Raw genomic sequence first — 56,811 nt, 5'->3', positions numbered from 1 at the left:
CCGGAACGGCGCGCCGCGGCGGAAGGACGTCAGGTTGCGGTACGCCTTGACGAACGCCTCCTGGACCACGTCCTCGGCCTCGTCGGCGGCTCCGAGCATGGCCGCGGTGCGGTGCGCGAGCACGCTGTGGCGGGCGACCAGGACCTCGTAGGCGTCCAGGTCACCTGCCAGTGATCGGGCGATCGCCTCGTCGTCGTCCGTCGGGGGGCTCCTTTGCGGATGTCTGAGAGATTTCACCGCATGCGGGCCCTCCCGCGAAAGCCCTCGGGCGAATGCGCTCAGTGGAGGGCGTAGGCGACCGCCGCGTCCGGGTCGGTCTCGTAGCCCTCGGCGAAGATCGCGTCGTAGGTCTCGTCACCGAGCAGTTGCCTGGCCGTCCGCTCGGCGACGGTTCTCGGCTCGGACATGCCCGCCGAGCCGAGGCCCCGCAGCCCGAAGACGGCCCGCAGCCGTACCACCGCCCCCTGGAGCCTGGCCGTGCGGCGGCCGTCGCCCTCGACCGCGGCGATCACCGCGAGCTGGTCGACGGCCAGCGCCACGCCGGCGGCGTCGCGCAGGCGCCACTTGACGTCGAGCGACTGCCGGGCGGCCTCCGCCGCCTCGCTCACCCTGCCGAGCCCCAGCTGGGCGATGGACAGGACGTAGTCACCGCAGGCGCGGGCCCAGCGCTCGCCGTGCGCGTCACAGAGCCGCTGCACCTCCTTGAGCACCGAGACGGCCCTGTCGAACTCGCCGCGCCAGGTGACCGCCATGGCCATGGTCACCAGGGCGAGGGGTTCGCCGACCGTGTCGGCCTCCGCCCTGCGGAAGTACTCGCGCACGCGCTCGACGCACGGCTCGACCTCGTCGAGGGCGCCGGTGCACAGGGCACGGCTGGCCAGCCGGAGCTGGGCGTGCCCGGCCGCCGCGTAGTCGCCCCAGTCGAGGGCCGCGGACAGCGCCGCCTCCGCCCTGCGGCGACCCGGCTCCAGCTCACCCCTGGCGATGGCCGCGCAGCCGTCGGCCCACAGGAGTCTGGGCAGGTGAGGGTCGGTGACGGAAGCCGATTCGAGCGCGCGTGCCATGTGGTGGCGGCCCTCGTTCAACCGGCCCAGGCAGAACCAGAGGATCCAGAGCGTGCCGGCGAGCTCGACGGACACCGGGGAGGCGGGGTCGAGGGCGAGACGCAGGTCGGTCATGGCGAAGGCGAGGCGGGCGGCCCACTCCTCCTGCCCGGGGCCGTACCAGCCGGTCTCGGCCCTGCGCGCCAGGTCGAGGTAGTGGTGGCGGTGCCGCCGCGCCAGCCTGGCCTCGTCCCCGAGCAGGGCGAGCCGCTCCCTGCCGTACTCCCTGACCGTGACCGGCTGACGGTAGCCGCCGGGAACCCGGACCAGGAGGAACCTTCGCACCAGGCTTTCCAGCAGGTCCGGTACGTCCCTCAGGCGCTCGTCGCCGCACACCCGCTCGGCGTCGGCCGCGCCGAAGTTTCCCGCGAAGACCGAGAGCCTGGCCCAGAGCAGGCGTTCCCCGGGGCCGCAGAGCTCGTGGCTCCACCTGATCGCGGCGCGTACGGTCTGGTGGCGGGGCACCGGCGCCCGGCTGTCGGGCGGGGTCTCGAACCGGCTCTCCAGGTGGTCGGCGAGCCGCTCCACCGGCATGTCCCCCAGCCATCCGGCGGCCAGCTCGACGGCGAGCGGGACACCGTCCAGCCTCCGGCAGATCCTGGCCGCGGCCGCCAGGCCGGTCTCGGTCGTCTCCAGGCCGGGCGCCGCGGCGGCGGCCCGGTCGAGGAGGAGGCGGAGCGCGTCGTTCCCCGCCATCCCCTCCTCCTCCGGCCACGGCGCGTCGAAGGGTCCGACGGGCAGCAGCGCCTCCTGCGGCAGTCCGAGCGGCCGGCGGGAGGTCGCGATGATCCGCACCCCCGGCGCCGCCGCCAGGATCTGGGCGACGAGGTCGCGGCAGGCGGGCAGGAGGTGCTCGCAGTTGTCGAGGAGCAGCAGGAGCCTCCTGCCCGCGAGAAACTCGACGAGCGTCTCGTCCTGCGTCCGCACGGACCGCTCGGGGATGCCGAGGACCGCCGCGACCGTGTGGGCGAGCAGGTCACCGTCGCGCTCGCCGGACAGCTCCACCAGCCACGCGCCGTCCGGGTGATGCTCGTGCCACCGGCGTGCGGCCCTGATCGCGATCCGTGACTTGCCGATGCCGCCGACACCGGTGACCGTGGTCAGCGGTGTGTCGGCCAGCAGCTTCAGCAGCCGCCGCACCTCGCCTTCCCGGCCGATGAGGCCATCCGTCTCCGCGGGCAGGTTCCCCCGCCACCATTGGACCTGTTCCATCGGTTCGCGCTCCTTCTCCACTTACCGGGAATAGCACTCCTCTCAAATCACGGACCGGGCGGCCGGTGATTCCCCAGGGGGATTTCCTTGTCCCCCGGTGCAAATCTCACCGCCGTATCGAGGTCGAACTTCCCCCGTACGGCGTGAAACGCGGAAATGCAGGTGCTTTATAACTGATTCGGCGGAGCCGGTAATCGAGGGGCGAGCCCACCCGGAGGCCGATCCCCCGGGCGCGGCTCCCGGCGGCACTGCCCGTGGATCGTTTGCGGGGCCGCCTTGAGGGAAGCGCCATTAGACTCTGGCTGTCCCTGGCCGCGGCCTGTCGCCGCGGCCTTTCCTTAACCGAGCTGGACGGAACCGCATGTCTGGGTATGACCGCGTAGTGCAACCCGCGGCCGGTGACGAGGCCCTGGAGAACCACCTTGGTGGGGACGAGGCCAGGAATTACCGGCAGTACGAGCTCGACATGGTCGCCCCACACGTGGGCCGGTCCATGCTGGAGATCGGTTCCGGGCTTGGCCACTTCGCCGAGCAGTTCCTGCCCCGCCTCGACCGGTTGGTGGTCAGCGACTTCGACCCCTACTGCGTGGAGCAGCTCCAGAAGCGCTTCGAGGGCCGCGACGACATCGACGTGCTCCAGTTCGGCCTGCCGACCGAGATCCCCATCGGCGAGAAGGTCGACACCGTCGTGATGATGAACGTCCTGGAGCACATCGAGGAGGACGTCGAGGCCCTGCGGTCGCTCGCCAAGGTCACCCTCCCCGGCGGCCGGATCATCATCTGGGTTCCGGGCTACATGCAGCTTTACGGGGACTTCGACCGCAAGGTCGGCCACGTCACCCGCTACACCCCGGCCACCCTGCGCAGCACGGTCTCTCGTGCGGGCCTGGACATCGACGTGCTCAAGCCGATCAACTTCCTGGGCGGCATCGCCTGGTGGGCCGCGGTCCGCCGCGGCGGTGTCGGCTACCCCGACCCCCGCCTGGTCAAGATCTACGACCGTACCGTGGTGCCCCTCACCCGCCTCATCGAGCGCTTCGTCCGCCCGCCGTTCGGGCAGACCGTCTTCTGCGTCGCCCGCGTGCCGAAGTGATCTCCGCCCGCGCCGTCCCCTCCCCCGCGGCCATCGCGGTGCCCGGCGCGGCGTGCCGGCCGGGGGCGGCCGGGGGGGCGGCCGGGGGCGCAAACAAATAGGTTGCCCGCCTCGGCAGGAGCGCCGTAAGGTCATTCACATGTGGATCAACTCCTAAGAGCCGGCGTCGATCAGCCTTCGCTGATCCGCCCGCACTCAGCGTTTCAGCCCCGTTCGTCTGACGCGGCAGCTGAGTTGTCCGACCCGGGATCTCGCCGCGTCGTCACTTTCCTCAAGGAGTCCATATGCGAATTCATGCCGCCCGCAAGCACAGTGGCAAGTCCAAGTCCGCCAAGACCACCGAGACCCACACCCCGCTGCCCGAGCACGTCGTGCCCGCGGCGCCCCGGCGGATGCCGATGCCGCCCACGCCGATGAGGCCCACCCGGCAGCCGCGCCGGATCCCCGGTAAGGGCGGTCGCTGACCTACCGAAAAGCCCCGGTCCACCGACCGGGGCTTTCCCGTCTCGCACGGTGCCTCGCGGTTCGAGGCCGCGGGCACCGGCGTCACAGACGCTCGATGATCGTGACGTTGGCCTGGCCGCCGCCCTCGCACATCGTCTGCAGCCCGTACCGGCCACCGGTCCGCTCAAGCTCGTGCAGGAGCTTGGTCATCAGGATCGCGCCGGTGCCGCCCAGCGGGTGGCCCAGGGCGATCGCGCCGCCGTTCGGGTTGACCTTGGCCGGGTCGGCGCCGAGGTCGTTGATCCAGGCCAGCGGGACCGGGGCGAACGCCTCGTTGATCTCGGTGACGTCGATGTCCTCGATGGACAGGCCCGCCTTCTTCAGCGCCTTCTGCGTCGCCGGGATCGGCGCGGTCAGCATGTAGACCGGGTCGTCGCCGGTGAGCGCCAGGGTGACGATGCGCGCCCTGGGGGTCAGGTTGTGGTCGCGGACCGCCTGCTCGGAGGCGATCAGGATCGCTCCGGAGCCGTCGGAGATCTGCGAGGAGGTGGCGGCCGTGATCTGCCCGCCGTCCCGCAGCGTCTTCAGCGACGCCATCTTCTCCAGCGTGGTGTCCGGGCGCGGGCCCTCGTCGTCCTCGACACCGTTGAGCGGGGCGATCTGGTCCTTGAAGTAGCCGTTCGCGACGGCCTTGGCCGCCCGCTGGTGGCTCTCGTACGCGAACTGCTCCAGCTGCTCGCGCTTGAGGTTCCACTTCTCGCACATCAGCTCCGCACCGCGGAACTGGGAGATCTCCTGCTTGCCGTACCGCTCGACCCATTTTTCGCCGAAGGGGAAGGGCATGCCCTTCTCCAGCGCCGCGCTGATGCTCGACCCCATGGGCACGATGCTCATGGACTCCACCCCGGCGGCCACGACGAGGTCCTGGGTGCCGGAGAGCACGCCCTGGGCCGCGAAGTGGATCGACTGCTGGGAGGAGCCGCACTGGCGGTCGATGGTCACACCGGCGACGCTCTCCGGGAGACCTGCGGACAGCCACGCGTTGCGCGCGATGTCCATGCTCTGCGGGCCGAACTGCATGACACAGCCCATGATCACGTCTTCGACCGCCGACGGGTCGACACCCGTACGCTCGATGAGCGCTCCGAGGGTGTGCGCGGCCAGATCGGTGGGGTGGACGGTGGACAGACCGCCCTTCTTCTTGCCGACCGGGGTGCGGACCGCCCCGACGATGTATGCCTCTGCCACAGTGCCTCCTGCGTGTGAACCGAGCTGCCTGCGAAACCGAGCATCATTCGGTCAGTAGGAGGTTACAACAGAACTTTTATCCACGCCCTATCCGGGGGTGTCCTCTCCACGGAGAGGACACCCCTACCCTTTTACGAAATATCAGGAGCTCTGCGCTGACCTGGGCGGTATCGCTCAGGCCATCCTGGTGCTCGTCATGGTCGCGTAGGCGATGACGTTGTCCGTGTAATGACCGGTGGTGCGGTCATAGGTGCCACCACAGGTGATCAGGTGCAGCTGCGGGTTCGGCGACTCGCCGTACACCCGCTGTGTCGGGAACACCGACTTGTCCGCCTGCTCCAGCCCGCCGACGGTGTAGACGGCGATGACGCCGTCCTTTCTGTGCACCTCGATGACGTCGCCGTTGCGGATCTCGTCGAGGCGGCTGAAGACCGCGCTTCCCAGGCGCGTGTCCTTGTGCCCGAGCATGATCGCGGGACCGGCCTCGCCGGGCGTGGGTCCCGAGCGGTACCAGCCGACCAGGTTCGGGTTGCTGACCGGCGGCACCTCGATCGCGCCCTTGCTGTCGAGCCCGACGGATCTGACCGGCGCGTTGACGCCGAGCCGCGGGATGACCAGGCGGACCGGACTGGAGGGCTGCATGGCCGGGGCCGCCGGCAGGCTCGGCTGGGGCGGCGGCGCGGTCGGGGGCGCCTGGAAGTACGGGTTCACCGGCGCCGCCGCGGCCTGATTTCTGGGGGGCAGCGTGGTGCGCTCGCCCATGCCGTACTCCTCCGGCGCGGCCAGCACGTAGAGCATGCCCACCAGCACCGTGACCACCCCGGCGATCCCGGCCAGGATGAGCACCGACCGCATCACCCGCCCACCGTCGAGATGTCCCTCTCGCGGCCACTCCTCGTACGGCTCCCCGTAGGGCGGGCCGTGCTGCTGCTGGAACGGGGGCGGGTACTGCGGCTGGACCGGGACCGGCCGGTAGTGGGGCACGTGCCCGGGGTGTTGACCGCCCGGCGGGGGGGTGCTCATCCGGCCACCCCGATCAGCCTCGGCCCGCGGTGCGACGCCGCAGCACCATGCCGCCGATCCCGGCGAACGCCACCATCAGCACACCGCTGAGCATGATCATTCGGGCGTCGGGGCCGGCGTCCCCGCCACCGCCCGTGGCAGCCCCTCCGTTGGGGGTCTCGTCGATCTGCCCGTCGGAGGCGGGCTTTTCCGGCTCGGAGGTCTTGGTCTGGGTGACGGTGACCGTCGGCTTGGGAGTGGCGCTCGGACTCGCGGTCGCACTCGGGCTGGGACTCGTACTCGTACTCGTAGTCGGGCTCGGGCTCGGGCTCGTACTCGGGGAACCCGTCCCCACGGTCACCCGCAGCGCGGCGGCGCTGGCCTCGGCCGGGTTGAGCGGAGTGCCGCAGTCGAGCAGCTCGGCCTCATTATTGGTCCCCGTACCGGGGTCCAGGTACAGGGTGAACGGCCCCGGCTGGAAGGCCACCACGCCGGTCGCGCTGGGGGTCACCGTGACGAGCAGGGGAGGTGCGGTGATCGGCTGCCCGGCGGCCGGGGGAGCGGCGGTGGCCGCGAGCGAGCGGAGTTCGGAGGGAAGCGCCAGGACCGGCGAGGGAGAGGCTTCGATCTGCACCTCCGCGTCGATGACGACACGCGCGCCCGCCGGAGCCGGCGCGGTCGGGGTGACGGTGAGCCCCGTGGCGGGCTGAGCGATCTTCCAGGTCGCCACCAGGGGCGAGTTGGTCGCCGCCGCCGTCGGGCCGCTGAGGTCCATCTGGAAGATGTACGTCGCCGACGGTGACGACACGCCGGCGAGCGTGCAGGCGTAGCTGACCGGGTTGGGGTCGGCGTACATGGAGGCGACCGCAGGGACCGCGCCGAAAAGAACGCCCGCGCCCGCCGCGGCGATCGCGGCTGTCTTGACCGCGACGCGCCGCCGCGTCTTGGACTTCAGCACAGTCTCTCCCCATTCCAGATCCATCGACCGGCTCGTACCGGCCCTTAAGGCTTACACGCCTTGGTCAAGGTTCGGCATAGATCCTACGAACAGAGACCATGGTGCGCGAGCGAGTCGGCGAAACGGACACAAATTCCCATCTATCCCACAGCAAACGACACCGTACATCGGTGAAGTTTCGAACAACAGACAGGGTTTGGCGCATGGGAGTCACGGTGAGTAGCCGACCGCCGCCGGGATCCGCACGGTGTCGTGGCCGCCGCGGGACAGAACACGCGAGGGTTCCCGGCGGCTCGATCGGCTCCCGTTCAGGGAGGATTCACTGGAAGCCGCGCGAACGGGTATACGGGTCTTGACATCCTCCCGAGCTGGAGGTTTGTGATGAGCACCCCGGTTGCGGCACACGCGCGCGGCGGGCAGGTGCCCCGCCGGCGGATCCCGGCGAGATGGGTGGCCGCCGCCCTGACGGCGGCCCTCCTGACCGCCATCGGGCTCAGCACCCATTACCGCTCCGCGGAGTCGGTCGCGGCGTCGGGCCCCCGGTTCGACCCGGCCGCCTTCGGGGCGCGGACGTACCAGAGCGAGGTCGTGCCCGCGATCAGGAGGAGGGCGGTCGAGCTGCCCGTGCTGGTGAAGGCCGTGACCACCGACAAGAGAGCGGCCGACAGACGCTACGGCGTCCGGCAGGGCAACGGCCCCTACAACTTCGCGGTCAAGGGCACCGGCAGGGCCGGAGTGGCGGAGTCCGGGCTGATGCCCGTGGCCGTGCCGGGCCTGCCACCGGGCACCCGGGTCTCGTTGCAGGTGGGTCCTGCCATCAACGGCACGGCGCTGCGGGACGCGGCCGGCATCGGATTCAGGCGGTTCCGCAACCAGGCGGAGTACGCCGCCGCCGCCACCGCGCTGAACAACCAGTTGTGGAGGAAGCTGCTCAAGAACCTGGACCCGGAGCACCTGAACGGCAAGGAGATCTCCTTCGTCGGTGCCTTCAACTTCCTCACCCCCTCCGTCGTGACCATCACCCCGGTCTCGATCGAGGAGGTGCCGTGAAGACCGCGGCGACCAAAATCCTGAGCGCCCGCGACGTCACCAAGGTGTACGGGAACACACACGTGCTCAGGGGTGTCGACTTCGACATCGCCGCCGGTCGGGTGACCGCGCTGTTCGGCAAGAACGGGGCCGGCACGTCGACCCTGCTGAAGATCCTCTCCGGGATCGAGCAGCCCACCACCGGCCACGTCGAACTCGACGGGGAGCCCGTCAGGCTCCTGTCTCCCCGCGACGCCGCCTACCGGGGCATCTCGATCATCCCTCAGGAACTCAATCTCTTCCCCAATCTGAGCATCCAGGACAATCTGTTCCTGGCCCGCGAGATCTGCGGGGGCCCCTGGATGATCGACCGCTCCTCCCAGCGGGCCACCAGCGCGGCGGTCCTGCACAGTCTGGGAGAGGACCTGGATCCCGATCGGCTGGTCGGTGACCTGAGCCCGGCCCGGCAGCAGATCATCGAGATCGCGCGGGCGCTCCTCCAGGAGGCCCGGGTGCTGATCATGGACGAGCCCACCTCGGCGCTCACTCCTGCGGAGGTCGAGGCGCTGTTCCGGGCCATCGGGGAGCTGACCGCGAGCGGAGGCGCGGTCGTCTACGTCTCCCATCAACCGGACCGGGTGCTGAAGATCGCCGATGACGTCGTCATACTGCGCGACGGGCGGCTGGCCGCCACCGCGAACGCCAAGACCGTCGATATCCGGTGGGTCGTGGAGCAGATGGTCGGCCCCGACCGGGAGGCCCTGTTCGCACGCCTCACCCAGGTCATCGAGGCGGAGCCAGCGCCGTCACGAAAGGAGTCACGAAAGGAGGAACTGCTGACCCTGCGCGGGCTCTCGGTGGCCGCTCCGGCCAATCCAGGTCATCTCGCGATCGACGACCTCTCCCTGACCGTCGGGGAGGGCGAGATCGTGGGGATCTACGGCCTGGTGGACTCGGGCCTGACCGAACTGCTGGAGGCGCTCGCCGGCCGGATCCCCTCGCAGTCGGGTGACGTCCTGCTCTCGGGCGTCCCGTTGGAGAGCGCGAGCATCCGCGACCGCATCGACCGGGGCCTGGTCCTTGTCCCTCGGGACCGGCGGCGCGACGGCCTCATCCAGACGATGTCGGTCGGGGAGAACCTCTCCCTGGCCGGACTGGACAGGTTCGTCCGACGGCTGTTCGTCTCCCGGGAGCGCGAACTGGAGGCCGTCGATCGGATGATCTCCGATGTCACCCTCAGGACGGGCGACGCCGGAGCGCCCGTCGAATCGTTGAGCGGCGGCGACCAGCAGAAGGTGATCATCGGCAGGGCACTGCTGACCGATCCCCTGGTACTGCTGCTGGACGAGCCCTCGCGCGGCGTCGACGCCGGCGCCAAGGCCGACATCTTCGAGCTTCTGGCGGCACGAGCACGGCACGGCCTGGCCGTCCTCTTCACCACGTCCGACGCCGAGGAGGCCCTGCACATCCCCGACCGGCTGCTGGTGCTCGCCCGCGGGGTCGTCACCGGCGACTTCCGGCGTGGCGCGATAACCCGGGAGGAACTGATGAGCGCGCTGGACGGCGTCACCGTCGACAGGGCCGAGGGCGGTGCGAATTGACACCTCAGGAAACACCCCCCGCACCGGCGCCTCCGGGCCGCCCCCCGCCGGAGCGGATCGCGGCCCGGGCGCGCCGCCTGTCCCTGCTGAACGGCCTGTTCGAGTTCCGGGCGCTCATCGCGCTGGCGGCCCTGATCGTGCTCTTCGGCATGCTGACGGATTCGTTCCTCACGGTGTCGAACCTCATCACGATGGCCGAGCAGATCGCGGTCAACGGGGTGGTCGCGCTCGGCATGCTGCTGGTCATCCTCAAGGGCGGCATCGACCTGTCCGTCGGCTCGGTCATCGGGCTCTCCGGGGTCGTCGCCGGCGAGTTGCTCGAAGGTCTCGATCTCAGGTTCGTCGACGTGATCGCCTTCCCGCCCGTGTGGGGCGTGATCGTGCTCTGCGTCGCGGTCGGCATGCTCGTCGGCCTGGTGAACGGTGTCCTCATCACCCGGTTCGAGATGGCGCCGTTCATCGCGACGTTCGGCATGCTGTACGTGGCGCGGGGACTCGCACTGCTGATCTCCGGCGGCTTGACCTACACCAACCTGGACGGCAGACCCCAACTCGGCAACACCGGCTTCGGCCTCCTCGGCAACGCACGCCCGCTCGGCATCCCGGCCCCGATCTGGATCATGATCGTCCTGGCCGTCGCCGTCATGCTGGTGCTCACCAGGACACCGTTCGGCCGATGGTTGTACGCCGCGGGCGGCAACGAGCGGGCCGCAGAGCTCTCGGGGGTCCCGATCAACCGCGTCAAGACGGTCGTCTACGTGATCTCCGGCGGCTGCGCCGCGCTCGCGGGTCTCCTCATCGCCTCGGAGCTGACCGTGGCGGTACCTCAGGCCGGTGAGACGTTCGAGCTCAACGCGATCGCCGCGGTCATCCTCGGCGGCGCCACGCTGAACGGGGGACGCGGCACCGTACGAGGCACCCTCGTCGGAGCCGTCGTCATCGGTCTCCTCGTCAACGGGCTGATGATCCTGGACGTGTCGCTGTTCTGGCAGATCCTGATCAAGGGACTCTTGATCATCTTCGTGGTGATGCTGGACCAGGGGCAACAGCGGCTCCAGCGGCACAGGGCCGCCGTCTCTGCGCTGGTCACCGACGGACGACCGGACTGACGGGCTCCGGCGGCCGCCTCTCGGCACCCGTCCGCGGCACATCTGCCCATCTCGGTGTCTCCCCGAGCCGCCGGTGATTTTCACGGCAGTACGGTTGCCGCTTCTTTTGGATTTTCAGATTAATAGGTGATCCAATTCTCATTGGGTAATTGGCAGGATAAACGGCATGGCAGTCGAAGCGTTCAGCAGCGATATCACGCTGCGCATCAACGGTGCCGACCACTCCGTCTCCCTGGACAACCGGGTGACCCTGCTGGACGCGCTGCGCGAGCATCTCGGCCTGACCGGGGCGAAGAAAGGGTGTGACCACGGGCAGTGCGGGACGTGCACGGTCCTGCTGGACGGCCGGCGGGTGAACAGCTGCCTGACGCTCGCGGTCACCGCCACCGGACAGGAGATCGTCACCATCGAGGGGGTCGCCGGTCTGGCTCGCGCGAACGACCTGCACCCCGTTCAGCGGGCGTTCCTCGACCACGAGGGCTTCCAGTGCGGCTACTGCACGCCGGGCCAGATCTGCTCGGCGATCGGCGCGCTCGCCGAGGCGGATGCGGGCTGGCCCAGCCATGTCACCGAGGACGTCGCGGCCGGTGTCGCCTCCTGCGCCGCCCTGGACGCCGAAGAGGTCCGCGAACGGATGAGCGGCAACCTCTGCCGCTGCGGGGCGTACGCCGGGGTTGTCGAGGCGGTCCTCGACGTCGCCGGGTCGAGTCCCGGAGGCGACCGATGAGACCCTTCGCCTACGAGCGCGCCGCCGACCCCGGCGCCGCCGCCACCGCCGTCGTGGACGGCACCGACGCGATGTTCCTGGCCGGCGGAACCAATCTGGTGGACCTGATGAAACTCGGCGTGGCCCGGCCGGCGACACTGGTGGACGTCACCCGGCTGCCGTACGACCGGATCGAGCACCGGGCCGATGGAAGCGTGCTCATCGGCGCGACGGTGCGCAACAGCGACCTGGCCGGCGACCGGGGCATCAGGGAGCGCTTCCCGATGCTCGCCAGGGCCGTGCTGTCCGGAGCCTCCGGACAGCTCAGGTCGATGGCCACCACCGGCGGCAACCTGCTGCAGCGCACGCGCTGCCCGTACTTCCAGGACGTCACCAAGCCGTGCAACAAGCGCGACCCGGGTACGGGCTGTTCCGCGATCGGCGGCGGTCACCGCGACCTGGGTGTGATCGGCACCTCCGACAGCTGCGTGGCCACCCACCCGTCCGACATGGCGGTGGCGATGGCCGCTCTGGACGCCGTGGTGCACATCAGGCTCGCGGGCGGGAAGGAGCGGGCGGTGCCGCTCCACGACCTCTACCTGCTGCCCGGCGACACCCCCGATCGCGAGACGGTACTGGAGCCCGGCGACCTGATCACCGGTGTCGAGCTGCCGCCGCCCCCGGACGGCGCGGCCATGCGATACCACAAGGTCCGCGACCGCTGGTCCTACGCGTTCGCGGTGGTCTCGGTCGCGGCCCTGGTCACGACGGAGGGCGGCGGGTCGCTGCGGGAGATCCGGCTGGCGCTGGGCGGGGTGGCCCCGCGGCCGTGGCGGGCGCACCAGGCCGAGCGGATGCTGGCCGGTCACCGGCCGAACAGGGAACTGCTGCTGGCGGCGGCGGAGGCGGAGTTCGCGTCGGCGCGCCCCCTGCCGGGAAACGAGTTCAAGATCGGGCTCGCCGCCGACCTGATCGCGGCGAGCGTACGCGATCTCACGGGGAATCCCGTGGGAGGGGAACGGCGATGACCACGCTCGACAAGGTGGTGGGCGGGGCACCGGCCAGGGTCGACGGACGCGAGAAGGTCACCGGCGCGGCCCGCTACGCCTACGAGTACCCGGTGCCGAACGCCGTCTATGTCTGGCCCGTGCAGGCCACCATCGCCCGCGGCCGGGTGCGCGCCGTCCACGGCGGCGCCGCGCTGGCCCTGCCGGGGGTGATCGCCGTCCTGGACAGCGGCAACGTCTCCCGGCTGCACCCCGCCGACGACGCCGAGCTGGCCGTCCTGCAGTCGGCCGACGTCGCCTACCGCGGGCAGATCGTCGCGGCCGTGGTCGCGAGCACCCTGGAAGACGCCCGCGAGGCGGCGTCGGCGGTGCGGGTGGACTACGACGAGCAGGAACACGACGTCGTGCTGAGTCCAGGCAACCCGCGGATCTTCTCACCGCAGAAGGCCAGCGCGGGTTTCCCCGGAACCGTCCGCTGGGGCGACGCAGAGAGCGCCCTGGCCGCGGCACCGGCCGGCATCGACGCCACCTACACGACCCCGGCCGAGCATGCCAGCCCGATGGAACCGCACGCCACGATCGCGTTCTGGGAGGGCGAGACCCTGACCCTCTACAACGCCGACCAGGCGCCCTGGATGTCGGCGACCGCGATCGCCGCGCTGTTCGGCCTCGCCGACGGCGCGGTGAGCATCGTCGCCGACCACATCGGCGGCGGTTTCGGGTCGAAGGCGCTACCGCGCCCGCCGACCGTGCTGGCGGCGCTGGCCGCCCGCGCCGTCGGGCGGCCGGTCAAGGTGGCGATGACCAGGCAGCAGATGTTCCCACTCGTCAGCTATCGGACGCCCACCGTGCAACGCGTGCGTCTGGGGGCCGAGCTGGACGGCCGGCTGACCGCGGTGTGGCACGACGCGCTCCAGCAGAGCTCGAAGCGCGTCGAATACACCGAGCCGACGGTCGCGGCCAGCCGCACGATGTACGCGACGCCCAACAGCCACACCGCCCACCGGTTGCTACAGCTGGACGTGCCGACCCCATCGTGGATGCGTGCCCCCGGCGAGGCTCCGGGGATGTTCGCCCTCGAATCGGCGATGGACGAGCTGGCGTACGCCCTCGGGATGGACCCCGTCGAGCTGCGAATCGTCAACGAGCCCGCGCTGGACCCCGAATCGGGCCTCCCGTTCAGCAGCCGCAACCTGATCGCCTGCCTGCGGGAGGGGGTGGCGCGCTTCGGCTGGGCCGGACGCGACCCGGCGCCGGGCGTCCGCAGACAGGGCCGGTGGCTCGTCGGCACCGGCGTCGCGTCCTCGACCTACCCGGTTTTCACCATGGCGTCCACCGCGACCGCCCGCGCCGAGCCCACGGGCAGGTTCGTGGTCGAGATCGCCGCGGCCGACATCGGTACCGGGGCTCGCACCGCGCTGGCCCAGGTGGCGGCCGACGAGCTCGGCGTGCCGATGGACCGGATCACCATCCTGGTGGGCCGCAGCGTCTTCGGACCCGCGCCGTTCGCCGGCGGGTCCATGGGCACCGCCTCGTGGAGCTGGGCGGTGAGCAAGGTGTGCCGGACCCTGGTCAGGGAGCTCGACGAGCGGTCCGGGATGGTCCCCGCCGAAGGGCTGCAGGCGCGGGCGGACACCACCGAGGACCTCGCCGCCCAGGGGCGGTTCTCCCGCCACTCGTTCGGAGCGCAGTTCGCCGAGGTCAAGGTCGACGTCGACAGCGGGCAGGTCCGCATCGAGCGGCTGCTCGGGGTCTTCGCGGCCGGCCGGATCGTCAACGTCAGGACGGCGCGCTCGCAGTTCCTCGGCGGCATGACGATGGGGATCTCCATGGCCCTGCACGAGGCCCTGCAGATGGACCCCCGCTTCGGTGACTTCACCAACCACGACCTGGCCACCTACCACATCGCGTCGAACGCCGACGTCCGCGGGATCGAGGCCCACTGGATCGACGAGCACGACGACGAGCTCAACCCCGTCGGCGTCAAGGGCATCGGCGAGGTGGGGATCGTCGGCACCGCCGCCGCGATCGCCAATGCCGTCTTCCACGCGACCGGCTCCCGGCAGCGCGACCTGCCGATCACCCTCGATCGGGTGCGGGCCGCCATGCACACCGGCTGACGGGACCTTCCCCGCCGATCTCGGGGAGATCGCCGCGACAGGTGCGGTCGGGCGGGATCTACCGTGAGCATGGGGCAGAGTGGTCGAGTAGACCGGGACTGACCGGCCCAGGACTGCCCGACGCCGGCGCGCTCGGCCGCAGAAGGGGTGACCATGAGGAAGACCGTGAGCCGGATCGTGCCGACCGCCGGCCTGGTGGCGACGCTGGTGGCGACGCTGGCCGCCTGCGCCGGCGACCCGGCCGCCGAGGAGGTGGCTCCCCCGAATGCGGCGCCGGCGACCTCGGGGAGCGCGAGCGGCACTCCCGGGGAGAGCGGGACTTCCAGCCCGGCTCCGAGCAGGGTGCCGGACGGGGTGCCGGACCTCCAGGCGGGAAAGGAGATGGCCCGCGACATCGAGGTGCCCTGGGGGCTGGCGTTCCTGCCTGATGGCGACGCGCTCGTCTCCGAGCGCGACAGCGGCCGGGTACTCCAGGTCCCGGGGCGCGGCGGGCGGCCACGCGAGGTCTACCGGGTGCCCGGCGTGGTCGCGAGCGGCGAGGGCGGCCTGCTCGGGCTGGCCGTGTCACCCGGCTATGCCAGGGACCGTTACGTGTACGCCTACCTCACCGCCGAATCCGACAACCGGATCGTGCGCTTCCGCCTCGGCGACACCACACCCGAGGTGCTGTTCGACGGCATCGCCAAGGCCTCCTTCCACAACGGCGGCCGCATCGCGTTCGGACCGGACGGCATGCTGTACGCCGGCACCGGAGACGCGGGGCAGCGGGACTCGTCGCAGGATCCGCGCCTGCCGAACGGGAAGATCCTCCGGCTGACACCGGAGGGCAAGCCCGCCCCCGGCAACCCGACGCCGGGCTCGCCGGTCTACAGCCTCGGCCATCGCAACGTCCAGGGGCTGGCCTGGGACGAGCGGGGACGCCTTTTCGCCACCGAGTTCGGGCAGAACGCGCTGGACGAGGTCAACCTGATCGAGCCCGGCCACAACTACGGCTGGCCGGAGGTGGAGGGCAAGGGTGACACGCGCGGCGGTAAGTTCACCAACCCGCTGGTGACGTGGCCCACGAGCGAGGCCTCCCCCTCCGGTGCCGCCATCGCCGGGAACACGCTGTATGTGGCGGCGCTACGCGGGGAGCGGTTGTGGACGGTGCCCCTGCGCGACGGGAAAACCGGCGAACCCCGGGCCGAACTGGTCGGCCGGTACGGCCGCCTGCGCACGGTCGCCGTGGCACCGGACGGGGCGCTCTGGCTGACCACGTCCAACACCGACGGGCGCGGTGAGGTGCGCGAGGGCGACGACCGGATCCTGCGCTATCCGGCCAGGCCCGAGACGGAGTGACATGCCCCTCGGCCGCGGCCGACGCGGCGCCGGGCGGCGCCGGCGGACACGGTCAGCCCTCGGTCTGGAGCTGGTCCCGTACGGCGCGCGCCATGCCGGGGTCGTCGGCGATCACCCCGTCCAGGTTGAGCCGGTACAGACGCCTCAGCCACTTCCGCACCTCCTCGTCGGCGCGCCCGCCCGAGCTGTCGCCCCTGAGGTCCGCCCGGAGCCGCACGGCGAGTTTGCGAACCGTCGTGGCGTGTACCAGCAGCCCTTCTCGCTGGGCGTTCCTGACGAGCGCGGCGGGTGACACCGGCCTGCTCTCGAAACCGCCGGGATCACGGGGGCCGATCCGCTTCGTGACCACGCCGATGCCGTCGGCGTACCCGGCGATCTCCCGCAGGCCCTCCGGAGTGACCATGTCGTCGTAGGTAGCCGGATCGCCGGCCCGCACATGGTCGTACGGGGCGCCGTTCGCTCCGATGAACTGGATGAGCCGGAGCCGGGTGAGGGGATGCAACCGCTTGAGGTTCCCGGTCTCGAAGGACTGGATGAAGACCGGGTCCCGCTCGTCGTCCCAGCCGTACTTCCGGAAGGTCTCCAGCAGCGGTTCCTCCAGCGGCAGCCCGATCGAGGCGAAATAGGTGGGGAACTTGGTCTCGGCGTAGACGCCCACGCCGTGCTTCTGCGCGAGCTGGACTATCTCGTCGAGCGTCGGGATTCTCTCCATCCCGTCGTAGGCGGTGTTGCCTCGACGCTGCGTGGGGAAGCGTTCCCTGGCACGGAGGGTGCGCAGCTCCGCGAGGGTGAAGTCCTCGGTGAACCAGCCCGTGTGCCGGATGCCGTTTATGGTCTTGGAAGTCCTGCGGTCGGCGAACTCCGGATGCCTCGCCACGTCGGTGGTCGCCGAGAGCTCGTTCTCGTGCCGGGCGACCAGCACGTGGTCCTTGGTCGAGACGAGATCGGGCTCGATGTAGTCGGCGCCCATCGAGATGGCGACCGTGTAGGCGAGCAGCGTGTGTTCGGGCCGGAAGGCGCTGGCCCCGCGGTGCGCGATGATGATCGGCTCGGCCCCGCGGCGTCCGAACCGCTTGGCCGCCGGACTCACCTGACGCTCGGCCGTGGAGTGCGCGGACCGTTCGGCGGTGGAACCCGTGAGCCCTTTGGACACCGAGTCGCCGGACTGCCCGGCCGCGGGGCTCGCGGATCGCGTACCCGTCGCCCCCCCGTGATGGAGGGCGCCGATCGCGGCCATTCCTATGAATATGGCCAGCGCACCGGCCCGCGCCTTGCTCACCTGCGTACACCCCTCACTCTGGGTCAGAGGGGGGACACATTCGCATAAACGCCTATACCCGGACCGGACAGGTGATTAACGATCAGAAGCGATCCCCTCGGGAGCACGTTGCGCGACTGTGTCCGGAAATAATCTGAAATGTCCCCCGGCGGCCACGCCGACATCGCGTTCCCTCGGAGCAGCCGACATCATCGCCAGGACCAGGCTGACGACGGCCTCCATAGGACGTGCGCGAGTGCGGTGCCCGCTGTGACGTGACCCCGCAGGTCAGTTGTCCGACGGAGAAAGAAGAAGTGGCCGACTGCCCGGTTCGCGTCTCGACGTCTCCTGGGACGTCACCGCCGGCCTGTCGATTCAGCGCGCGACCGCCCACCGCGTCGGCCTCGGACCCCATACCGGCCTCAGGCCCCTCGCCGGCCTCCGGTCCCCTTGCCGATCCCAGGCGGCGGACCGGCGTCGCACCGGCCGCGCACCACAGACCGTTGCCGCCCCGGTTTCAAACTGCAGGCCAGGCCGCTACCAACCCGCCCGGCCCGGCCGCTGCCCGTGCCGGTGCTGCCCGTGCCGATGGTGCCCGCCGTGCCTCGCCCGCCCATGCCGTCCGTACCAGCGATCCCTGTGTCGCCGCGCATCCGAACCGCGCCGCCCGAACCCGCGGTCGCCGTACCGTCCCGCCTCGAAACCTCGCCGCCCGAACCCTCGGTCGCCGTACCCCCAGGTCTCCGGACCCCGCCGCCCGAACCCCCGGTCCTCAAACCGCCCGGACCCCAGATCCCCCGACCGCCCGAACCCGCGATCGCCATACTCACCGGCCTCCGGACCCCACCGCCCGAACCCCCGGTCCTCAAACCGCCCAGGCCTCGAATCCCCCGGCCGCCCGAACCCCCAACCCTCACCGCGCTCGGCATCTGAATCCGGCCGGCCAACCCCATATCGCCCGGAGTCCGAATCGTCTGACCGCCCTAACCCCCGCCCCCCGCCGCGCTCGCCGCCCCTGCCCCGCCACCCGAACCAGCGACCCCCGTGGCGCCTCGCCTCATGACCCCGCCGCCCGAACTCCCGCGCCCTGTGCCGTCCGGTATCCGAACGCCTCGGTCGCCCGAACCCCCAGTTCCCTCCGCGTTCGATGCTCGACTCGGAGCGCGTGGCCGTGTGCCCGTTCCCCGAACGCAGCCGTTTGATCGTCCATCCTCCGGCGTGCTTGCCCCCCGAGCTCGCGGACTTGTGCGCGCCCCAACTCGTGGAGCGCTCGTGCGACGGCTTCGAATGCTGGGCGGCGCCGAGAGCGGCCACCCCTATGAGTACGGCCACGACACCGGCCCGCACGATGCTCACCTGGGCACACCCCCGCCTTCTGATCATTCGGGGGGCCACTTCGTACAAACAACTCCCTACCCGGATTGCCGGGGAGGCTAACGATCGGAGGCGGTCGTCGGAGCGGCCGCGACCCGCCGATTCAGCGAGTACGGCGGCCGGACCCGGCGCTCAGGTACGACGGGTCTTCGACAGGGTCGCGTAGACGATGATGTTGTCGGTGTAGTGACCGGTCTTCCTGTTGTAGACACCGCCACAGGTGATCAGGCGCAGGGTCGCCTCACCGGTGTTGCCGTAGACCCGCTTCGACGGGAAGGCCGCCTTGCTGACCTGCTCCACACCGTCGACCGTGAACTCCACGACGGTCCCGTCCGTCCGGGAGACCTTGATCTTGTCTCCGCGCTTGATCTCCTTCAGCCGGCTGAAGACGGCGGCCCCGCTCCGGGTGTTCACGTGCCCGAGAACCACCGAAGGTCCCTGCTGCCCGGGGATGGGGCCGTACTTGTACCAACCCGCCTGGTTGGGCTTGCTCAGCGGAGGAGTCTGGATCTCCCGCTTGGAGTCGACGCCGAGCGCCATCAGCGGGGCCAGCACGCCGATCTTCGGGATGGCCAGCCGCCTGGGCTTCACCCCGTCACTCTTCAACGGCGCCGGAGGCTGGACCACCGGCAACGGCGGCGGCGCCGTGGGCGCGGCGGCCGTCAGCGGGACGCCCAGCCCGCCCGGTCCCACCGCTGACGGCAACACCCCCGCGGGCTGCTGCTCGGCGACCTGCTCCCCGGTGCCCGGCTGCGCGCCCGGCTGTTCCTGCAGGGTGCTGACCGCCGCCTGCGGCTCGGACAGCCCATAGCCCGGATCCTCCGGCGCCGGTGAGAGGTACGCGAGCAGCCCCGCCATGATCGCGGCCACCCCGCCGAGCGACCCGGCCACCAGGAGCCCGGCCATCAGCATGTTCCCCTTGGGCTTGGCCGCCGGGCCGCCGCCGGGATAGGGGCCGGGACCGCCCTGCACAGGTCCTTGGTACATCCGGCGCCTCCTTCAGCTGTCCCTCTGGCCGCGCGCGTGTGCCGCCCGCCGCCTCATCAAGGCCACGCCGCCCAGCGCGCTACCGGTCACCATCACCGTTCCCGCGCCGAGAAGCCCCAGGCCGGAGCTCCCCTGTGGCGCCTCACCGGTCTGGGCCCCACCGCTGGGCGTGATGATTACCTGCGGCGCGGTCGGCGTGGGCCGGGTGGGGGTGACGGTGGCGGTCACGGTCAAGGTCGGCTTGGGCGTCGAGGTGGTCGTGCTGGTGCTCGTGCTGTTGACCCCGTTCACCGGAGGAGTCGTCGTGCCGGTGTGGGTGGGGGTCGATGTGCCGGTGTGGGTGTTGGTGGGAGTGGGGGTCGGAGTCGTCGGCGTGACCGTGGGGCTCGGCGATCCGGTCCCCGTGCCCGTCGGGTCAGGCGACTGTGACCCGCCCGCCTCGGAGATCGTGACGTCCACCGAGACCGGCTCGCTGACGAGCGAGCACGTGGCCCGGTACTCGTTCGGCGGGTTCTGCAGCTCCCTGGTGATCACCCGGAAGGCGTCGAGCTGTGCCCACTTGCCGTCCTCCAGGTTCTTGACCTCGATGGTGTGCTCGCCGTACTTGAGGCCGTTGAACCTCCACAGCGTGAGCCCACCCTCGTGGGCGGCGTTCGTCGGCGTGCCGTCGGGATTCTTCGAGGCGTCGACGAAGGACGGTGTGGCGTCCTGGCCGTCGATCCTGAACCCGACCTTTCCCGCGTCCTTGCTGCGCCGGGCGACGTACTCGATCCCGGTGCCGGTGAACGTGAAGGAGGCGAAGGAGTTCACCTTGTTCGTACGGTGGAGGTCGCGGCCGTAGTCGCCGATGTTCTGATTCTCGTCGTTCACATCCTCCCAGTCGGCCGCCGCGTGGTAACCCACCCGAGGGTCGTCGTCGTTGACCATGACCTCGCCGGCCGGCGGTATGAAGTCCACGAACAACTTCCTGGGGCTGACCTTGAGCGTCCCGGCCCTGTCGGTGTGGGCGGAATCGGAGATCCCCTCGGGAAGCCGCAGAATGCTGCCCGGCTGGAGCTGGTTGGGCTGGTCCACGCTTCCGACCGGCTGGAGGACACCGACCCAGCTGCCGGAGAGCTGGACGTTCCCGGTGACCAGGACCTTGGCGCCGGGGGCGAAGTAGTCAGGTGAACCGAACCGGGTCGGATCCTGCTTGTAGCCGAGCTTCCAGCCGATGTTGAGCGGCTCGCCGACCTTGAGCGTCGTGGGGATCGACACCTTCGTCCGGAGGTTGACCGTGCTGTTGTTCAGCGCGATCCCTCCGGTGCACGCGTAGTCGATCACGAGTTCGGCGTTGCTGGCACCGGCCGCGCCGGAGGGCAGCGCGACCAGTGCGCCACTGACAAGGCACAGGGCCGAAACCGCGAGAGATCTACGGAGCCCAGATCGCCACCGAACCACTACATACTCCGATCACAAAGGCTGCCGTCAACGGGCGTAGCCATAGCACACCGAGGGTAGATCGTACGGTTTGAACCATCTTCAGCGCAGCGAGAAATCGGGTACGTACGGAGACCGTGGCGCACTTGTGATCTGGATGTAAGTCCACAAACCACCGCAAGCCGCACTAGCGCCCCCCGGCCGGGTGTACCCCGGAGTAACAGAATCGTATTCTGTGTCACGGACCCCTAGGAGGCACACAATGCAGCGAGACCTCTTCGACGAGGAGCACCAGCTCTTCCGAGAGACAGTACGCGAGTTCCTGGCCCGCGAGGTGGCGCCCCATCATGCCCAGTGGGAGAAGGACGGCATCGTCCCCCGCGAGGTGTGGAAGAAGGCCGGAGAGATCGGCATGTTCGGCTTCGGGGTACCCGAGGAGTTCGGCGGGGCGGGGATCACCGACTTCCGCTACAACGCCGTGATCTCCGAGGAGGTCATCTCGACAGGCGCGTCCGGCCTGGGGTTCTCGCTGCACAACGACGTCATGGCGCCGTACTTCGTGGACCTCACCAACGACGAGCAGAAGGCGCGCTGGCTGCCCGGGTTCGCCAGCGGCGAGCTCATCACGGCGGTCGCGATGAGCGAGCCCGGCGCGGGTAGCGACCTGCAGGGCATCAGGACGACCGCCGTGCGCGAGGGCGACCACTACGTGGTCAACGGCCAGAAGACCTTCATCACCAACGGCATCAACTCCGACCTGGTCGTCGTGGTCGCGAAGACCGACCCGGAGGCGGGCGCCCGGGGGATCTCGCTGCTGGTCGTCGAACGGGGCATGGAGGGCTTCACCCGGGGCCGCAACCTGGAGAAGATCGGCATGCACGCCCAGGACACGGCGGAGCTGTTCTTCGACAACGTCCGGGTCCCCGCGGCCAACCTGCTGGGCCCGCAGGAGGGACAGGGCTTCTTCCAGCTCATGGCCAACCTGCCGCAGGAGCGCCTGTCGATCGCGGTGATGGCGGTGGCGGCGGCGGAGACGGTCCTGCGGGCGACCATCGAGTACTGCAAGAGCCGCACGGCCTTCGGCCGCAACATCGGCAGCTTCCAGAACACCAGATTCGTCCTGGCGGAGCTGGACACCGAGGTGGAGATCGCCCGCCACTACGTGGACAAATGCATCCGGGCACTCAACGCCGGGGAACTCACCGCGGTGGACGCGGCCAAGGCGAAGTGGTGGACCACGGAGCTGCAGACCAAGGTCATCGACCGCTGCCTGCAGCTGCACGGCGGCTACGGCTACATGATGGAGTACCCCGTGGCCAAGGCCTGGATCGACAGCCGTGTCCAGACCATCTACGGCGGCACCACCGAGATCATGAAAGAGATCATCGGCCGTTCCTTCGGCTTCTGACCCGCCCCGGCCACCACACGGGAGAACCGCCGCCCTCGCGACGGCGGGACAGCGGGCTCCCGTGATCGGCCGGCCGGCGCCGTCACCCCTGGGTGATCTCCTGGATCTGGACGGCCACCCCGTCCTTGATCGTCACTTCGGCGAGGAGGACGTCACCCTTGCCGAGAGCCTTCCGCAGTTGCTCCACGGAGCAGCTGTGCGGGGCCTTCCCTTCCGTGCAGATCAGCCCCTGTGCGTCGAGCACGACCGTGTAGGGCACCAGGAGGGCTTTCACCCCCTGGTCACTGGCGGAGATCACCGTGATCGAGTCCGCTCCTCGCAGGGCTATCCGCCCCCGTACCGTGTCATCGATGCCCCGGCCTCCCGGCACGCTCGCCGACGGCGACGATATGGGAGGCGGCGTGGAAAGCTCCGTCGGTGAGGCGGAGGCGGGAGGCGACGGAACCGCGGAGACCTCGGGGGATGGAGTGACGGAGGCGGTCACGGTGACGGTCGCGGTCACCGAAGCGCCGGACGTACCGCCCGCGTCCGAACATGCGGAGAGACCTATGGCCAGGGCTGCCATCAGCAGGGCACGCGTTACCTTCGATGTCCTGTTCACGAAACGTAACGATCTCACGGGTTCCGGATCGCGTTTACCCGCCCCGGAAACGGCTCCGTCGACGCATACTGGTCAACGGAGACTTCCCGAGGGGGTGACGATGGACAGCGGGCTGATTCTGCTGATCTTCCTGGCGTTCCTGTTCGCCTGGGGCCTGAATCGGGTACGGCGCGCCTTCCGGCTCGGCCCTGTCGCGTACGCCGGTGTCATGGTGGTGTTCGTCATCGCGATGCTGGCCATCTGGGGACAGTCGTTCCGCTAGGCACAGGTCGGCATCCCGCCCTAGGCGGACGCCTCCAGCAGCACCCTCGCGACCAGCTCGGGATCGTCGGTCATCGGCACATGCCCGCACCCCTTGAGCAGTTTCACCCGCTGCCCCGACCATTTGGCGGCCCTTACCGCCTGCCGGCGCAAAAGCAGCCTGTCGTGCTCGCCCCAGGCGATCGTGACCGGCACCTTCGGCGGCGCGGGAGGCATCAGTCCCGCGAACGAGGCGAGGGTCTCGTCGAACCCCGAGGCGTCCTTGAGCGCCTGGAGAGCGGCGAGTTGCGCCTCAGGGGAGAGCCTGGCGGGGTGGGCGACCAGAAGACTCAGGGAGAGGCCGCGGATCAGCGGGTCTTCCGCGTGGGCCAGCGCCCGTTCGGGGGAAAGGTCACGGGCGGCGGCCCTGGCGATCCGCAGGACGGCTCGCGCGTACGCGAGCTCGCTACGGTTCCAGAACCCGGCGGGAGAGAGCGCGGTGGCCGAGCGGACCGCGGCGCGCGCGGCCAGTTCGAGGGCGACGTAACCGCCCAGGGAGTTTCCCGCCACATGCGGGTCGCGCAGGCCGAGCATCCCGCAGAAGGACTCGATCGCGTCCGCCAGGCTTTCCGCCGTATACGGCGTGCCGGACGGCAGCGGCGGTGACACCCCGAAGCCGGGAAAGTCGACGGCGATCACGTCTCGCTCGGCGGCGAGCCGGTCGAGCACCGGCAACCATGCCTGCCAGTGATGCCCGATGCCGTGCAGCAGGACCAGGGGCGAGCCCGTCCCACGCCGTTCGAACGCCAGCTCCATGTTCCGAGTCAACCACCGATCGGACAGTTGTTCCAGCTCTGCCACGTGCCGTTCAGCGCGACCTGGTGGGGATCTCGAACCAGACGGCCTTGCCTTCCTTGGTGGGGCGGGAGCCCCAGCGCTTGGCGAGCTGGTCGACGAGATAGAGGCCCCGGCCACCCTCGTCGTTCTCCCCCGCGCTGCGGATGCGCGGCAGCCGGAGGTCCTGGTCGAAGACCTCGACCCAGACGGACTCTCCGCCCCGGCGCAGCCGTAGGGTGAACTCCTTCTCATTGACGATCTCGTCTTCGAAGCCGGGGATGTCCCAGGACTCGTCGAACGACAGCGGAGGGCCGTCCATCGTCAGCTCCCTGCGCGGGACACTGGCGCTGGCGGCGTGCAGCACGACGTTGGTGACGACCTCGGAGACCAGCAGACAGGCGAGCTCGGCGCGCTCCTCGGGGACGTTCCAGCCGATGAACGCCTCCGAGGCCATCCGGCGCGCCTCACCCACCATGATCGGCTGGGCCGGGAAGGTGCGCTCCTCGACGGCCAGGTCCTCGGGGGCGGACCTGAGCACGAGAATGGCCATGTCATCGTCGATCTCGCCGGGCACCGCGACGGTGGCGGCGTCGGCGATGCGCTCGACGGAGGTGTCGCTGATCTCGATGAGCCTCTCGCAGAGCTGCCCCAGCGTCTCCTCGACGCTGGGCGGCCTGCCGTCCGCGTCGCGGATGGGGCGGCGGTCGACGAGCCCGTCGGTGTAGAGGAGCAGCGCGGCCCCGGGGGGCAGTGTCCGCGTCTCCTCCTTGTAGACCAGGTCCGCGTGCATGCCCTTGGCCCGGACTCCCAGCGGCTGGCCGACCTCGTGGATGTCGAGTTCGGTGCAGGTGTCGCCGATGAGCAGCAGCGGGGGGGCGTGACCGGCGTTGGCGAACGACAGCTGCCGCGACCAGGCGTCGTACACCAGATACTGGCAGGTGACGATGGGTGGGATGCTGATGTCGGCGCCGCTCTCGTCCTGCTCGGGGGTGGCGATGATGCGCGTCCACTCGTCGAGCCTGGCGAGGATCTCCGCGGGCGGTTTGTCGTCCTGGGCGAAGGCCCGCAGCGCCGCCCGCAGCTGCCCCATGACCGCCGCGGCCTTGGCGCCCCGGCCCTCGACGTCGCCGATGACGATGCCGACCCGGCCCGCCGAGAGCGGGATGACGTCGTACCAGTCGCCGCCGACCTGGGTCTGGATGCCCTGCCCGTGGCTGGCCAGGGGTGCGGCGGGAAAGTAGCGGACCGCGATCTCCAGCCCGTCGAGCTGCGGTAGCGCGCGGGGAAGAAGGTGCTTCTGGAAGGACTCCGCCGTGTGCCGTTCCTCCTCGAACAGCAGCGCGTTGTCGACGGCGAGGGCGACCCTGGTGGCGATCGCCCCCACGAAGTCACGGTCGAAGGCGTCGTAGTGCGGGCTACGCCGGTCGGTCAGGTTGGACAGCCCCAGGTACATCAGCCCGAGGGTCTCACCTCGCACGCAGAGCGGCGCCACGATGGCCGAGGTCATGCCGATCTCGGCGGCCAGGCGGGTGTTGGCCTCGCCGGGGCTGGGGTAGTTGGTCTGGGAGAAGTCCTCGACCAGGATCGTCTCCTGGCGGCGCAGCGCGATGTCGGCGTAGTGTCCCGCCGGGTAGCGGATCTCCGCCCCGATCGGCGCCCAGGTGTTGGGCGGCGGGCTCCACCCCTGGACGTGTGTGGAGACCCTGCGGGTCAGCCGCCCCTCCTCCATCAGCTCGATGAAGCAGTGGTCGGCGAACTGCGGGACGAGCATCTCGGCGACGCGCTTGAGCGTCTCCTCGACGTAGAGCGATCCGGCGAGACGCTCGCCGATCCGCTCCAGCAGGCCGAACCGGTCCTTCTCCCGCTCGTTGCTGCGCATCGCCTCACGAGCGGTGATGACGATGCCCGTCACCGCTCCCGAGGGGTGACGCAGCGGCACGGCCTGGGCCCGTACGTAGATGATCGTCCCGTCGCCGCGCCTGACGTCGAACGTGCCCTCCCAGACACCGCCCTTGAGGACGTGCTTGGAGAGCTCGACGGCCAGCGGATGGTCCTTCTCCATGATGCCCAGGGAGAGGGACCGGTCACGTGGTCCCGATGTGCCCGGTCGCCCGAAAAGCCTTTCCGCGAAAGGGTTCCAGTAGAGCAGGTTGCTGAACCTGTCGGTGACCACCACCGCCATCTCAGCATGATCTAGGACGGAGCCGGCCGTAAGGTGATCAGCGGCATCTTGGGAAACATCCCCCCACCGCTTCATCCGGTGACCGCCCCTCGTGGGCGGGTGTGTGCAAAGCGAACCACGGTTGCTCCTGCAGTCTCGGCCTGGGAGCGGAGGGACTCCCGAACGGGATCCAACCGAGCTAAGGGGCCTCGGTCAGCGTGTGGAGACGAAAACGTGCGCGGCAATCTCTCGCGGGAGATCCGCAAGAAAATTGTCCGCCTCGTCGTCACCTGTCACCCGCACACCGTCGTCGCTCACCGCGAGCGTTACCTCGCGTCCGGGTTGTATCCCAACTTGCTTGAGTTTAAGCATCACAGCCGGATCGCTTTGCACTTGTTCGCTAATTCGCCGCACGACAACGGGTATATCTCTGGGTCCGGCCATCGCGGCCATCGACGGCAGCGACTCCGACCGCCCGTCGGGAACGCCCGGGACGCCGAGTTCCTCCAGGCCGGGGATCGGGTTGCCGTGCGGGTCCTCCGTGGGGTTGTTGAGCAGGCTGACCAGCCTCGCCTCCACCGATTCGGACATGACGTGCTCCCAGCGGCACGCCTCGATGTGCACATCCTCCCAGGGCAGGCCGATGACCTGGGTGAGCAGACACTCGGCGAGACGGTGCTTGCGCATGACGCGGGTCGCGAGAGTACGTCCCAGATCGGTCATGGTCAGGTGCCGGTCGCCCTCGACGCGAACCAGACCGTCGCGCTCCATCCTGGCGACCGTCTGGCTGACTGTGGGACCACTCTGCTGGAGCCGCTCCGCGATACGCGCGCGCAGGGGGACGATGCCCTCCTCCTCCAGCTCGAAGATCGTACGAAGGTACATCTCCGTTGTGTCGATCAAGCCGTGTGCGGTCAAGGTTCCTCCCGTCCTCTCTCGATGCTACGTCCATCGCGCGGTGTTCCCGGGAGGGCGGCGCGGGACCTTGGAAGTTCGAAGACACGACCCTATTGGGAGAACGGCTCGTGATGGCAAAGGACAGCAACACCGGGGGCCGCCGAATCCTTCCCTAGCTGCTCAAACACTACTCGCGACCGGTTGATATTTTCTGAAGGCCGGGATGGCCAGCCCCACCGCGACCACGGCCACCGCGCAGGCGATCCCACCGCCCACCCAGGCCCCCGTGGCCCCGAACCACGAGGCGGTGGCCCCGGCCCGGAGATCCCCCAGTCTGGGGCCTCCCGCGACCACCACCATGAAGACGCCTTGCATCCTCCCGCGCATGTCATCGGGCGCGTGGGTCTGCAGGATCGTCTGCCGCCACACCGCGGAGACCAGGTCGGCGGCCCCGCCGAACGCGAGCAGCGCGACCATCAGCCACAACTGGTCCGCGAGTCCGGCCGCGGCGACGGTGAGCCCCCAGGCCGCGATCACGTACGTGAGCGCCATTCCCTGACGCCGGACCCGCCCCACCCAGCCCGACAGCACCCCGCCGAGCACCGAGCCGATGGCGATGCTGGCCGACAGCCAGCCGAACGCGACCAGCGAACCACCGAACCTCTCGGCCACGACCTCCGGAAACAGCGCCCTGGGCAGTGCGAACGCCATGGCGATGAGATCGACGACAAACGACATCAGCACCACCGGGTGCCCGCAGACGTAACGCAGGCCGTCCAGGACCGACCGCAGGCCTGGGCGCGTCACCTCGCCGACCGGTTCGAGTCTCGGCAGTCTCACCGCGGCGTAGAAGCCCGCGCCGAACAGCAGCGCGTCGATCAGGTAGGCGGCGGCGAAACCGCTCTGGGCGAGCACGACCCCGCCGATCAACGGCCCGACGACGGTGCCGAGGCCGCTCACCAGGAAGTTGAGGGTGTTGGCCGCCGGGATCAGGTCGGCCGGGACCAGCCTGGGGATGATGGCCCCCCTGGTCGGGCCCGTGATGGCGAAACCTGTGGCGTGCAGGGCCACGGTGGCCAGCAACAGGCCGACGCTCGTCGACCCGAGGGCCGCCTGGACCAGGAGCGCGAGCGTCCCCGACCAGGCGATCAGCGCACCGATGATGAGGAGCCGGCGCCGGTCGACGGCGTCGGCGATCGCGCCGCCCCAGAGCCCGAAGACGACCAGGGGGATCAGGTTGGCGGGGCCGAGCATGCCGACCCAGAAGGACGACTCCGTGATGTCGTAGATCTGGGCGCTGACGGCCACCGAGGTGAGCTGGAAGCCGATGAACGACACACCCTGACCGGCCCAGAGCCGCCGGTAAGCGGGGATGCCGAGCGGGCGTGTGTCGGCCGCGTGCCTGCGGACGAAATTTCCGAACCCCACACCACTCCCTCTCTACCGGACATACCTGGATATATCAGCAAAGAGGGGGCAGGGTGTCATGGGGCCAGGCGTTCGATGATCCAACCGGCGCCGGAGCGCCGGTAACGGAGGCGGTCATGCATACGGTCTGTGCGGCCCTGCCAGAACTCCACCTCGGCCGGCACCACGCGCAGTCCACCCCAGAAGTCCGGGATCGGCGGATCCTCCGGCCAACGCTCCGACAACTCCTCGTAGCGGGCGTCCAACTCGTCCCTGGAGTGCACGACCGCGGACTGCCGCGAGGCCCAGGCGCCGATCCGCGACCCGTAGGGCCTGGACCTGAAGTAGGCGGCCGACTCCTCGCGCGGCAGCCGTACCACCGCCCCCTCCACCCGTACCTGGCGGCGGATGGAGTGCCAGGGGAACAGCAGGGCGGCCCTCGGGTTCTCCGCCATGTCACGCCCCTTGCGCGACTCGTAGTTGGTGTAGAAGACGAACCCGTTCTCGTCATAACCCTTGAGCAGTACGGTCCTGGCCGTCGGCCGGCCCCCCGCCGAGGCGGTCGCCAGCACCGTCGCGTTCGGCTCGGGAAGCCCGGCGTCCACGGCGTCGCCGAACCAGGCGGCGAACTGCGACACGGGGTCGGGTGCGAGGTCCTCCTCGAGGAGAGGCAGTCCCTGGTACGTGCGACGAAGTCCCGCCATCGAGGGCGGTCGCGATGCGGCATCCACGGGAAGGTATTCTCCCGTGCCGAGCCGGAAGCCCGCTCAGCGCCCCCCACCTGCGGCGATCCCGCTTTGGTGGGTCCGGCGGCAGGCTGCCCCGGCTCAGGGGGTTGAATATGACCCGCCGGTATCTCGACATCAAGGCTTTGACTTCAAGAAAGGGAGGCGGCCGAAAATGTCCGACTTCAAACCCGGGCTCGAAGGCGTAGTAGCTTTCGAGACTGAGATCGCGGAACCGGACAAAGAAGGGGGCGCCCTCCGCTATCGGGGCGTTGACATCGAAGAGCTGGTCGGTCGCGTCTCCTTCGGGAACGTGTGGGGCCTGCTTGTCGACAACGAGTTCCAGCCGGGTCTGTCCCCGGCCGAGCCCTACCCCATTCCTGTCCACTCCGGTGACATCCGCGTCGACGTGCAGAGCGCGCTGGCCATGCTGGCCCCCGCGTACGGTTTCAAGCCGCTGCTCGACATCGACGACAAGGAGGCCCGTGCCAACCTGGCGCAGGCCAGCGTCACGGCCCTGAGCTTCGTCGCCCAGTCCTCGCGCGGTCTCGGGAAGCCGATGGTCCCCCAGAGCGAGGTCGACAAGGGCAGGAGCATCGTCGAGCGGTTCATGATCCGCTGGCAGGGCGACCCCGACCCCAGGCACGTCAAGGCCATCGACGCCTACTGGACGTCCGCCGCCGAGCACGGCATGAACGCCTCCACCTTCACCGCCCGGGTCATCGCCTCCACCGGAGCCGATGTCGCCGCGGCGCTGAGCGGTGCGGTCGGCGCCATGTCCGGCCCGCTCCACGGCGGTGCGCCCGCGCGCGTGCTGCACATGATCGAGGGTGTCGAGCAGGTCGGCGACGCCAAGAAGTACGTGCAGTCGGAGCTCGACAAGGGCCAGCGTCTCATGGGCTTCGGTCATCGCGTCTACCGTGCCGAGGACCCCCGGGCACGAGTGCTTCGCCGCACCGCCAAGGAGCTCGACGCACCGCGTTACGAGGTCGCCGCGGCGCTGGAGAAGGCCGCGCTGGAGGAGTTGCACGCCCGCAAGCCCGACCGGGTGCTCGCCACCAACGTCGAGTACTGGGCGGCGGTCATCCTGGACTTCGCCCAGGTTCCCTCATCCATGTTCACCTCCATGTTCACCTGCGCCCGCACCGCGGGCTGGGCCGCGCACATCCTGGAGCAGAAGCGCACGGGCAGGCTTGTCCGCCCCAGCGCCGACTACGTGGGTCCCCCTCAGCGCTCGGTCCACGACGTCCCCGGCGCCGCCGAGGCCGTCAGCTCCTTCTGAATTCCCGTCTCGTACGGCTGTCGCGTGGACGTCTCGCGCGACAGCCGTTGCCGTTCCCGGCTCTTCGAAGCCCTCGTGCCCCGCTCTCCCACCGGCCGTCATCCGGTTTCCCGCCCCCGCGATCACCTCGCCCGGCTCAAAACCATCCCACGTCTCGTCTCAGAATCCGGACCTCGTCCTGGATCGATCCGCGGGCTCAGTAGGCTGGTCACGTGGCTGACATCGTGATTCCCTCTGACATCAAGCCCGCCGACGGCCGTTTCGGCTGCGGGCCCTCGAAGGTGCGCCCCGAGCAGCTCTCGGCTCTCGCCGCCTCCGGCTCCAGCCTCCTGGGCACCTCTCACCGCCAGAAGCCGGTGAAGTCGCTCGTCGGGCGTGTCCGCGCGGGGCTGTCCGAGCTGTTCTCCCTCCCCGAGGGGTACGAGGTCGTCCTGGGCAACGGCGGCACCACCGCGTTCTGGGACATCGCCGCCTTCGGGCTGATCCGCGACAGGTCGCAGCACCTGAACTTCGGCGAGTTCTCCTCCAAGTTCGCCTCCGTGGCGGCCAAGGCCCCGTGGCTGGGCGACCCGACCGTGATCAAGTCGGAGGTCGGCAGCCACCCCGAGGCCAGGCTGGAGGAGGGCGTCGACGTCTACGCGCTCACCCACAACGAGACCTCGACCGGCGTCGCGATGCCGATCAGGCGGGTGGGCGAGGAGGGCTCGCTCGTGCTCGTCGACGCCACCTCCGGCGCCGGTGGCCTGCCGGTCGAGGCGAGCGAGTTCGACGTCTACTACTTCGCCCCGCAGAAGAGCTTCGCCTCCGACGGCGGCCTCTGGATCGCCCTGATGTCCCCGGCCGCGCTGGCCAGGGTCGACGAGATCGCCTCAAGCGGGCGCTACGTCCCCGACTTCTTCAGCCTGCCGGTGGCCATCGACAACTCCTCCAAGGACCAGACGTACAACACCCCGGCGGTCGCCACGCTCTTCCTGCTCGCCGAGCAGATCGAGTGGATGAACGGCAACGGCGGCCTGGCCTGGACGACCGCTCGCAGCGCCGAGTCGGCCCGGCGCCTCTACACCTGGGCGGAGAAGACCTCCTACACCACCCCGTTCGCGGGTCCGGAGTTCCGCTCCAACGTGGTCGGCACGATCGACTTCTCCGATGACGTCGACGCCTCCGCGATCGCCAAGGTCCTGCGCGCCAACGGCATCGTCGACACCGAGCCCTACCGCAAGCTCGGCCGCAACCAGTTGCGCGTCGCGATGTTCCCGGCCATCGACCCCGACGACATCGAGGCCCTGACCACCTGCGTCGACTACGTGGTCGAGCGCCTGTAGTCCCGTTCCCTGGCGGTGCCGGGCCTGGTAGCAGGCACCGCCAGGATTCGTCCGGTGAGACCTCCGGTCCCGCGCGGGAACCTAGGCGCCCGGCGGCCCGCCCGCCCCCGGAGTGAACGCCTGCTCCCCCGCGCGCCGGGCCAGTTCGTGCAGCAGGCGCAGGGCGTCGTCCGGATCCACTCCCTCCGCGAACCGCGAGAGCACGGGGGCCCGGTCCGGGCTGCCCGCCAGGGCCGCGAGCATCAGCCCCGCCACGTGCTCGTCCCTGGAGCGGCTGGCGGTGTAGCGGAAGGCGTTGCGCACGGGTGCCCTCTCCAACAGGCCCTTCCTGACGAGACGCTCGGCGACGGTCTGCACCGTGGTGTAGGCCAGGCTCCGTTCCGCGTCCTGGTTCAGCATGTCCTGCACCTGGCGGACCAGCAGTGGTTGCTTGCAGCCCCACAGCACGTCCATGATCGCGCGTTCCAGGGATCCCAGGTTCACCCGCGGCCACCTTTCGAGGGTCGCGCCCGGCAGCGGATGGCCCTGGAGAACATGTACGGGCACGCAGCCAGGCAGGGTCACACATGAAATTTGGTCATATTGTTACTTAAATCCATCGATGCGGCCATAGCTGGTGAATGTCGACCCTCTTACCAGATCGCCGCTATTCGTCCCTGGAGCGCGCACACCATCTCATCTGACCCCGAACATTCCCGCAGCATTACAAAGCCCTACAGAGCCCTTACAGCCCCGCACAGCACCTATCTCTGGGCGAAACCCCAATAGCCAGCCGGGTGGCTGCCAGCCCGCGCGGCGCGGAGGACGGCGTACGGCGGGACTCGGCGGGCAGAAAGGACGGCGACGACGTGCGGCGACCAGGGCGAAGGAGTTCGGAGGCTCAGTAGGCGGGAGAGACGTCCCGCGGGCGCTTGCGGCGCAGCACCCAGGCCGCGATGACGCCGCCGATCAGGCCGAACAGGTGCCCCTGCCAGGAGATACCCGCCTCCCCGGGGAGCACCCCCCAGATGATCGAGTAGTAGGTGATCGCCACGCCGACGCCGATCACGATGTCGAGGGCGCGGCGGTCGAACAGGCCCCGGGCGACGACGAAGCCGAAGTAGCCGAAGACCAGGCCGCTGGCACCGACCGTGAGGACCCTCGGCTCGTTGACGAACCAGATGCCCAGGCCGCTGACCAGGACGATGATCAGGCTCGCGGCCAGGTAGCGGCCGATCCCCCGCAGCGCGGCGAGGAAGCCGAGGATCAGCAGGGGCAGCGAGTTGGCCATCAGGTGGCCGAAGCCGCCGTGCAGGAAGGGGGCGAGGAGGATGCCGCCCAGACTCTCCGGGTCCCAGGACCGGATGCCGTAGACGTCGAGCGTTCCCTCCCCCGGCAGCACGTAGTCGACGATCTCGACCACCCACATGACGCCGACCAGGAGGACGTTGATGATCGCGGCGCCCAGCGCGCCCGCCGCCAGGTTTCCCGCCCTGCGCTTCAGGAGGTCGCCGGAGGATCGGCCGGTGGGGGTCATTCCGGTCGCGTAGTCGTTCATTCACTCTCCTGGCCTTGGAGCGGTGTCGTGGATGTCAAGTGCCCCCGCCGCACCTGCCCACACCTTTACCGTACGCATTCCCGGCCATGAACGCGCCGGGTGTGATCCATCGATCACACCCGGCTCGCGATTTCCCTCCGGAATCCGAAAGGGGTCTACTCACCCTTCCACTGGGGGGCGCGCTTCTCGGCGAAGGCCACCGCACCCTCCATGGCGTCCTTGGAACCGAACACCGGATTGATGATCTCGCCCTGCTTCTTGAACATCTCGTCGAGGCTCCAGTCCGCGGACTCGACGATCACGCGCTTGGTCGCGGCGAGCGCCATCGGGGCGTTGGCCGCGATCCGCTTCGCGAGCTCGACGGCCTTGGCCAGCGTCTCACCCACCGGCGTGATGTGGTTGACCAGGCCGACCTCGTACAGCCGGGAGGCCGGGAAGTGGTCGCCGGTCAGAGCGATCTCCATGGCGATGTGGTACGGAATGCGGCGTGGCAGCCGCATCACGCCACCCGCCCCCGCGACCAGCCCGCGCTTGGGCTCGGGCAGCCCGAACTTGGCCTCCTCGGAGGCGATGATGATGTCGCAGGCCAGCGCCAGCTCGCAGCCTCCGGCCAGGGCGTAACCCTCGACGGCGGCGATGAGCGGCTTCTTCGGCGGCGTCTCGACCACCCCGCCGAATCCCCTGCCCTCCACGACCGGGAAGTCCCCGGTCACGAAACTCTTCAGGTCCATGCCCGAGCAGAACGTGCCGCCGGCGCCGGTAAGGACGTAGGCGGCCACGTCCTTGCGCTCCTCCAATTCGTCCAGCGCGGCGGCGACGCCCCTGGCGACCTTGCCGTTGATGGCGTTCCTGGCCTTGGGACGGTTGATCGTGATGACGGCCACGCCGTCGTCCACCTCGACCAGAACCTCGTCAGACACCGGGTGACTCCTACTTGGGCTGGAAGCGGATACCGCCGTCGAAACGGATCGTCTCGGCGTTCATGTAGTCGTTCTCGATCAGCGAGCGGACCAGGTGCGCGAACTCCGAGGCCAGCCCCATCCGCTTGGGGAAGACCACCGGGGCCACGAGCTTGGCCTTGAACTCCTCGGCGTTGGGCGAGAAGCCGTAGATCGGGGTGTCGATGATGCCCGGGCAGATGGTGTTGACGCGCACGCCGACGGCGGCGAGGTCACGCGCGGCCGGGAGGGTCATGCCGACGATGCCGCCCTTGGACGCCGAGTAGGCGACCTGGCCGGTCTGCCCCTCCAGCGCCGCCACCGAGGCGGTGTTGATCACTACTCCGCGCTGGCCGTCCGCGTCGACCGGCTCCGTCTTCGCGATCGCCGCGGCGCCGATGCGCATGAGGTTGAAGGTGCCGATCAGGTTGACCTCGATGACCTTGCGGTAGGGGGCCAGGTCGTGGGGTGAGCCGTCGCGCCCCACGGTCCGGCTGGCCCAGCCGATGCCCGCACTGTTCACCACGACGCGCAGCGGCTTGCCGGTCGCCACGGCCGCGTCCACGGCCGCCTGCACCTGCGCCTCGTCCGACACGTCGGTCTTGACGAAGACGCCGCCGAGCTCGTCGGCAAGGGGCTTGCCACGCTCCTCGTTGAGGTCGGCGATGACGACGGTGACGCCGTGCGCGGCGAGGTCGCGGGCCGTGGCCTCGCCGAGACCGCTGGCACCGCCCGAGATGATTGCTGCTGCTCCGTTCAAGTCCATGAGCGGACTTTAACCCGCGGACCGAATGAAGTTCTACTCGGGGTGGGTTAAATCTCTCCGATGCCAGGCCATGGCCCCCTTCGGCGCTTCCGGCCGGTCATGGCGAGATCCGCGGAGGGGAGCCTAGATCTCTCCGACGGCAGTGCTCACGTCGGGATAGACCTTGATCCGCCGGTCGAGCCCCGTCGTGCGGAGGATCCGGGCCACCGGCGCCTGGGGAGCGGCCAGGCAGACCCCACCGCCGCCGCTCGTGGCCAGCCGCCACGCCTCGATCAGCACCGACAACCCGCTGGAGTCCATGAAGGACAGGTCGGTGAGGTCGAGAACCAGTCGCGCACCGTCCAGCTTGATCGCGTCACGGACCTCGTCCCGCAGGAAGGGAGCGGTGAACAGGTCGAGTTCGCCCTCGACAGCCACCACCACGGCGTCGCCGATCGCGCGGCGAGCCAGCCGTAGCTTCATCAGTCCTCCTCGCGCCCAGGGCAGACCCACTTTACTTCGCCACCACGGCACGCGAGGTCGTGCACGACTCTTCACAGGAATCTGCAGCCAAGACGTCCCGGGGTCAGGAGGCCGCGAAACCGTAGGGCAGTTCGAGCCGGTGGGCGGCGAGCAGGTCGGCATCGGCGAGGATCTTACGGGTCGGCCCGTCCGCGGCGATGACCCCTCCGGAGAGGATGAGCGAGCGCTCGCACAGCTCCAGCGCGTAGGGCAGGTCGTGGGTGACCATCAGGACCGTCACGTCGAGCCCCCTGAGGATCTCGGCGAGTTCTCGCCTGGAGGCCGGGTCCAGGTTGGACGACGGCTCGTCGAGCACCAGGATCTCCGGCTCCATGGCCAGCACCGTCGCCACCGCGACCCGGCGGCGCTGGCCGAAGGACAGGTGGTGCGGCGGCCGGTCGATCGTCTCCAGCATGCCCACGCGCTCCAGCGCGTCCTTGACCCGGCGCTCCAGCTCCTCGCCCGTGATCCCCAGGTTGGCCGGGCCGAAGGCCACGTCCTCGCGGACGCTCGGCATGAAGAGCTGGTCGTCTGGGTCCTGGAAGACCAGCCCGACCCGCCTGCGGATCTCCTTGAGCGATCCCTTCCCGACCGGCAGCCCCGCTACGGCCACCGTGCCGTGGCCGGCGGTCAGGATGCCGTTGAGGTGCATCACCAGTGTGGTCTTGCCCGCGCCGTTCGGCCCGAGCAGCGCGACCCGCTCACCGCGCTCCACGCGGAAGTCCACGCCGAACAGCGCCTGCGTACCGTCCGGGTACGCGTACGCCAGGCGGCTCACCTCCAACGAAGGCGGCGCGGTCATGCGACCCCCCAGCTCCCAAGCAGCACGGCAAGCGCCGCACCTGGCAACATACCGGCGACGAGCCACTGCCGCGACGCGACGGACAGATCCTGGATGATCGGCATCGAGCCGGTGTAGCCCCGGCTGAGCATGGCCAGGTGCACCCGCTCGCCCCGCTCGTACGAGCGGATGAACAGTGCCCCCGCCGATCTGGCGATCACCGGGATGTGCCGCACGTCCCTGGCCGCGAACCCGCGTGACTCCCGCGCCACCCGCATCCGGCGCATCTCCTCCAGGATCACGTCCAGGTAGCGGAGCATGAACATGGCGATCTGCACCAGCATCGGCGGCAGTTTCAGGCGCTGGGCGCCCAGCAGTATCAGCCGTGGCTCGGTGGTGGCCGCGAGCAGCACGCTCGCGGCCACGCCCAGGGTCGCCTTGGCCAGGATGTTCCAGGCGGCCCACAGACCGGCGACGCTGAGCGAGAGTCCCATGAACGTCACCCGCTCGCCGAACCCGATGAACGGGATGGCCAGCGCGAACACCACGAACGGCACCTCGACCACCATCCGCCGCAGCAGGAATCCCGCCGGGACGCGCGCGGCCACCGCGACGGCGGCCAGCAGCACGGCGTACAGACCGAAAGCCCAGAACCACTCGCGCGGGGTGGCGACCACCACCAGGGCGAACCCGGCCACCGCCACCAGCTTGCACTGGGGTGGCAGCCGGTGCACGAGCGTGTCGCCCGGCCGGTGGAGCCGATGGTGGTGGCCCGCCCCCACTAGACGGAGACCTTCCTGTCACTGCCCTCGCCACGGCGACGCACCGTGAAGAACAGCCCACCGCCGACGGCGAGGGTCACCCCGACGCCGATCAGACCGGCCACACCCACCGGGATGCCGCCCACATCCCCGTAGTCGGCGAGCGGCTGCTCGCCCAGCGAGTGGTCGGCCGCCTGTCCGCTGAAACCCTTGTCCTCGGCCACCCGCTCCAGGCCGTCGGGCGAGGAGGAGGCGTAGAAGCTGACCACGCCCGCCAGCAGCGCCGCCACCGCGATGCCGGCGGGCAGGAACCAGCCACGACGGCGCGCGGCGACCGGCGCCGAGGACGTCGGAGACTCCGAGGTGACGGTCACCTCGCCGCCCGCGCCGCGCAGGACCAGCGGCGCGACGAGCTCCCTGGCGCCGTACACCAGGTCGGGCCGGATCGCCAGGACGGTGCTGACGGTGACCGCGGTGATCAGGCCCTCCCCGATGCCGATGAGCAGGTGCACGCCGCCCATGGCCGCGGCGACCGTGCCGATCTCGATGGGCGCGGTGCCGCCGACCCAGAACAACAGGGTGAAAGCCAGCGCCGTGGCGGGCACCGAGACCAGCGCCGCGACGAACGAGGCCGCCACCACGGCTCCCCTGCCCCGCACGCTCCGGGTGATCAGCCGGAAGGCGCCCCACCCGACCAGTACCGCGACGACGCCCATCAGCGTGATGTTGACGCCGAGCGCGGTCAGGCCGCCGTCGGCGAAGAAGAACCCCTGTACGAGGAGGACCACCGCCACGCACAGCACCGCCGTATACGGGCCGACGAGTATCGCGGCGAGCGCACCGCCAAGGAGATGGCCGCTTGTGCCCGCGGCGACCGGGAAGTTGAGCATCTGGACGGCGAACACGAAGGCGGCGACCAGGCCCGCCATGGGGGCGGTGCGGTCGTCGAGTTCACGGCGAGCGCCGCGCAGGCAGACGGCCACGCCCGCAGCCGCGACCACCCCCGCCGACAGCGACACAGCCGCGTTGAAAAAGCCATCGGGTACGTGCACGACAAGCCTCCGAAGCGCGGATTTGGCTCCACTTTAGGCCATGGGCTTGTAGTTGCAAGGTACTGGCATTAACGCCCGACGAAGGTCTGGTGACTTTCGCATGGCACCGGGCTCGCGGCGGTCCCAGACGCCGTCAACGCACGATGCGCCTGACGAAGGTCCGAGGGCCGAGGGTGCGGACCACGGTACTGAGCCGCCCCTTGCCCGCCGTGGCGTAGGGCCTGACGCTCCACCGGGTCGCGCCGCGCCACCAGGTGCGCGGCTGCTCGGTCATCTCGGGCACCGCCTCGATCCTGAAGCGCGCGGGCGGCCCGCCCAGGTCCATCTCCAGGTAGGCGTCCCAGGTACCGGGCCCCAGCCGGCCCATCGCCTGCCAGGCCGTGAACCTGCCGTCCTCGCCGACCGTGACCGGCTCACGCCGCTCCCGGCTCGACTCGCGCTCCCGCCAGACCAGGTAACGCACCGCGTCCGCCGCCGGAGCGGCGGTGCCCACGGTGACCTCACCATGGAGCACCAGCCGGTGCCCCGCCGCCCAGCGGGCGCGCACCAGCCTCGCGCTGCCCGGCACCGCGACCACATGACCGCCGATGTCAAGGCTGAGGTTGCCGTAGGGGCGGGTGAAGTACGGCAGGGCGACGACGTCGCCGACCACTCGCGGCGCGGGCGGCACCGGAAGTGCGGTCAGTCCGTCCCTGTCGAAGCCCAGGCGTGCGAGCCGGGGAACGCCCTCGAAGGCGACACCCACGTGAACGTCCCAGACGCCGGAGGACAGGCCGGTGACGTCGACGACCCCGGTGAACTCCGCACAGTCGCCCGTCACCGGGACCACGACCTCGTCAAAGGGGCCGGCGCCCGCGTGCCGGCGCCGCAGCACCAGGGCGAGGTCACCGCCGACGATCTCCGGGCGGTCGTACCGCTCCAGCGTGCTCAGTGCCACCTTGCCGGAGATCGCCAGCCTTCCCTCCCGCTCCCAGCGGAGCGCGGTGAGCTCCCTGCGGACCGAGGCCGACTCGATGTGCGCCAGCCGCACCAGGCGGTCGATGTCCTCCAGCGCGGCGATCCTGCTCCGGTCGATCGCGGGGAGCCGGTCACGGACCCCGTCGGTCAGCCACCGCTCGCACATGTCGGCCACCTCGGCGGCGATCTCCTTGCGCTCGACCTCCCCGGCGTCCAGGAAGGGCCTGCCGAGGTTGCCGAAGGCGTCCATCCGGAAGTGCCGCCGCAGGAGGTGGTCGCGGAGCTCTCCCGGCCGTACGTGGGCGAGCATCAACTCGATCGGCCGCCTGATCATCCGCAGCCAGGAGACCGGGTCGCGGCTCCCCTGCCGCTGCATGATGCTGGTGCCGTCGGGCCGGGCGACCAGGTGGTAGCAGTCGTAGTCGGCGACCACCGAGATCACGTTCGCGTGGCAGTAGGCGTGGGTGGTGAAGACGACGTCCTCACCGACCAGAAGCGTCTCGTCGAAACGGATGGCGTGCCGCTCCAGCATCTCCCTGCGGAACAGCTTGAAGCAGCTCAGGCTGTTGTAGACCGCGCTGTCACCGAGCGGCACCCGCTCGGCGTTCTCCCTGAACATCGAGATCGGCACCTTGCGGTCATGACCGACGATCTTCCCGAGCACGATGTCCGAGCCGTTGCGGTCGGCCATCGCGAGCATCCGCTCCAGCGCCTGGGGGCCGAGGTAGTCGTCCGCGTCGCAGAAGAAGACGTACCTGCCGCGCGCGTGGGAGAGGCCGACGTTGCGCGGGCGCCCCGCGCCGCCGGAGGCCTCCTGCCTGACGACGCGGATCACCCCGCGGTGGCAGGAGGCGTACAGATCGAGCAGTGCGGCACCGCCGTCGGTGGAACCGTCGTCGACGACCACCACCTCCAGGGCGACCCGCTGGATCAGCAGCGAGGTCAGGCACCTGTCGAGATAGGGTCGGCAGTTGTGCAGGGGGACGATCACGGTGACGTCGACGTCGGACCGGATCGCCTCCTCCCTGGTGATGTCGCAGCCGCCCCGCCCCGTGCGGACTCGCTGAAGAGTCGTTACCGCCACCGCCGCGCCCCTCGTCGGTTACTTTCCGCTTATCTAGCGTCTCAGTATGTGACTAAGGGCCACCCGTGCGGGGCAAATCCACAGGGTTGCCTCCCCAACCCGCTCCCCGGGAAGGCCGAATTCGGAGAGAAACAGCTGGTTCGCCCATCATGGGCAGGAAACCCGCCTCCCCGGACGCCACCGCCCTCTGCCGCCCGGCCGGCCCATGACCCCAGAGACACGCCGCACTCTCAAACCCCGCTGCCGGCCCGGTCGAGGTCCTCTCGATCGCGGTCGGCGCGTCCGCTCGGGGCCCGATCCGCCCCGAGCGCCCGAACCCGACGACGGCGCGGCAGCCAGGCGATGACGTACAGCACGAGCGCCACCACGATCAGCGCCCCGAGGAGGCGCAGGGGAAGGATGACGAAAGTCGCGCTCCGCTGGGATGTCCCGTTGGTCCCGGAGACCGACACCGTCGCATGGCAGAGGCACATGAACGGCGGATCCGCCCATCTGACGGTGACGTCCCTGCTGTCTCCCCTGAGCAGGGTGAAGTCGGGAAACGGCACCTCGTACCCGTTCACCTCCACCTTCAGCGCACGGGGGCCGAGGAAGTCGCGGTGAACGGTCCCGAGATTGTCGACGGTGGTGGTGAAGTCGACGGGGCCGCCCGTCGAGAAGGCACCGGAGGTGCGCAGATCGCCGATGCGCACGGACGTGTCGATCGGCCCCGGAACCGTGATGTAGATCGGCGTTCCGATCGCCCGGTTCAGCTTGATGTTGCCCCCACCGGCCCCTGCCGGGGCCACGAAGAGCAGGGCCACCTGGTGCTCGCCGTGCTCGGGCTCCGGCGGAGGGTCGATCAGTACGGTGACGCCCCGCTCCGCACCGGGGGCGAGATGGAAGCTCGCCGGCCTGACCTTGAGCCAGCCGGCGGCCGAGCGGGGTGCGTCACGCTCGAAGAGCATCTTCCCGGACCCGTCCATGGCGAAGCCCACCCTGTCGACGACCACGTCGACGGGCAACCGCCCCCTGTTCGCCACCTGGAACGACTGAGGCTCGTCGATCTCCTCCGGGGCGACGACCAGCCGTGGCGGGCTCACCGTCAGCGAGAAGTCCGGAGCCGCACCCGGCGCCCCGGAAGCCCCCGGCCCCACCGTCAGCGTCACGCCCGCCACCATCAGGAACGCGACGATCACACGTCGAAGCCTTCCGGTCACCGCTCAGCCCCCTTCACGGGCGAACCGAACATCTCGCCGAGTGCCCGACGGGTGGGCCCGCAGGGTGCCGGCGGCTGGCACGAAGGCCCTCAAGATCCCTTTTACGCAGAGTAGTCATTTGATGACGTAGGGCGCAAGCCTTCGGGAGGCCGTGTCTCCGGCGCCCGGCTCTTCCGATCACGCGTCAGGCCAGAAGCGCGCCGACCTCGAAAGAGCCCGGCATATCCCGCACGCCCCCTTCACCTCCACCCGGGAACCGGCCTTTGGCGCTGAAAGGGGTGCTCACCCGGGATGTGGCGGAGCGGACAGGCAGATCAGGCGCCACCCCGGCCACCTAGGCTTCCCGGTCTTTTCGATCGCGATCATCTCGGGGCCGAAACGCCCCCGCCGGAGGCTGCTCTTGGGTGAGGGGGCGGGTAATCGACATAATCACGGTGTGTTCCGGAAATTACCGCCCGGCCCGTTCAAACCACTTGCGGGCGTACTGCTGTTGTCGGTGGCGATCCTTGGCCTCAAGTGGATGAGCGGGGCAGACCCCCATGTGCGTGGACCGTTCTTCTGGGGCGGCCTTGGTCGCCGCGGTTCTGAGCATGGCTCTTGCACTGGCGGTGGCCGTGAAAAGTTTTCGCAGGGCCCGCAGGCATGAGTATGACGAGCGCGAGCCGGAGGAAGCGCCTGATGAGCCGCGTAACCGTCTGCTCATGTTCTCGGCGGCCATGCTCCTGGTGATGGCGACGGAGCTGTCGTTGATTCTCTCACTGCTCGCGGCCACGGACGGCGGGGACCCCCACACGACGGGGCCACTCGACTGGGCCTTATGGGCGAGCCAGGGGCTGCTCTTCGTGTTGATTGTCGGGGTGATCACCTGGGGCGCGCGGAGAGGTGTCTAGTGGTGAGAGCGAGCGCTGCCGAACCTAAGAATGCCGCAGGGAGCCCGTGGTCAGAGCACTCCACACACATGGCGGCTCTTAGCGAGAAAACAACCAGAGCCCATAATTGATCCCATGCGCAAACGAGCTCTCTTATTTTTTCTTCCTACGGTCATGTGTGGGATCGCAGCGGTACTCCTGGGCCTGGAATCGATGGTTCGGGCGCACTACCAGGTGAGTCCGTACGAACCATGGAGCGTTCTGGGCCGGCTGGGGTTCACCGTCTTGATGCTCGCCCTGTTCGTGAGCGTCGGCCGGGGTGTTCGGGCACTGCATATCGCGAATGCGAAGCGCGACCAACACGAGTCGGCGCAAGGGGATATGCCCGAAGCGCCGCGTAACGCTTGGGCGGCGGCAGGCCGCTGGTTGGCACGGCACTGAGGTAGGGCGCGGTGCGCCGTCACCGGCGCCCCCGTAGCGGGGGGCGTACGGCAGGGCGCGCTCCAGCACACGCACCTGAAGGCGTGACCACTCGCCGTCCCGACTGATCGTCGATCATGGGCTGCGCCGGCCGAAGACCTGAACGTCGGTGATCGTCTCACCTTCGGGCAAGAGGGCACGGGCAGGCGGGCACGAGCAGCCATCGGGCACGGCCTGAGAACCCCGTGCGGACGCACACACCTCTCTCGCCGGATCTTCCCGTCTGCCTCGCCCCACCCCGGAGGGGCAACAGCTCAGTGACGGAGGATCAAGACCGACAAATCGCGAGCAGGACACCGTGGATGCGGGTCTGTGTACATGTGGGCCAGGTCTCACTCGGTGGCGCCACTGCCATTCTCACTGTGTACCTCAGCCGGTAGACATTCCTCGGCTTTGGGATGCCAACGGTCACAGACGGCCTTGCTCCGGGGGAGTCGGGATGTTGGGCTCGCCTGGGACGTGGCAGGCGGGAAGATCCGGCTTCCAGCTCAACCACTTACGGCCTTCGTGGTGCAACGTCGATCATCCCGGAGCCGAGTACCCCCGCCGGAGGCATCCGGTTGAAGCCGGGCGAACGGGCGGGAGGGAAGATCGTGATTCTCTCGGCTCGACTCGGGGCCAGGAACTACTGTCGCGAGCATGGTCGAACACGATGCCCTCAGTGCCACCCGCGAGGCTTACGACGCTGCCGCCTCCACCTATGCGCAGCTGTTCCGCGGCGAACTGCGTGACAGGCCCCTGGACCGCGCGATCTTGGGTGCCTTCGCCGAGGTCGTAAGTGCGAGTGGGGACGGTCAGGTCGCGGACCTGGGGTGTGGGCCTGGCCATATCACCGCTTATCTAGACGAGCTGGGGCTGGCGGTGGTCGGTGTTGACACCTCTCCTGCGATGATCGAGTTGGCTCGACAGGCCTATCCGGACCTGCGGTTCGACGTGGGCTCGATGGCCGCGTTGAACATCGCTGACGGCGTGCTGGGCGGCGTACTCTCACGTTGGTCAATCATCCACACTCCGCCGCAGGAACTCCCCGTCATCCTGGCGGAGTTCCATCGTGTGCTGGCACCTGGCGGCCACCTTCTGATCGGTTTTTCGGCCAGCGATGATCCGTCTCACCCGACGCAGGTCTTCGATCACGCAGTCGCGCCGGCCTATCGGTGGTGGCCTGATCACCTTGCCACGATGCTGCGCAAGTCCGGGTTGCCCGAGGTGGCCCGGATGGTTCGCGAGCCTCAGCCCACCGACCGACGGCAGTTCCAGGAGATTCAACTGCTCGCCCGCAAAACCCAGGCAGGGGCTGTCTGACCGAACACATGACCGCATCCGACCTGCCGCACGGGGAGCCGTCAGGCTCCAGGCATCAACTCATGATCAGGACTCACCGCCCGTTCGAGCTCCGATTTGGTCGAACGCGGGGACTCCGCGAAACACCCTCGATGACCTGCGCTCCTGGTGGGCATCGAGCTGGGCGACCTTCTCTGCTGCCCCAGCGAGGCTGACCCGTAGCCCTTCGACCTCGCCGAACCGGCCTTCGCGTTCGGCCTCAGCGGTGCGGCCCCCTGCGGCGGTCGATGGGCGAGTGCGGCGGGCGGGCCGATTCCCGCCGCCGTTCGGGACCGGCGCCCACGCCGCACGCCCGGACGGCGGGCGGTGGAAGGGCCGTGCGGCGGCGCGGCGCGCCGCCGCCTTGACGCGGGCGGCGTTGATCTACCAGCACGCCGGTCAGGACCGGGACAAGGTCATCGCGGAGGCTCTGGGCAAGGCGCTCAAGGTGGCACGGAAGACGGCCACGAAAAAGGCCAGTGGCACGCGGGTGGCACGAAAGGGCAAAAAGTCCGCTTAACGATCAAAGGGCCAGGTCACCGTATGCCGGTTGACCTGGCCCTTTGTTACGAGCCGACGAGGGGAATCGAACCCCTGACCTACAGTTTACAAGACTGTTGCTCTGCCGATTGAGCTACGTCGGCATGGTCGCCAGACGATTGTAGTCGGCTCGAGCCTCACACGTCACCGAGGTATGCCGCGACGATTGCGAACCGTTAGGAACGACGCTTGCGGGCGACCTCGTAAAGGGCGATGCCGGCGGCGACGCCCGCGTTGAGGGACTCGGCCGCGGCGTGCATCGGAATGCGGACGACCAGGTCGCAGGACTCGCGGACCAGGCGGGACAGGCCCTTGCCCTCGGAGCCCACGACGACGACCAGCGGGCCGTCGAGGAGGTTGGCCTCGCCGATGTCGACCTTGCCCTCGCCGTCCAGGCCGATCACGAACAGGCCCGCCTCCCGGTACTCCCGCAGGGTGGCGGTGAGGTTGGCGGCGCGGGCGACCGTCAGGGTGGCCAGCGTGCCCGCCGAGGTCTTCCAGGCACCACCGGTGACACCGGCCGAGCGGCGGGAGGGGATGACCAGGCCGTGGGCGCCGAAGGCGGTGGCCGAGCGGGCGATGGCACCCAGGTTGCGAGGGTCGGTGACCCCGTCGAGGGCGACGATCAGCGGCACCTCCGCGGCGTCCTGGGCGATCCGGACCAGATCGTCGGGGTGGGCGTAGTCGTACGCCGGGATCTGCAGGGCGATGCCCTGGTGGATCCCCCCCTCGGTGAGTCGGTCCAGCTTCTCCCGCCCGACCTCCAGCATCGCGATGCCGCGGTCGGCGGCGATGCGGACCGCCTCCTTGACGCGGTCGTCGTTGTCGATGCGCAGGGCCACGTAGAGCGTGCTGGCCGGGACTCCGGCCCGCAGCGCCTCGACCACGGGGTTGCGCCCGCCGATGTGCTCGGGCGCGTCGTCGCTCCGCCTCGGACGAGCCGAGGTACGCGGGGAGGCGGACCTGCCGGTCTTCTCCTCGCGCTCGATCCGCTCGGCGCGCGCCTTGTCCTTGTGCCAGTGCCGCATGTGCGCCGGCGGGGTGGCCCCCCTGCCCTCCAGGCCTCGGCGGACGTTGCCGCCGGTGCCCTTGGTCGGACTCTTCTTCTTCGCGGGTCGCCCGGACCCTTTACCCCCACCAGCCATGGTCTATAGCGTACGGCCTGGTTTTACCGCGAGAGTTCCCAGCGAGTGCCCTGGGGGGTGTCCTCGACGTGGATCCCGGCCCGGGAAAGCTGGTCACGGATGCCGTCGGCCGCCGAGAAGTCCCTGCGTGCCCGCGCCGCCTGCCGCTGCTCCAGGGCGACGGCGACCAGCGCGTCGACGGTCGCCCGCATGCCGGTCTCGCCGCCCGTGGAGCGCCACTGCTCCGAGCGCGGGTCGAGGCCGAGGACGTCGAGCATGTTCTGCGTCTCGGCGAGCAGCCTGGCGACCTGCTCCTTGTTGCCCTGGGCCAGCGCGACGTTGCCCTCGCGGACCACCTCGTGCACCACGGCGAGCGCCTGGGGAGTGCCCAGGTCGTCGTCGAGAGCCTCGGAGAAGGCCACCGGGAGCGGCGCGTGCGCGTCGACGTCGTGGATGACCTCGGCCGCGCGGGTGACGAAGCCCTCGATGCGCTGGTAGGCCGTGGCGGCCTCGAAGAGCGCCTCCTCGGAGTATTCGATCGAGGAACGGTAGTGCGGGGCCGCCAGGTAGTAGCGGAGCTCGACCGGGCGGACCTTCTTGGTGACCTCGGGGATCAGCAGGGAGTTGCCGAGCGACTTGCTCATCTTCTCCGCGCCGATCTTGAGCATGCCGTTGTGCATCCAGTAGCGGGCGAAGCCGTCGCCGGCCGCCTGGGACTGGGTCAGCTCGTTCTCGTGGTGCGGGAAGATCAGGTCGACGCCACCACCGTGGATGTCGAAGGTCGAACCGAGATACTTCGTCGCCATGGCCGAGCACTCCAGGTGCCAGCCGGGGCGGCCTCGGCCCCACGGGGTCGGCCAGGTCGGCTCGCCGGGCTTCTCGCCCTTCCAGAGCGCGAAGTCACGCGGGTCGCGCTTGCAGGAGTCGGTCTCGGTGTCACCCGCGGCCCGCATGTTCTGAAGCTTCTGGTTGGAGAGCGATCCGTACCGGTCGGCGTAGGACATGACGTCGAAGTAGACGTCGCCACCGGAGGCATAGGCGTGACCGGCGGCGATCAGCCGGTCCATCAGCTCGATCATCTCGGGCACATGGCCGGTGGCCCGTGGCTCGACGGTCGGGGGCAGGCAACCCAGCACCTCGTAGGCCCAGGTGAAGGCCCTCTGGTTACGCTCGGCGACGGCGAACCACGGCACGTTCTCCACCGCCGCGACCCTGATGATCTTGTCATCGATGTCGGTGACGTTGCGGCAGAAGGTCACCTCGTAGCCCGACCTGATCATCCAGCGGCGGAGCACGTCGAAGTTGACGCCCGAGCGGATGTGCCCGATGTGCGGGGGAGCCTGCACGGTGGCACCACACAGGTAGATCGAGGCCCGGCCGGGTTCAACCGGGACGAATTCGCGGACGGTGCGTACGCTGGTGTCGTATAGCTGCAGGCTCACGAGGGCAAGGCTAATACCTCACCTCCCCTCACAAGCCAGGTTGCGGGACGTTGAAGACACCCACTAGAGGATTTTCTGACCATTAGCGGCGAATGTCCCCCAGCCAGCCCGTGAAAGAGCACCGGGTAGAAGACATACCCGGAAGCGATACGGACGATCATGCCGGGTGTCGATTCTGTAGGCTCGAAGAGCCATGGACGCCAAATCCCCCGCGGCGGCAGACCCGCTCTCCCGCCCGTCCCCGCCCCTGACCGCCGCCGCCGAACCGAGCAGGACGGTCCTCGCCCTGCGCCGTGCCGGGATCGCCGTCGCCGGAGTCGGCGTGGCCGCCCTCACCGCCGCGGCCTGCGTGCTCTCCTTCGAGGACCTGCGCGCCCTCGCCCTGACGGGCAGGGCGCCCGCCGACCTCGCGTATCTCTACCCCGCCGCCTTCGACGCACTGCTCGTCGTCACGATGATCGGTGTGCTGCTGCTGAGGGGCGGGTGGTGGCCGGTGCGGCTGCAGGCGGGGGTGGTCCTGACGCTGCTGTTCGCCGGCGCGGCCGCCGCCGAGGTGGCCACCGCCATGCGGATGGCGGTGGACGAGCAACGGGCGGCCGTCGCGGTCGCCGTCGCCCCCTGGGTGATGCTGATCCTGGCCCTCTGGCTCTGGCTCCTGCTGATCAAGCACGCCGCCGCCAGGCGTGCCGCGACCGACGCGAGCCTGGCCGGTCGGCTCGCCTCTGAGCACGACATCGTGCCGTTCCCCGAGGCGGGCCGGCCGCCCTCGGAGCATCCGGGCGCGCCGGACCGCGAGGAGCGCCGGCAGTGGCCTGGCCACCCCGGGCAGTTGGTGCACCACCCCGCGGCCGAGATCATGCTCGATCCGCACGCCGCCCCTCCGCTGGAGACGGTCCCGCACCACGATCTCCCTGCGGGAGAGCCTGTGGTCGGCCCCACCGCGGCGCCGGAGACCCCCGAGGTCGCCGACCTTCCGCAGGGCCCCCCGCCCCCGCGGAGGGCCGCGGCTCCCCGGCAGGGAAAGCCGATGCGCTGGGGTGACCTGGTCCGGCCCCGCCAGGGCGATCTGCTCGTCCACCCGCCCCGTCCCGGCCTGCGAGCGACCGAGGAGGAGCCGGGAGGCGAGAGCAGGGTCAGCGAGCGGGTGGAGACCTGGGACACCGACGCCGGCCTCCCCCGGGAGCGGGAGGCCCGGACGAGCGAGGCCGACACGGACGAGGTGAGCGAGCGCGACGCCGACACCCAGCCGATCCTCGCCGTGAAGGATCGGGCGGCGAACGTCACGCCCGGCGGGACGGCGACGGAGGTCACCGAGGCGGCAGCGAAAGCGGATGCCGCGGGCAGGAGAGCGGGCGGCTCGCCCGACCCCGCGCACGGCGCCGAGGCCGCCGAGAGCGGGGAGGAGGCCCAGGCAAGCCAGGGGGACGGCACCGCGGCTCCTCCCTCCGGGCGGATGCGCAGCACGCCCGTCCCGCCCGGCGAGTGAGGGACGAAAGCTTGACCACGCCCGTATGACCCCCTGACCGGATCCGGGGAACGAAGCCGGCGTGACGAAGTGCTGGGTGAAGGCCTCAGATGACAGCGGCTTTCCGGTGCGGAACCTGCCCTTCGGGGTTTTCTCGCGCCGCGGCGAGTTCCCCCGTGTCGGCGTGGCGATCAGCGACCAGGTACTGGATCTGGGCCTGCTGGCGGGGACCGGGGTGCTGAAGGGCTCCCCCTGGTTCGCCTCCGGCACCCTCAACGCGTTTCTGTCCGCGGGACCGCGGATCTGGCAGGAGGTCAGGGAGCGGTTGATCCATCTGCTCACCGAGCCGTCATGCCGTCCGGCGGTGATGCCCGCGCTCATCCCGATGGTCGAGGTGCTGATGCACCTGCCGTTCCACGTGGCGGACCTGATCCGCTTCCAGTCGTCCATCGAGCACGAGACGAACCTGGGCCGGATGTTCCGGCCGCCCGGCGATCCGCTGCCGCGCAACTGGCCGCGGATGCCCATCGGACAGTACGGCAGGGCGTCGAGCGTGGTGGTCTCCGGCACTCCGGTCGTGCGCCCGTCGGGTCAGCTCCGGGGCCTGGGAGGAGCCGACCCGGTATTCGGGCCGTCCACTCGGCTGGATTTCTCCGCCGAGATCGGCTACGTGGTCGGCGTCCCCTCAACCCCGCCGCACGCGCTGGGAACCCAGGCGTTCGAGGACCACGTCTTCGGGGTGGTGGTGGTCAACAGCTGGCGGGCCCAGGACATCATCGCCTGGGAGAGCACGCCGCTTGGGCCGTTTCTCGGACGGTTCGCCACCTCGATCTCTCCGTGGGTGGTCCCGCTCGCGGCGCTGGAGCCGACCCGGGTGGTGCCACCCGCCCAGGACCCACCTCCGCCGCCCTATCTGCTGGCCAGGCGGCAGTGGGGCCTGAACCTCACCCTGCGGGTCGAGTTGAACGGCCGGCTCCTGTCGGAACCGCCGTTCGCCACCCAGTATTGGACCGGCCCGCAGCTATTCGCTCACACGGGTGTGAGCGGCGCCCCGCTGCGGACCGGCGATCTGCTCACCTCCGGGCCGGTGTCAGGATCGGCCAGAAGCCAGTTCGGCACGTTGCTCGAACTGACCTGGAACGGCCGAGACCCGCTCGGCATGCCGGACGGAACCGAACGGGTCTTCCTGGAGGACGGCGACATCGTGCGCGTCACCGCGAGCACCTCCGGCCCGGAGGGGGGTCAGCTGAACCTCGGCGAGGTCACCGGAGTGGTCCGCCCCGCCGTCCGCTAGACGCTGTCCACCAGAGGCCGTTCGTCAGACCCTGGAGCGCTTGAGACCGGCGACCAGGCCGACACCGACGATGGCCAGACCCACCTGCATGACGAGTTCGATCCAGTCGATCCCGTCCGTGGTGGCGACGCCGAGAACCTGGGCGATGGCGGTGCCGACGAGCGCCGCGACAATGCCGACGACGATGGTCAGAATCCATCCGATCGCCTGCCTACCGGGAAGCAGCAGACGACCGATGGCACCGATGACAGCGCCGATGACGATTGCTCCAAGAATGGACTCAATAGTCATTTCAACCTCCCAGTGAGGGTGAGATCTTCACTCTCACAGGGAGGTGGCTACCCCCTACGCCATGGATATTCCTGTAAACGGCAAAAATTCGGTCAGTGCGACTTTCTCGCCTGCACCTGAACGACGAGGAGCACTCCGATCACGGCGAGCGCGAGTTGGATGATGTGCTCCCACCAATTGATCCCCCGCGTGTTGGTCAGGCCGACCGATGCGGCGATGGCGGTGCCGATAAGCGCCGCGATGATGCCGACGATGAGCGTCAGGCCGATGCTCAGGTTCTGGCGCCCGGGAAGAATGAGGCGTGCCAGCGCGCCGATGATGGCGCCGATGATGATTGCGGAGACAATCGATCCGATCATGTCCGGCTCCCCCTGTCACGAGACACAGTCATCAGGGAGTTACCCAGCGCATTCATAGATCATCCCAAAAAGGGGTGGCCCGTACCGCGCCAGGAAACGGGCCACCGCCTCGATGTGGACTGACGGGCATTCCGCGCCGCCCGCCGGAACGTTTCCACGTTCCGCATGAGAAGACGTCCGGCAACCGCTAAAGGTTCACCACGATCGCGGTCGCGATGGCCGCGACGCCCTCGCCTCGGCCGGTGAGGCCCAGCCCGTCGGTCGTGGTGGCGCTGATGCTCACGGGGGCGCCCACGGCCGCGCTGAGGGCCTTCTCGGCCTCGACGCGGCGGGGGGCCATCTTGGGCCGGTTACCGATCACCTGGACGGCCACGTTGCCGATCTCGAAGCCCGCGGCCCGCACCTGGCGAGCGGTCTCCTCCAGCAGGGCGGCACCCGAGGCACCGGCCCAGCGGGGATCGGACGTGCCAAACAGGCCCCCGAGGTCGCCGAGACCGGCCGCGGACAGCAGAGCGTCACAGGCCGCGTGAGCCGCGGCATCACCGTCGGAGTGCCCGGCCAGGCCGGTCTCCCCAGGCCAGTGCAGGCCGGCGAGATGGAGCTCGCGGCCGGAAGCGAACGGGTGGACGTCGACGCCGACGCCCACCCGTGGAAATGTCTTGTTCAGGAGTTGAGAACCTCGTCCAGCAGGGCCTCGGCCTTGTCCTCATTGGTCTTTTCCGCGAGCGCGAGCTCGCTGACGAGGATCTGCCTGGCCTTGGCCAGCATTCGCTTCTCTCCCGCGGAAAGTCCGCGTTCCCTGTCTCGTCGCCACAGGTCGCGAACGACCTCGGCGACCTTGTTGACATCACCGGACGCCAACTTCTCAAGGTTCGCCTTGTAGCGGCGGGACCAGTTCGTGGGCTCTTCGGTGTGAGGCATTCGAAGCACGTCGAAAACGCGCTCAAGGCCCTCTTGTCCGACTACGTCGCGAACACCCACGAGTTCGGCGTTGTCAGCCGGCACCTGGACGGTAAGGTCGCCCTTGTCGACCTTAAGAACCAGGTAGGTCCTTTCCTCACCTTTGATGGTCCGGGTCGTGATCGCCTCGATCCGAGCAGCCCCATGGTGGGGGTAGACGACAGTGTCGCCGACCTGGAAAGTCATGTGACAAGTACCCCTTCCGCTGTACTCAAGAGTACCACGTATCCACAGCCTCCCGGAACAGTGAAATCACCATAACTGCAGGTCAAAGCCGCGTCTTATGACTTGACAAGTGCTCAAGTGTGTGAATCAAGGGGGCAAAAAGCACTTATGACCTGCGTTCCCCACCTCCGAATGATCAGGCAGGGCGAGGCGGAAGCCGGTAAACGTCGCCGATAGGGTTGGCCTTGCCCTACCTCATGTGTGACAAGGAGAACTCGCACCGTGACCCGCAACAGCCGTCACCGGGCGATCGCCGCCGCCGCGTTCCTCGCAGCCGCCCTGACTCTGGCCGGCTGTGGCGCCGGATCCGACGCGATCACCAACAAGCCCTACTCGCCGACCGAGGCCCTGTCGATCAAGACAAAGGGCATCGACATCTCCCAGGCCTTCTTCCTCGGCCCCGACTCCGGCGGGACGCTACCGGCTGGGACGGCCACGCCGCTCTACCTGTCCCTGGTCAACACCAACGGCCCCGACCAGCTCGTCGGCCTCGGCGTCGACCCGGCCCTCGGCACGGCGAAGGTGAGCGCGCCTGTACCGCTCCCCCAGAACCAGCGGGTGAACGTCGGCAAGCCGACACCCACGATCCTGATCGAAGGGCTGAAGAAGCCCCTCAGGGGCGGCGAGTCCATCCCGGTGCAGCTGCAGTTCGCCAACGCGGGGGTCGTGCAGCTCACGATCCCGGTCATCACCCGCAGCCGCGAGTTCACCGCCTACCCGCAGGTTCCCGGCGCCTCCGCGGCTCCCACGCCGACCCCCACCCCCTCCGCCTCCACCGAGGACGGGCAGGGGCACGGCCACTGACCACTCCCGGCGGCCTCACCATGCGGAAGGCCGCCGGGCGACCACGACTCCCGGTAGATCCGAATCCCCGGGAGCCGGTCATCGGGTGAGGCCCGGCCCCCGGTGACCGCCTCCGGACACGCCGAGGGGCCGTACGGCGCGGGCACGCCGTACGACCCCTCGGACCGTCCGGAGGCGCGTGCGAAGGCTCAGGCCTCCGCGGGGTCGAACTTGTAGCCCAGGCCCCGGACCGTGAGGATGCAGCGCGGGTTGGACGGGTCGGACTCGACCTTGGCCCGTAGCCGCTTGACGTGCACGTCCAGGGTCTTGGTGTCGCCCACGTAGTCGGCACCCCAGACCCGGTCGATGAGCTGGCCCCGGGTGAGCACCCGCCCGGCGTTGCGCAGCAGCACCTCCAGCAGCTCGAACTCCTTCAGGGGCAGCTGCACCGGCTCGCCCCGCACGGCGACGATGTGGCGGTCCACGTCCATCCGGACCGGGCCGGCGGCCAGCACCGCCGACTCCAGCTCCTCCACATCGCCCTGGCGGCGCAGCACCGCGCGGATGCGGGCCACCAGTTCTCTGGAGGAGAAGGGCTTGGTGACGTAGTCGTCGGCGCCGAGCTCCAGCCCGACCACCTTGTCGATCTCGCTGTCCTTGGCGGTGAGCATGATGACGGGCACGTTGGAGCGCTGGCGGAGCGAGCGGCAGACCTCCGTCCCCGGCAGGCCGGGGAGCATCAGATCGAGCAGCACCAGGTCGGCGCCGTTCCGGTCGAAGGTCTCCAGCGCCTCCGGCCCGGTGGTGGCCACGGCCACCTCGAAGCCCTCCTTGCGCAGCATGTATGACAGAGCGTCGGAGAACGACTCTTCGTCCTCGACGACAAGCACGCGAGTCACTGCGCGGCCTCCAGGGGGATCGTGGTGGTAGCTGGTACTGCCACCGCCATGCCGCCGAAGGCGGGCAGGCGGAGGGTGAAGGTGGAGCCTGAGCCTTCCTTGCTCCACACCGTGACCGCCCCGTTGTGGGCGGCGGCCACGTGCTTGACGATGGCCAGGCCGAGGCCCGTGCCACCGGTCGCTCGCGAGCGTGCCGCGTCGACGCGGAAGAACCGCTCGAAAATTCGCTCCTGGGCGCTCTCGGGGATGCCGATGCCCTGGTCGCTCACGCTGATCTCGACGTATTCGGTGTTGGGGCCCGCCCCGCGGGCACTGACCACGACCCGGGTGTGCTCGGGGCTGTAGGCGACCGCGTTGTCGATGAGGTTGCGCAGGGCGGTGACGAGAAGTTCGTCGTCGCCCCATATCCGCAGGCCCTCGACGCCGCCGGAGACGAGGGTGATGTCCTTGGCCGCCGCGGTGGTGTTACAGCGGTCGATGGCCTCGTGCACCGCCTCGTCGATCAGCACCGGGCCCGGAGTGGGAATGGGCTCGGCGCCCTGGATGCGGGAGAGGGTGATCAGGTCCTGGACGAGGTAGGTGAGCCGGGCCGCCTCATGCTGCATACGCCCGGCGAAGCGGGTGACCGCCTCGGGGTCGTCGGCGGCGTCCTGGATGGTCTCGGCCAGCAACGACATCGCGCCCACCGGCGTCTTGAGCTCGTGGCTCACGTTGGCCACGAAGTCGCGGCGGACCGCTTCGACGCGGCGGTGCTCGGTCTGGTCCTCGGCGAGGACCAGCACCTGACCGTAGGAGCCGAGCGGGGCGACCCGCACCGCGAAGTTGGTCGACTCCTGGCCGAACTTGTGGCCGGCCACCTCGATCTCGCTCTCGCGGATCTCGCCGTCCCTGCGTACCTTCCTGGCCAGCGCGAGCAGCTCGGCCGCCATCAGGTGCTCGCCCTTGACCAGGCCGAACGCGCGCGCCGCCGAACTGGCGCGCAGTACCCGGTCCTCCTTGTCGAGCACGACCGCCGAGGACGGCAGCACGGCCAGCACCGAGGCGACCCCGTGCGGGAGCGCGCCGGGCTCGACGTCGTCCACCGGTGTCATCCCGCCACGCCGTCCGTGGCTCTGCTGGCGGACGACCATCACGGCCAGCGCTCCCACGACGAAGCCGGCCAGCGCGGCCAGGCTCGCCATCAGCTCACTCACGTGGTCCTCCCGTAGGCTTCACGTTTTCGATGGTAGGTGGGGGTTTCCATGTTGGGGACGGCCCGGGGGTGGTGACAGCGGCCTTTCCCGCAAAGTTCACTTTGCGGTCGAGGTTCGTTCACCGGCCCCCTCATACGGTGAGTTCCATGCGCGACGCCTATCACGAAGAACTCGACGCCCTCACCGAACGGCTGGTCGAGATGACCCGGCTCGTGAGGTCGGCGATATCGCGGGCCACCACAGCCCTCCTGGACGCGGACCTTCATCTCGCCGAGAGCGTCATCTCCCAGGACGAGGAGGTCGACCGGATCTTCGCGGAGATCGAGGCCACGATCTTCGACCTGATGGCCAGGCAGCAGCCGGTGGCCGTGGATCTCAGAATGATCATCGCGGCGCTGCGGATGGGCACCGACCTGGAGCGGATGGGCGACCTCGCCGAGCATGTGGCCAAGGTCGCCAGGCTGCGCCATCCCGACTCCGCGATCCCGCCGGAGATCCGTGCCACCATCCTGGAGATGGGCCAGATCGCCGAGCGCCTCATCACCAAGACCGGCAGCTGCATCGCCTCGCGCGACGTGGAGTCCGCCCTGGAGCTGGAGGCCGACGACGACGCGATGGACAGGCTGCACCGCAGACTGTTCAAGGTCCTGATGGCCCCCGACTGGAAGTACGGCGTCGAGCCGGCCATCGACGTGACGCTGATCGGCCGCTACTACGAGCGCTATGCCGACCACGCGGTCCGTGTCGCGCACGACGTGGTCTATCTGGTGACGGGTTCCCGGCCGCAGGACACCAGCGCCCTCTGACTCCCCCGTCGATCTCCTCAGCCCCTCGGAACGTCAGGAGGGCCCGCCGGATCCGGCGGGCCCTCCTGGTGTTCCTGCGGATGAGGCCGGGGCTACTTGCCCTGGTTGGCCACCGCCTCGATGGCGGCCTCGGCGGCGGTGGGGTCGAGGTACCGGCCGCCCTTGGTGACGGGGTGGAAGTCCGCGTCCAGCTCGTACTGGAGCGGGATGCCGGTGGGGATGTTGAGCCCGGCGATCTCGTCGTCGCCGATCCCGTCCAGGTGCTTGACCAGCGCCCGGAGCGAGTTGCCGTGCGCGACGACCAGCACGCTCCTACCGGCCGCGAGGTCGGGCACGATCTGGTCGTACCAGTAGGGCAGCATGCGCTCGACGACGTCCTTGAGGCACTCGGTCCTGGGCAGCAGCTCGCTCGGCAGCAGCGCGTAGCGGGGGTCGCCGGACTGGGAGAACTCGTCGTCGTCGGCGATCGCGGGCGGCGGGACGTCATAGGAGCGACGCCAGAGCATGAACTGCTCGTCTCCGAACTCGGCCCGCGTCTGCGCCTTGTCCTTGCCCTGCAGGGCGCCGTAGTGGCGCTCGTTGAGCCGCCAGGACCGGGAGACCGGCAGCCAGAGCAGGTCGGCGGCGCCCAGCGCGAGGTTGGCCGTCTGGATCGCCCTGGTCAGCAGCGAGGTGTGCACCACGTCGGGTCGCACCCCGGCGTCGAGCAGCAGCCTTCCTCCGCGCCGTGCCTCTTCCTCGCCCTTGGCCGAGAGTCCCGCGTCCACCCATCCGGTGAACAGACCCTTGGCGTTCCATTCACTCTCACCGTGCCGGAGCAGCACCAAAGTCGACATACCGACAAGCTTAGTGGGCGTCCCCCGGTGCCCCTCAGCGCTCGGGATCGGCGAAGCGGGCGAATGCCTGGAGGTTGGCGAGCGACTCACCGCGCTTGGCACGCCACTCCCACTCGCGCCGGATCGAGGTGGCGAAACCCAGCTCCAGGGCGCGGTCGAACCCCTCGTCGGAGTAGGTGAGCACGCACCCGAGAAGGCGGTCGATCTCCTCTTCGGTGATCGCCCCCAACGGGGCCCGGCCCACGAGGTAGACGTCACCGATCGGGTCGAGGGCGAAGTGCACCCCGTACATGGAGCCGTTCTTGGTGAGCAGCCAGCGGTAGAACTCGGCGTGGTTCTCGTCCGGCCGGCGGCAGAAGAACGCCTCCACGTGCAGGGCCTGGTCGCCGACGATCAGCCAGGTCATGGTGGCCAGCTTGTGCTGGCCGGGGAGCTTCGCCAGGAAGGCCCCCGGCCTGGGC

54 protein-coding genes and 1 tRNA gene (2 of these 55 only partly in view) are annotated in these 56,811 nt (G+C 69.5%); 20 read left to right on the top strand and 35 right to left on the bottom strand.

The window, feature by feature from the left end; all coding sequences use genetic code 11:
- Positions 1 to 237: the 5' portion of an RNA polymerase sigma factor gene (locus tag ABT130_RS01675; RefSeq protein ID WP_350951944.1), read on the bottom strand. It extends 336 nt beyond the left edge of the window; only the first 237 of its 573 coding nucleotides appear in the window; its start codon is at positions 235 to 237; its stop codon lies off the left edge, out of view.
- Between the two features lie 41 nt (positions 238 to 278).
- Positions 279 to 2,315, bottom strand: a complete 2,037-nt coding sequence (locus ABT130_RS01670) for an ATP-binding protein (protein ID WP_350951942.1) — start codon at positions 2,313 to 2,315, stop codon at positions 279 to 281.
- A 382-nt stretch (positions 2,316 to 2,697) separates the two neighbouring features.
- Between ABT130_RS01670 and ABT130_RS01665 the strand changes: the two genes are divergently transcribed.
- Both ABT130_RS01665 and ABT130_RS01660 read left to right on the top strand, forming a co-directional pair.
- A complete protein-coding gene (locus ABT130_RS01665) occupies positions 2,698 to 3,408 on the top strand; it encodes a class I SAM-dependent methyltransferase (RefSeq protein ID WP_350911335.1) in 711 nt (236 codons plus the stop codon).
- Between the two features lie 284 nt (positions 3,409 to 3,692).
- Entirely contained in the window at positions 3,693 to 3,872 is a 180-nt protein-coding gene (locus ABT130_RS01660) for a hypothetical protein (protein WP_350951940.1), read from the top strand.
- A gap of 82 nt (positions 3,873 to 3,954) precedes the next feature.
- Here ABT130_RS01660 and ABT130_RS01655 read toward each other — a convergent pair whose 3' ends face one another.
- The 3 genes from ABT130_RS01655 to ABT130_RS01645 all read right to left on the bottom strand — a co-directional run bounded on the left by ABT130_RS01655 (position 3,955) and on the right by ABT130_RS01645 (position 7,060).
- Positions 3,955 to 5,100 carry an acetyl-CoA C-acetyltransferase gene (locus ABT130_RS01655; protein ID WP_350911331.1) on the bottom strand — a complete coding sequence of 382 codons (1,146 nt, stop codon included), beginning with the start codon at positions 5,098 to 5,100 and terminating at the stop codon, positions 3,955 to 3,957.
- 174 nt (positions 5,101 to 5,274) lie between these two features.
- Positions 5,275 to 6,123 carry a class F sortase gene (locus ABT130_RS01650; RefSeq protein ID WP_350951938.1) on the bottom strand — a complete coding sequence of 283 codons (849 nt, stop codon included), beginning with the start codon at positions 6,121 to 6,123 and terminating at the stop codon, positions 5,275 to 5,277.
- A 13-nt stretch (positions 6,124 to 6,136) separates the two neighbouring features.
- Complete coding sequence (locus ABT130_RS01645; protein ID WP_350951936.1) at positions 6,137 to 7,060, bottom strand: hypothetical protein; 924 nt, start codon at positions 7,058 to 7,060, stop codon at positions 6,137 to 6,139.
- A 381-nt stretch (positions 7,061 to 7,441) separates the two neighbouring features.
- Between ABT130_RS01645 and ABT130_RS01640 the strand changes: the two genes are divergently transcribed.
- From ABT130_RS01640 to ABT130_RS01610, 7 genes are all read left to right on the top strand, one after another.
- Positions 7,442 to 8,110: a DUF2291 family protein gene (locus ABT130_RS01640; RefSeq protein WP_350951934.1), complete on the top strand. Its 669-nt coding sequence runs from the start codon at positions 7,442 to 7,444 to the stop codon at positions 8,108 to 8,110.
- Complete coding sequence (locus ABT130_RS01635; protein WP_350951932.1) at positions 8,107 to 9,690, top strand: sugar ABC transporter ATP-binding protein; 1,584 nt, start codon at positions 8,107 to 8,109, stop codon at positions 9,688 to 9,690. Before ABT130_RS01640 ends, ABT130_RS01635 begins: the two co-directional genes overlap by 4 nt.
- On the top strand, positions 9,687 to 10,799 hold the full coding sequence (locus ABT130_RS01630) for an ABC transporter permease (RefSeq protein WP_350951930.1): 1,113 nt from the start codon (positions 9,687 to 9,689) through the stop codon (positions 10,797 to 10,799). The genes ABT130_RS01635 and ABT130_RS01630 overlap by 4 nt, the downstream gene beginning before the upstream one ends.
- A 166-nt stretch (positions 10,800 to 10,965) precedes the next feature.
- Positions 10,966 to 11,526: a 2Fe-2S iron-sulfur cluster-binding protein gene (locus ABT130_RS01625; RefSeq protein ID WP_350911319.1), complete on the top strand. Its 561-nt coding sequence runs from the start codon at positions 10,966 to 10,968 to the stop codon at positions 11,524 to 11,526.
- Positions 11,523 to 12,533 (top strand): FAD binding domain-containing protein, encoded by a 1,011-nt coding sequence (locus ABT130_RS01620; RefSeq protein ID WP_350951928.1) that lies wholly within the window; start codon positions 11,523 to 11,525, stop codon positions 12,531 to 12,533. Before ABT130_RS01625 ends, ABT130_RS01620 begins: the two co-directional genes overlap by 4 nt.
- Positions 12,530 to 14,632, top strand: coding sequence for a xanthine dehydrogenase family protein molybdopterin-binding subunit (locus ABT130_RS01615; RefSeq protein ID WP_350951926.1), 2,103 nt, complete (start codon positions 12,530 to 12,532; stop codon positions 14,630 to 14,632). Before ABT130_RS01620 ends, ABT130_RS01615 begins: the two co-directional genes overlap by 4 nt.
- 153 nt (positions 14,633 to 14,785) lie before the next feature.
- Positions 14,786 to 15,970, top strand: a complete 1,185-nt coding sequence (locus ABT130_RS01610) for a PQQ-dependent sugar dehydrogenase (protein ID WP_350911313.1) — start codon at positions 14,786 to 14,788, stop codon at positions 15,968 to 15,970.
- Positions 15,971 to 16,022: 52 nt separating this feature from the next.
- On the opposite strand, the gene ABT130_RS01605 is transcribed toward ABT130_RS01610, so the two are convergent.
- The 3 genes from ABT130_RS01605 to ABT130_RS01595 all read right to left on the bottom strand — a co-directional run bounded on the left by ABT130_RS01605 (position 16,023) and on the right by ABT130_RS01595 (position 21,029).
- The gene (locus tag ABT130_RS01605; RefSeq protein WP_350951924.1) at positions 16,023 to 17,249 is read right to left on the bottom strand and encodes a glycerophosphodiester phosphodiesterase family protein; all 1,227 of its coding nucleotides are present in this window, start codon (positions 17,247 to 17,249) and stop codon (positions 16,023 to 16,025) included.
- A gap of 1,485 nt (positions 17,250 to 18,734) precedes the next feature.
- A complete protein-coding gene (locus ABT130_RS01600; protein ID WP_350951922.1) occupies positions 18,735 to 19,589 on the bottom strand; it encodes a class F sortase in 855 nt (284 codons plus the stop codon).
- Positions 19,590 to 19,601: 12 nt separating this feature from the next.
- Positions 19,602 to 21,029, bottom strand: a complete 1,428-nt coding sequence (locus ABT130_RS01595) for a hypothetical protein (RefSeq protein ID WP_350951920.1) — start codon at positions 21,027 to 21,029, stop codon at positions 19,602 to 19,604.
- Between the two features lie 241 nt (positions 21,030 to 21,270).
- Between ABT130_RS01595 and ABT130_RS01590 the strand changes: the two genes are divergently transcribed.
- Positions 21,271 to 22,416 carry an acyl-CoA dehydrogenase family protein gene (locus ABT130_RS01590; protein ID WP_350951918.1) on the top strand — a complete coding sequence of 382 codons (1,146 nt, stop codon included), beginning with the start codon at positions 21,271 to 21,273 and terminating at the stop codon, positions 22,414 to 22,416.
- Positions 22,417 to 22,498: 82 nt separating this feature from the next.
- On the opposite strand, the gene ABT130_RS01585 is transcribed toward ABT130_RS01590, so the two are convergent.
- The gene (locus tag ABT130_RS01585) at positions 22,499 to 22,714 is read right to left on the bottom strand and encodes a hypothetical protein (RefSeq protein ID WP_350951915.1); all 216 of its coding nucleotides are present in this window, start codon (positions 22,712 to 22,714) and stop codon (positions 22,499 to 22,501) included.
- Between the two features lie 52 nt (positions 22,715 to 22,766).
- Between ABT130_RS01585 and ABT130_RS01580 the strand changes: the two genes are divergently transcribed.
- Entirely contained in the window at positions 22,767 to 23,279 is a 513-nt protein-coding gene (locus ABT130_RS01580) for a hypothetical protein (RefSeq protein ID WP_350951912.1), read from the top strand.
- A 20-nt stretch (positions 23,280 to 23,299) separates the two neighbouring features.
- On the opposite strand, the gene ABT130_RS01575 is transcribed toward ABT130_RS01580, so the two are convergent.
- The 5 genes from ABT130_RS01575 to pdxH form a co-directional block, all read right to left on the bottom strand.
- Positions 23,300 to 24,073, bottom strand: coding sequence for an alpha/beta fold hydrolase (locus ABT130_RS01575; RefSeq protein WP_350951910.1), 774 nt, complete (start codon positions 24,071 to 24,073; stop codon positions 23,300 to 23,302).
- A 52-nt stretch (positions 24,074 to 24,125) separates the two neighbouring features.
- Positions 24,126 to 26,351: an ATP-binding SpoIIE family protein phosphatase gene (locus tag ABT130_RS01570; protein ID WP_350911299.1), complete on the bottom strand. Its 2,226-nt coding sequence runs from the start codon at positions 26,349 to 26,351 to the stop codon at positions 24,126 to 24,128.
- A gap of 117 nt (positions 26,352 to 26,468) precedes the next feature.
- A complete protein-coding gene (locus ABT130_RS01565; protein WP_350951908.1) occupies positions 26,469 to 27,173 on the bottom strand; it encodes an iron-dependent transcriptional repressor DtxR in 705 nt (234 codons plus the stop codon).
- 159 nt (positions 27,174 to 27,332) lie between these two features.
- A complete protein-coding gene (locus ABT130_RS01560) occupies positions 27,333 to 28,580 on the bottom strand; it encodes an MFS transporter (RefSeq protein WP_350951906.1) in 1,248 nt (415 codons plus the stop codon).
- Between the two features lie 56 nt (positions 28,581 to 28,636).
- On the bottom strand, positions 28,637 to 29,290 hold the full coding sequence (pdxH, locus tag ABT130_RS01555) for a pyridoxamine 5'-phosphate oxidase (protein WP_350911293.1): 654 nt from the start codon (positions 29,288 to 29,290) through the stop codon (positions 28,637 to 28,639).
- Between the two features lie 169 nt (positions 29,291 to 29,459).
- Here pdxH and ABT130_RS01550 point away from each other — a divergent pair, with 169 nt between their 5' ends.
- Together ABT130_RS01550 and serC are read left to right on the top strand one after the other, a co-directional pair.
- Positions 29,460 to 30,566, top strand: coding sequence for a citrate synthase 2 (locus ABT130_RS01550; RefSeq protein ID WP_350911291.1), 1,107 nt, complete (start codon positions 29,460 to 29,462; stop codon positions 30,564 to 30,566).
- 212 nt (positions 30,567 to 30,778) lie between these two features.
- Positions 30,779 to 31,888 carry a phosphoserine transaminase gene (serC, locus tag ABT130_RS01545; RefSeq protein ID WP_350911289.1) on the top strand — a complete coding sequence of 370 codons (1,110 nt, stop codon included), beginning with the start codon at positions 30,779 to 30,781 and terminating at the stop codon, positions 31,886 to 31,888.
- A gap of 81 nt (positions 31,889 to 31,969) precedes the next feature.
- Here the strand turns inward: serC and ABT130_RS01540 are convergent, their stop codons facing one another.
- From ABT130_RS01540 to ABT130_RS01495, 10 genes are all read right to left on the bottom strand, one after another.
- Positions 31,970 to 32,371, bottom strand: coding sequence for a BlaI/MecI/CopY family transcriptional regulator (locus ABT130_RS01540; protein ID WP_350951904.1), 402 nt, complete (start codon positions 32,369 to 32,371; stop codon positions 31,970 to 31,972).
- 397 nt (positions 32,372 to 32,768) lie between these two features.
- Positions 32,769 to 33,425 (bottom strand): rhomboid family intramembrane serine protease, encoded by a 657-nt coding sequence (locus tag ABT130_RS01535; protein WP_350951902.1) that lies wholly within the window; start codon positions 33,423 to 33,425, stop codon positions 32,769 to 32,771.
- A gap of 155 nt (positions 33,426 to 33,580) precedes the next feature.
- Entirely contained in the window at positions 33,581 to 34,345 is a 765-nt protein-coding gene (locus ABT130_RS01530) for a crotonase/enoyl-CoA hydratase family protein (RefSeq protein ID WP_350951900.1), read from the bottom strand.
- A 10-nt stretch (positions 34,346 to 34,355) separates the two neighbouring features.
- On the bottom strand, positions 34,356 to 35,129 hold the full coding sequence (locus tag ABT130_RS01525; RefSeq protein WP_350951898.1) for an SDR family NAD(P)-dependent oxidoreductase: 774 nt from the start codon (positions 35,127 to 35,129) through the stop codon (positions 34,356 to 34,358).
- Positions 35,130 to 35,252: 123 nt separating this feature from the next.
- Positions 35,253 to 35,591 (bottom strand): STAS domain-containing protein, encoded by a 339-nt coding sequence (locus tag ABT130_RS01520; RefSeq protein WP_350911279.1) that lies wholly within the window; start codon positions 35,589 to 35,591, stop codon positions 35,253 to 35,255.
- A 103-nt stretch (positions 35,592 to 35,694) separates the two neighbouring features.
- Positions 35,695 to 36,432, bottom strand: a complete 738-nt coding sequence (locus ABT130_RS01515) for an energy-coupling factor ABC transporter ATP-binding protein (RefSeq protein WP_350911277.1) — start codon at positions 36,430 to 36,432, stop codon at positions 35,695 to 35,697.
- Positions 36,429 to 37,193: a cobalt ECF transporter T component CbiQ gene (gene cbiQ, locus ABT130_RS01510; RefSeq protein ID WP_350911275.1), complete on the bottom strand. Its 765-nt coding sequence runs from the start codon at positions 37,191 to 37,193 to the stop codon at positions 36,429 to 36,431. The genes ABT130_RS01515 and cbiQ overlap by 4 nt, the downstream gene beginning before the upstream one ends.
- The gene (locus ABT130_RS01505) at positions 37,193 to 38,224 is read right to left on the bottom strand and encodes an energy-coupling factor ABC transporter permease (RefSeq protein WP_350911273.1); all 1,032 of its coding nucleotides are present in this window, start codon (positions 38,222 to 38,224) and stop codon (positions 37,193 to 37,195) included. Before ABT130_RS01505 ends, cbiQ begins: the two co-directional genes overlap by 1 nt.
- A gap of 133 nt (positions 38,225 to 38,357) precedes the next feature.
- Positions 38,358 to 40,265: a glycosyltransferase family 2 protein gene (locus ABT130_RS01500; protein WP_350951896.1), complete on the bottom strand. Its 1,908-nt coding sequence runs from the start codon at positions 40,263 to 40,265 to the stop codon at positions 38,358 to 38,360.
- Between the two features lie 230 nt (positions 40,266 to 40,495).
- Entirely contained in the window at positions 40,496 to 41,443 is a 948-nt protein-coding gene (locus ABT130_RS01495; RefSeq protein ID WP_350951894.1) for a COG1361 family protein, read from the bottom strand.
- Between the two features lie 611 nt (positions 41,444 to 42,054).
- Here ABT130_RS01495 and ABT130_RS01490 point away from each other — a divergent pair.
- The 3 genes from ABT130_RS01490 to ABT130_RS01480 all read left to right on the top strand — a co-directional run bounded on the left by ABT130_RS01490 (position 42,055) and on the right by ABT130_RS01480 (position 44,115).
- Complete coding sequence (locus ABT130_RS01490) at positions 42,055 to 42,354, top strand: hypothetical protein (protein WP_350951892.1); 300 nt, start codon at positions 42,055 to 42,057, stop codon at positions 42,352 to 42,354.
- Positions 42,355 to 42,468: 114 nt separating this feature from the next.
- Positions 42,469 to 42,774: a hypothetical protein gene (locus ABT130_RS01485; RefSeq protein WP_350951890.1), complete on the top strand. Its 306-nt coding sequence runs from the start codon at positions 42,469 to 42,471 to the stop codon at positions 42,772 to 42,774.
- A 678-nt stretch (positions 42,775 to 43,452) separates the two neighbouring features.
- Entirely contained in the window at positions 43,453 to 44,115 is a 663-nt protein-coding gene (locus ABT130_RS01480; protein WP_350911263.1) for a class I SAM-dependent methyltransferase, read from the top strand.
- A gap of 589 nt (positions 44,116 to 44,704) precedes the next feature.
- On the opposite strand, the gene ABT130_RS01475 is transcribed toward ABT130_RS01480, so the two are convergent.
- The 3 genes from ABT130_RS01475 to cysS all read right to left on the bottom strand — a co-directional run bounded on the left by ABT130_RS01475 (position 44,705) and on the right by cysS (position 47,239).
- Positions 44,705 to 44,777: transfer RNA gene (locus ABT130_RS01475), tRNA-Thr, on the bottom strand.
- Between the two features lie 72 nt (positions 44,778 to 44,849).
- A complete protein-coding gene (rlmB, locus tag ABT130_RS01470) occupies positions 44,850 to 45,818 on the bottom strand; it encodes a 23S rRNA (guanosine(2251)-2'-O)-methyltransferase RlmB (protein ID WP_350911259.1) in 969 nt (322 codons plus the stop codon).
- A 23-nt stretch (positions 45,819 to 45,841) separates the two neighbouring features.
- A complete protein-coding gene (cysS, locus tag ABT130_RS01465) occupies positions 45,842 to 47,239 on the bottom strand; it encodes a cysteine--tRNA ligase (protein ID WP_350911257.1) in 1,398 nt (465 codons plus the stop codon).
- A 193-nt stretch (positions 47,240 to 47,432) separates the two neighbouring features.
- Here cysS and ABT130_RS01460 point away from each other — a divergent pair, with 193 nt between their 5' ends.
- A complete protein-coding gene (locus tag ABT130_RS01460) occupies positions 47,433 to 48,725 on the top strand; it encodes a hypothetical protein (RefSeq protein ID WP_350951888.1) in 1,293 nt (430 codons plus the stop codon).
- Between the two features lie 76 nt (positions 48,726 to 48,801).
- Positions 48,802 to 49,998, top strand: coding sequence for a fumarylacetoacetate hydrolase family protein (locus tag ABT130_RS01455; protein ID WP_350951886.1), 1,197 nt, complete (start codon positions 48,802 to 48,804; stop codon positions 49,996 to 49,998).
- A 24-nt stretch (positions 49,999 to 50,022) separates the two neighbouring features.
- Here ABT130_RS01455 and ABT130_RS01450 read toward each other — a convergent pair whose 3' ends face one another.
- The 4 genes from ABT130_RS01450 to ABT130_RS01435 all read right to left on the bottom strand — a co-directional run bounded on the left by ABT130_RS01450 (position 50,023) and on the right by ABT130_RS01435 (position 51,794).
- Positions 50,023 to 50,289 carry a GlsB/YeaQ/YmgE family stress response membrane protein gene (locus tag ABT130_RS01450; RefSeq protein ID WP_350911251.1) on the bottom strand — a complete coding sequence of 89 codons (267 nt, stop codon included), beginning with the start codon at positions 50,287 to 50,289 and terminating at the stop codon, positions 50,023 to 50,025.
- Between the two features lie 92 nt (positions 50,290 to 50,381).
- Positions 50,382 to 50,648 carry a GlsB/YeaQ/YmgE family stress response membrane protein gene (locus tag ABT130_RS01445; protein ID WP_350951884.1) on the bottom strand — a complete coding sequence of 89 codons (267 nt, stop codon included), beginning with the start codon at positions 50,646 to 50,648 and terminating at the stop codon, positions 50,382 to 50,384.
- Positions 50,649 to 50,835: 187 nt separating this feature from the next.
- Positions 50,836 to 51,294, bottom strand: coding sequence for a 2-C-methyl-D-erythritol 2,4-cyclodiphosphate synthase (gene ispF, locus ABT130_RS01440; protein ID WP_350951882.1), 459 nt, complete (start codon positions 51,292 to 51,294; stop codon positions 50,836 to 50,838).
- 17 nt (positions 51,295 to 51,311) lie between these two features.
- Positions 51,312 to 51,794 (bottom strand): CarD family transcriptional regulator, encoded by a 483-nt coding sequence (locus tag ABT130_RS01435; protein WP_030924410.1) that lies wholly within the window; start codon positions 51,792 to 51,794, stop codon positions 51,312 to 51,314.
- Between the two features lie 261 nt (positions 51,795 to 52,055).
- Here ABT130_RS01435 and ABT130_RS01430 point away from each other — a divergent pair, with 261 nt between their 5' ends.
- Positions 52,056 to 52,637 (top strand): copper chaperone PCu(A)C domain-containing protein, encoded by a 582-nt coding sequence (locus tag ABT130_RS01430; protein ID WP_350951880.1) that lies wholly within the window; start codon positions 52,056 to 52,058, stop codon positions 52,635 to 52,637.
- A 188-nt stretch (positions 52,638 to 52,825) separates the two neighbouring features.
- Here ABT130_RS01430 and ABT130_RS01425 read toward each other — a convergent pair whose 3' ends face one another.
- Positions 52,826 to 53,515: a response regulator gene (locus ABT130_RS01425; RefSeq protein WP_343968494.1), complete on the bottom strand. Its 690-nt coding sequence runs from the start codon at positions 53,513 to 53,515 to the stop codon at positions 52,826 to 52,828.
- Positions 53,512 to 54,696, bottom strand: coding sequence for a sensor histidine kinase (locus tag ABT130_RS01420; RefSeq protein ID WP_350911960.1), 1,185 nt, complete (start codon positions 54,694 to 54,696; stop codon positions 53,512 to 53,514). Before ABT130_RS01420 ends, ABT130_RS01425 begins: the two co-directional genes overlap by 4 nt.
- Before the next feature lie 158 nt (positions 54,697 to 54,854).
- Between ABT130_RS01420 and phoU the strand changes: the two genes are divergently transcribed.
- Positions 54,855 to 55,514, top strand: coding sequence for a phosphate signaling complex protein PhoU (phoU, locus tag ABT130_RS01415; RefSeq protein ID WP_350911244.1), 660 nt, complete (start codon positions 54,855 to 54,857; stop codon positions 55,512 to 55,514).
- Between the two features lie 92 nt (positions 55,515 to 55,606).
- Here the strand turns inward: phoU and ABT130_RS01410 are convergent, their stop codons facing one another.
- A complete protein-coding gene (locus ABT130_RS01410; protein WP_350951878.1) occupies positions 55,607 to 56,350 on the bottom strand; it encodes a phosphoglyceromutase in 744 nt (247 codons plus the stop codon).
- Positions 56,351 to 56,384: 34 nt separating this feature from the next.
- Positions 56,385 to 56,811, bottom strand: partial view of a type III secretion system chaperone family protein gene (locus ABT130_RS01405; protein ID WP_350911240.1) — the 3' portion only. Its footprint extends 53 nt past the window's final position; only the last 427 of its 480 coding nucleotides appear in the window; its start codon lies beyond the right edge, outside the window; it ends in the stop codon at positions 56,385 to 56,387.

It is taken from the genome of Streptosporangium sp. NPDC001681, assembly GCF_040298085.1.
Classification (GTDB): Bacteria; Actinomycetota; Actinomycetes; order Streptosporangiales; family Streptosporangiaceae; genus Streptosporangium.
This window is presented reverse-complemented; position numbering and strand designations above follow the sequence as displayed.

Excerpts from the sequence above, each read along its gene's own strand:
- ABT130_RS01670 (WP_350951942.1), bottom strand. The coding sequence starts at position 2,315 with ATGGAACAGGTCCAATGGTGGCGGGGGAACCTGCCCGCGGAGACGGAT.
- ABT130_RS01660 (WP_350951940.1), top strand. The coding sequence starts at position 3,693 with ATGCGAATTCATGCCGCCCGCAAGCACAGTGGCAAGTCCAAGTCCGCC.
- ABT130_RS01650 (WP_350951938.1), bottom strand. The coding sequence starts at position 6,123 with ATGAGCACCCCCCCGCCGGGCGGTCAACACCCCGGGCACGTGCCCCAC.
- ABT130_RS01640 (WP_350951934.1), top strand. The coding sequence starts at position 7,442 with ATGAGCACCCCGGTTGCGGCACACGCGCGCGGCGGGCAGGTGCCCCGC.
- ABT130_RS01625 (WP_350911319.1), top strand. The coding sequence starts at position 10,966 with ATGGCAGTCGAAGCGTTCAGCAGCGATATCACGCTGCGCATCAACGGT.
- ABT130_RS01620 (WP_350951928.1), top strand. The coding sequence starts at position 11,523 with ATGAGACCCTTCGCCTACGAGCGCGCCGCCGACCCCGGCGCCGCCGCC.
- ABT130_RS01615 (WP_350951926.1), top strand. The coding sequence starts at position 12,530 with ATGACCACGCTCGACAAGGTGGTGGGCGGGGCACCGGCCAGGGTCGAC.
- ABT130_RS01610 (WP_350911313.1), top strand. The coding sequence starts at position 14,786 with ATGAGGAAGACCGTGAGCCGGATCGTGCCGACCGCCGGCCTGGTGGCG.
- ABT130_RS01600 (WP_350951922.1), bottom strand. The coding sequence starts at position 19,589 with ATGTACCAAGGACCTGTGCAGGGCGGTCCCGGCCCCTATCCCGGCGGC.
- ABT130_RS01590 (WP_350951918.1), top strand. The coding sequence starts at position 21,271 with ATGCAGCGAGACCTCTTCGACGAGGAGCACCAGCTCTTCCGAGAGACA.
- ABT130_RS01580 (WP_350951912.1), top strand. The coding sequence starts at position 22,767 with ATGCCCCGGCCTCCCGGCACGCTCGCCGACGGCGACGATATGGGAGGC.
- ABT130_RS01575 (WP_350951910.1), bottom strand. The coding sequence starts at position 24,073 with ATGGAGCTGGCGTTCGAACGGCGTGGGACGGGCTCGCCCCTGGTCCTG.
- ABT130_RS01570 (WP_350911299.1), bottom strand. The coding sequence starts at position 26,351 with ATGAAGCGGTGGGGGGATGTTTCCCAAGATGCCGCTGATCACCTTACG.
- ABT130_RS01550 (WP_350911291.1), top strand. The coding sequence starts at position 29,460 with ATGTCCGACTTCAAACCCGGGCTCGAAGGCGTAGTAGCTTTCGAGACT.
- ABT130_RS01535 (WP_350951902.1), bottom strand. The coding sequence starts at position 33,425 with ATGAACGACTACGCGACCGGAATGACCCCCACCGGCCGATCCTCCGGC.
- ABT130_RS01525 (WP_350951898.1), bottom strand. The coding sequence starts at position 35,129 with ATGGACTTGAACGGAGCAGCAGCAATCATCTCGGGCGGTGCCAGCGGT.
- ABT130_RS01520 (WP_350911279.1), bottom strand. The coding sequence starts at position 35,591 with ATGAAGCTACGGCTGGCTCGCCGCGCGATCGGCGACGCCGTGGTGGTG.
- ABT130_RS01515 (WP_350911277.1), bottom strand. The coding sequence starts at position 36,432 with ATGACCGCGCCGCCTTCGTTGGAGGTGAGCCGCCTGGCGTACGCGTAC.
- ABT130_RS01490 (WP_350951892.1), top strand. The coding sequence starts at position 42,055 with ATGGCTCTTGCACTGGCGGTGGCCGTGAAAAGTTTTCGCAGGGCCCGC.
- ABT130_RS01485 (WP_350951890.1), top strand. The coding sequence starts at position 42,469 with ATGCGCAAACGAGCTCTCTTATTTTTTCTTCCTACGGTCATGTGTGGG.
- ABT130_RS01480 (WP_350911263.1), top strand. The coding sequence starts at position 43,453 with ATGGTCGAACACGATGCCCTCAGTGCCACCCGCGAGGCTTACGACGCT.
- rlmB (WP_350911259.1), bottom strand. The coding sequence starts at position 45,818 with ATGGCTGGTGGGGGTAAAGGGTCCGGGCGACCCGCGAAGAAGAAGAGT.
- ABT130_RS01460 (WP_350951888.1), top strand. The coding sequence starts at position 47,433 with ATGGACGCCAAATCCCCCGCGGCGGCAGACCCGCTCTCCCGCCCGTCC.
- ABT130_RS01450 (WP_350911251.1), bottom strand. The coding sequence starts at position 50,289 with ATGACTATTGAGTCCATTCTTGGAGCAATCGTCATCGGCGCTGTCATC.
- ABT130_RS01445 (WP_350951884.1), bottom strand. The coding sequence starts at position 50,648 with ATGATCGGATCGATTGTCTCCGCAATCATCATCGGCGCCATCATCGGC.
- ABT130_RS01435 (WP_030924410.1), bottom strand. The coding sequence starts at position 51,794 with ATGACTTTCCAGGTCGGCGACACTGTCGTCTACCCCCACCATGGGGCT.
- ABT130_RS01420 (WP_350911960.1), bottom strand. The coding sequence starts at position 54,696 with ATGGCGAGCCTGGCCGCGCTGGCCGGCTTCGTCGTGGGAGCGCTGGCC.
- phoU (WP_350911244.1), top strand. The coding sequence starts at position 54,855 with ATGCGCGACGCCTATCACGAAGAACTCGACGCCCTCACCGAACGGCTG.
- ABT130_RS01410 (WP_350951878.1), bottom strand. The coding sequence starts at position 56,350 with ATGTCGACTTTGGTGCTGCTCCGGCACGGTGAGAGTGAATGGAACGCC.